Consider the following 54,561-nt stretch of genomic DNA (forward strand, 5'->3'; position numbering starts at 1 on the left):
CGTTGGCGGCCTCGGCTTCCGCGTAGAGCGCCCCGCCGGCGCTCATGGCCCGAACGAACTGCTGATGAAAGCTCGCCGCCCGTGCGCTCAGCGCCTGATACAGCTCGGCGTGCCCGGAAAACAGGGCGGCGATCGCGACCGAGACCTCATCGGCACCGGCCGCCACCACCCCTGAGGTCGGAGCCGCCGCCACCGCGTTTGCCGCGCTCAGCGCCGAGCGGATGCCCTCCAGATCCGCCGATGCGGCCGCCAGCATCTCCGGGGCCGCTACCACGTACGACATTGCCTTCCCTCCCGCTCGCTTGCCGTCGAGCGAAGGCTGAAAACGCAGCGAATTGCGAACCCGTCCCCCGACGTCTGTTGGAAACGAGTCAAATATGCGGGGGATTGCGTCGAACTAACGTCGGTCGTATCGCGTAGATACAGAGCATGAGGGGTCGTAAATGCAGCGAGGCCCGGGGTCGTAGGACCGCCCACGGCAAAGCGGCAGCCGGTGTTCGTGGGCCCGCGGGGGCTTGCTCCGCCGCCCCGATGACCTCAATGGATTTACGCCGGACCTCGACCCTGGGCGGGTGGCATGGGCGAAACTGATGTGCGCGGGGGCATGCGGTCATGGAACAGGAGTGACCCTGGCGTCAGGGAGTTTATGCCCACAGGAACGGTGACCCTGCTTGTCGCCGATTTCGAGGGCTCCGAGCGACTGTGGGAGTCCCGGCCGGAGCAAATGACGGCCGCGCTCGTGCGGCTGGCCCGCGCGGCCTCCGAGGTCGTCCCCACCCACGACGGCGTGCTCGCGATCGAGCCGGGCGTGGGCGACGGCTTCATGGCCGCTTTCGCCCATGCGACCGACGCGGTCGCGTGTGCTGTCGAATTGCAGCGCGCGCCGTTGGCGCCGATCCGGCTGCGCGTCGGCGTGCACACCGGCGAGGTCCAGTTGGACGACACCGGCGACTACGTCGGCTCGACCCCCGAGCGGGCGACCCGCCTGCGCGAGCTGGCACATGGCGGCCAAATCCTGCTCTCGGGCATCACCCGCGACCTGGTCGTCGACCAATTGCCGGCCGACGCCTGGCTCACCGACCTGGGCACCCATCAGCTCGGCGACCTTCCCCGCCCGGAGCGCGTGGCGCAGCTGTGCCACTCCGACCTGGACGTCGAGTTCCCGCCGCTGCGCACCACCGGCAGCGTCGTTCCCCACGGCCTTCCCGTGCAGCTGACCCGGTTCGTGGGTCGCGTCACCCTGACCAACGACGTGGTCAAGGCGCTGTACGAGAACCGGCTGGTGACCCTCGCCGGCGCCGGCGGCGTCGGCAAGACCCGCCTGGCGGTCCAGGTGGCCGCGCAGGCGGCGGCCGAGTTCGACGGCAACGTGTGGTTCGTCGACCTGACGCCGGTCACCGACCCCGACGTGGTGCCGGTCGCGGCGCTTCGGGCGCTGGGCCTGCCCGACCAGCCGGGTCGCTCGGCGACGGACACCCTGGTGCGGTTCCTCGGTGATCGCCAGGTGCTGCTCGTCCTGGACAACTGCGAGCACCTGATCGACGAGTGCGCCGACCTGACGGTCGCGCTGCTGGGGGCGTGCCCGCAGTTGACGATCCTGACCACCAGCCGTGAGCCGATCGGGGTGGCCGGCGAGGTGACCTGGCGGGTCCCGTCGCTGTCGCTCGCCGACGAGGCGATCGAACTGTTCGTCGACCGTGCGCGCCTGGCCCGGCCCGACTTCGACATCGCCGTCGACGACACCGCCGCGGTGAGCGAGATCTGCGAGCGCCTGGACGGCCTGCCCCTGGGGATCGAGCTGGCGGCGGCGCGGGTGCGGATGATGTCGCTGACCGAGATCCTCGACGGGCTGCGTAACCGATTCCGGCTGGTCACCGGCGTGCGCCCCGGGACGCGGCGCAAACGGACGTTGGGTGAATCGGTCGACTGGTCCCACGAGCTGCTGAGCGAGCCGGAGCGCGTGCTGTTTCGCCGGCTGGCGGTCTTCCGGGCCGGATTCGACCTCGACGCCGCGCGGGTCATCGGCGACGCCGACCCCGCGGAGCAACTCCAGATCCTCGACCGGCTCGCCCAGCTGGTGGACAAGTCCCTCGTGGTGGCGGAAAACGCCGGCGACAGGACCCGCTTCCGGCTGCTCGACACGGTGCGCCACTACGCGATGGCCAAGCTGATTGAATCCGGTGAGGCCGACGAGGTGCACGCGCGGCACCGCGACTACTACGCCGCGCTGGCGGCCCTGCTGGACAGCCCCGCGGACCCCGACCATCAGCGCCGCATCGAACAGGTCGAGATCGAGATCGACAACCTGCGGGCCGCGTTCGCGTGGAGCCGGGACAACGGCGAGATCGAACGGGCGCTGGAGCTGACGTCGTCGCTGCAACCGCTCTGGCAGACGCGGGGCCGCATCCAGGAGGGGCTGGCCTGGTTCGACGCCACGCTGCCCGAGGACAACGCCGGCATCTCGGCCGTGGTGCGCGGGCGCGCCCTCGCCGACAAGGCGGCCCTGGACGCGTCGCGCAGCATCGGCGACAACCTCGAGCAGGCGCAACAGGCCGTGGCGATCGCCCGCGAGATCGACGATCCCGCGCTACTGGCGCGCGCGCTCACCGCCTGCGGCGCGATCGCTTCCTACAGCGCCGACGCGGCCCGCCCGTACCTGGCCGAGGCCATCGGCATCGCCCGTACGCTGGACGACCAGTGGCGGCTGATCCAGATCCTGACCTGGCAGGCCAACGGCGCGTTCTACGCCGGCGATCCGGTCGCCGCGGAGGCGACCTCCCGCGAAGGCTGCGAGCTCGCCGCCTCGATCGGCGACCGGTTCCATGCGCGCTCGTGCCACTGGACCCTGGGCTTGGCGCACATGATGAAGGGCGAGTTGGTCAAGGCCGTCGAGCAGTTCGGCGAGGTGACCGCCGATGCCGACGCGGCGCACGACGTCCTGTTCCGGTGGGGCGCGCGGCTGAGCCTCGGCCTGGTGCTCTCCTTCCAGGGCGAGGTGGAGGCGGCCGCGGCCGCGGCCCGCGCGTCGCTGGAAGCCGCGTCGGATTTGTGGCCGTACAACGAGGGGTTCAGCTATGCGGTGTTGGCCACCGCGGCGCTGGCCGCCGGCGACGTCGCGGCGGCCACCGCGGCCACCGAGGCGGCGCAGCAGCGGGTGACCGTCGAGGGCGAGCTGGGTGCGGCGATCGCCAACCCGATCGTCGAGGTCGCCCTGGCCCGAGGCGATCTGATCGAGGCCGGACGCTGGGCGGACCATCAGGTCGCGTCGTCGGCGGGCTGGCACCTGGCCCGGGCGCTGACCCGGCGCGCGCGCGTCGCGATCGCCAAGGGAGAGCCGGATCAGGCGGAGCGCGACGCCCACAAGGCGCTCGGCTGCGCCGCGGAGTACGGGGCGCACCTCGCCGTCCCCGACATCCTCGAATGCCTCGGCCGGCTGGCCGCCGACGGCCAAAGCCATCGCGACGCGGCGCGGCTGCTGGGTGCCGCGGACACGATCCGGCGGCAGATCGGCGCGGTGCGGTTCCGTATCTACGACGCAGATCACGCGCGCACGGTCGCGGGGGTGCGCGACGCCATGGGCGCGCAGGACTTCGACGCCGCGTGGGCCGAAGGCGCCGGGCTCTCACTCGACGAGGCCGTCGCCTACGCGCGCCGCGGCCGGGGCGAGCGCAAGCGCCCGACCAGCGGTTGGGCGTCCCTCACCCCGACCGAGCGTGACGTCGCGCGGCTGGTCGCCGACGGGCTGGCCAACAACGAGATCGCCGCCCGGCTGTTCATCTCCCGGCGGACGGTGCAGACCCACCTCACGCACGTGTACGCGAAACTGGGCATCACCTCCCGCGTGCAACTCGCCCAGGAAGTGGCCGGCCGCGGCTAAGCACCGCGAACGCACAAATCTACGACCCCCGGTCGCGCGAGATCTACGAGCTTTGACCGACGTTCGCCGCCCCGATGATTCGCATCCTTGAGTCGATTGCTTGAGGACGATCGGGAGGAAAGCGATGTCGTTCGTGATGGTGGACCCCGGGCTGGTGGCGGCCGCGGCAGCGGATGTGGAGAACATCGGATCGGCGCTCAGCGCCGCGCACGCGGCGGCCGCGGGCCCCACGACCGCGGTGCTGGCCGCCGGCGCCGACGAGGTGTCGGCGGCGTTGGCCACGCTGTTTTCCGGCCACGCCCAAGAGTTTCAGGCGCTGGGCGCCGAGGCGGCGCTGTTCCATCAGCAATTCACGCAGACGATGAGCACCAGCGGGGCGATGTTCGCGGCCGCCGAAGCCGCCAACGTGTCGCCGCTGCAGACCCTGTTCGACGGCGTCAACGGGGAGGTGCAGGCGCTGACCGGGCGCCCGCTGATCGGCAACGGCGTCAACGGCGCCCCGGGGACAGGGCAGAACGGGACGGACGGCGGGTGGTTGATCGGCAACGGGGGCGCCGGCGGATCCGGCACCGGCGGCGGCAACAACGGCGGGAACGGCGGAAACGGCGGGAACGCCGGGCTGATCGGCAACGGCGGGGCCGGCGGTGCCGGCGGAACCCCCCTGGCCTCGGGCGGCGCCGGCGGCAACGGCGGCCACGGCGGGTCGGCGGGGCTCTTCGGCTCGGGCGGCGTCGGCGGGGCCGGCGGTAGCTCGGACGCGGGCACCGGCGGGAACGGCGGGGCCGGCGGCAACGCCGGCATGCTGTCCGGCGCGGCCGGGACGGGCGGCGTCGGCGGGCGCAGCGACAGCATCACCCGACCCGGCGGGGACGGGGGCGCCGGCGGCAACGGTGGGCTGTTCTCCAGCGGGGGTGCCGGCGGGCTCGGCGGAACCAGCGTGAGCGGGACCGGCGGCACCGGCGGGGCCGGGTCCGATGCTGGAGGCCGCGGCCGCGTGGGACGGCCTGGCGGACGAGTTGGGTTCGGCGGCAGCGTCTTTCGGGTCGGTGACGTCGGGGTTGGTGGGTGCGGGGTGGCAGGGTCCGGCGGCGGTGGCGATGACGAACGCGGCCGCGCCGTATGTGGGGTGGTTGAGCGCGGCGGCGGCGCGGGCGCAAGGCTCGGCGGGGCAGGCGCGGGCGGCGGCGTCGGCGTTTGAGGCGGTGGTGTCGGCGATGGTGCATCCGGCGGTGGTGGCGGCCAACCGTAGTGAGTTGGTGTCGTTGGTGCGTTCGAATGTGTTGGGGCTCAATGCTCCGGCGATCGCGGCGGCCGAGGCGCAGTACGAGGCGATGTGGGCCGCGGATGTGTCGGCGATGGTGGGTTATCACGGCGGGGCGTCGGCGGTGGCCGCCCAGCTGGCTCGGGCCGCGCTGCCGAACATCAACCTCGGCCTGGGCAACATCGGCAACCTCAACCTCGGCGGCGGCAACGTCGGCAACCAAAACCTGGGCAGTGGCAACAAGGGCGACACCAACCTCGGCAGCGGGAACTCCGGCAACGCCAACGCGGGCAACGGCAATTTCGGCAACCAGAACCTGGGCAGCGGAAACGTCGGCAGCACCAACGTCGGGAGCGGAAACTTCGGCAGCGGAAACGTCGGCAGCGGAAACATCGGCAACAACAACGTTGGCACCGGAAACCTCGGCAGCGGCAACATCGGCAACGGGAACAACGGCGTCGGCAACGACGGCAGCGGCAACCGCGGCCAGGGCAACATGGGCTTCGGGAACCGGGGCAACAACAACGTCGGCGCCGCCAACTCCGGTAACCACGACTTCGGTTTCGGCAACACGGGCAACAACGACATCGGCTTCGGGCTGACGGGTGACAATCAGATCGGTTTCGGCGCACTGAATTCCGGCAGCGGCAACCTCGGCTTCGGGAACTCGGGCACCGGCAACATCGGCTTCTTCAACTCCGGCACCGGAAACGTCGGCTTCTTCAACTCGGGGACCGGCAATTTCGGCTTCGGCAACGGCGGAGACACCAATACCGGCTTCTGGAACGGTGGTTCGGTCAACACCGGCTTCGGCAACGGCGGCGCCCAGAATCTGGGATGGGGCAACGCCGGCCTCGCCAACGTGGGTTACGGGAACGCGGGCGACCTGAACATGGGCTTCGGAAACTCCGGCGCCGTCAACACGGGCAGCGGAAACTCGGGAGCATTTGACACGGGTGACTTCAACTCGGGATCCAATAACACGGGCTGGGCGAACGCCGGGAACACCAACACGGGTGGCTTCAACTCGGGAAGCCTGAACACCGGCTTCGGTAGCGTCGTCACCCAGCTGGGGGTCACAAGTTCGGGCTTCGGCAATGGCACTGGTTCCTCCGGCTTTTTCAACTCGAGCTCCAGCTCGTCGGGTTTCCTTAACACAGGAGTCGCGTTCAACTCCGGTTTCGAGAACGCGGGCGTCTTTGGTGCCGGCATCCAAAACTCGGGCGACTTCAATGCGGGCATCGCGAACTCCGGCTTCGAAAGCGCGGGCATCGCCACGACTGGCGACTTCGACGGGGGCATCGCCGACTCCGGCATCGAGAGCTCGGGCTTCTTCAACAGGCGCGACGCGCAGTCGGGCTTCTTCAACTAAAGGACGGGTGATGAGTTTTTTGGTGTTGCCGCCGGAGATCAATTCGGCGCGGGTGTATCTGGGTGCGGGGCCGGGTCCGATGCTGGAGGCCGCGGCCGCGTGGGACGGCCTGGCGGACGAGTTGGGTTCGGCGGCAGCGTCTTTCGGGTCGGTGACGTCGGGGTTGGTGGGTGCGGGGTGGCAGGGTCCGGCGGCGGTGGCGATGACGAACGCGGCCGCGCCGTATGTGGGGTGGTTGAGCGCGGCGGCGGCGCGGGCGCAAGGCTCGGCGGGGCAGGCGCGGGCGGCGGCGTCGGCGTTTGAGGCGGTGGTGTCGGCGATGGTGCATCCGGCGGTGGTGGCGGCCAACCGTAGTGAGTTGGTGTCGTTGGTGCGTTCGAATGTGTTGGGGCTCAATGCTCCGGCGATCGCGGCCGCCGAGGCGCAGTACGAGGCGATGTGGGCCGCGGATGTGTCGGCGATGGTGGGCTATCACGGCGGGGCGACGGCGGTGGCCGCCCAGCTGGCGCAGGCCGCGCTGCCGAACATCAACCTCGGCCTGGGCAACATCGGCAACCTCAACCTCGGCGCCGGAAACGCCGGGAACGCCAACGTGGGCGCCGGCAACGTCGGCAACACGAACGTGGGCATGGGAAACCTCGGCAGCGGAAACGTAGGCAGCGGCAACGCCGGCAACAACAACTTCGGCAACGGCAACAGCGGCGCCGGCAATCTCGGCAACGGCAACCTCGGCAGCGGAAACGTCGGCAGCGGCAACCGCGGCCAGGCCAACATGGGCTTCGGGAACCGGGGCAACAACAACGTCGGCGCCGCCAACACCGGCAACCACGACTTCGGCTTCGGGAACACCGGAAGCAATGACATCGGCTTCGGGCTGACGGGTGACAACCAGATCGGCTTCGGCGCACTGAACTCCGGCAGCGGCAACCTCGGCTTCGGCAACTCCGGGACGGGAAACGTCGGGTTCTTCAACTCGGGAACCGGGAACATGGGCTTCTTCAACTCGGGCAGCGGCAATTTCGGCTTCGGCAACGCGGGCGACACCAACACCGGGTTCTGGAACTCCGGCATCACAAATACCGGATTCGGCAACGCCGGCGAAGTCAACTTCGGCTTCGGGAACGGCGCGTCCCTTAACTTCGGCGCCGGGAACGCGGGGTCCTCCAACTTCGGCTTCGGAAATTCCGGCGGCGACAACACGGGCAACTTCAACACGGGTCTCGACAACACCGGCGACTTCAACACCGGCATGTTGAACACGGGATGGGCGAACGCGGGGAACACCAACACGGGCGCGTTCAACACCGGCAACCTCAACACCGGCTTCTTCAGCGCGATCACTCCGGCCGGTATCACCAGCTCCGGTTTCGGCAACACCGGCCCGGGGAGTTCAGGCTTCTTCAACGGGGGTTTCGACAACTCCGGCTTCATGAACACCGGCGCGGGCTTCAACTCCGGTTTCCACAACACGGGCGGCGGCGTCGACGCGGGCATCAACAACTCGGGCGTCTTCGCCGTGGGCATCGGCAACGCGGGCGCCGACGTCACCGGCATCGGGCTCGCGGGCCTGCTCTCCTCGGGCATCTCGAACCTGGGCAACTTCAGCTCCGGCGGCTTCAACCACGGCAGCTCCCAGGCCGGCTTCTTCCACTAGGGGCATGTCCGAATGGCGATCTACGACCCCGCACTGCGCGGATCTACGCGTTCTGACCGACGTAGTTCGGTTCACCGCTTCGCATAGTTGGGACCGTGATGTCGGACTTTTCGTTGTTGCCGCCGGAGATCAACTCCGCGCGAATGTATGCCGGCGCCGGTGCCGGCCCGCTGTTCGTGGCGGCGACGGCCTGGGACGGGCTGGCCGCCGACTTGCGGTCATCCGCGTCGTCGTTCGCCTCCGTTGTCTCGGCGCTGACCGGCGGCCCGTGGACCGGCCCGGCAGCGCAGGCCATGGCGGGCTCGGCCGCGCCCTACGTGTCGTGGTTGGCCGGGTCGGCGGTGCAGGCGGAGGCCGCGGCGGCGCAGGCCCGGGCAGCGGCGACGGCGTTCGAGGCGGCGCAGACGGCCACCGTGCATCCGGTCGCCGTCGCGGCGAACCGCGCGCAGCTGATGACGTTGGTGGCCACCAACTTTCTGGGCCAGAACTTCCCGGCGATCGCGGCCACGGAGTTCCACTACATGGAGATGTGGGCCCAGGACTTCGCCGCGATGGCCGGCTACCACGCCGGGGCGATGTCGGTGGCGTCGTCGTTGACGCCGTTCGCGGCTCCGCCGGTTGACCTGGCCGGCATGGCTGCGCAGGGCGGCGGGGCGGCCGATCCCCTTTCGGCCCTGGTGGCCGCGCTGCAATCACTGGTGTCCGGGGCGCCGCTGTCGTCGCTGTCGTCGCTGGCCCAGGTCGCGACCTTGCCCGTCAGCATGCTGATGTCGCCGATCATGTCGCTCGCGCAGGGGGCGAACGCCGGCACGGCGGGATTGGCCAACGCCGCGGCGGTGGGGGCCGACGCCCCGAAGTTCGTCGGGAGCACCGCGCCGGCGACCACGCCGCTCGGTGGCGGGGGCGCGGGTTCCGCCATGGCGGCCGGTTTGGGCAAGGCGCGGCTGGTGGGGTCGATGTCGGTGCCCCCGACGTGGCAGGGGTCGATGCCGGCGCGGATGGTGAGCGCGGCGATGTCGGGGCTGGGCGGCGAAATCCTCGGCGGCGCTGGGGGAGTCGGTTCTGCGGCGGGCGGCATGCCGATGATGCCGATGCCGATGGGCGGCATGGGCGGCGGCGCGGCGGGCGGGATGTTGGGTCGCGGCGGGGCCAGCCCGCATGTGGTGCAGTCGCGGCCCAGCGTGGTGCCGCGGGTCGGGGTCGGATAGGGCGGGGGTGGGCGTCGGGCTGTTGAGATCCTCCGCCGCGTGTGATGCGGCGGCACAAAGAGATTGATCACTTGTTGAAAGGAGCAAACCGGTGGCTACTCGGTTTATGACCGATCCGTATGCGATGCGGGAAATGGCGAGCCGTTTCTCGGTGCATGCGCAGACGGTCGAGGACGAGGCGCGACGCATGTGGGCGTCGTCGCAGGACATTTCGGGCACGAGCTGGAGTGGGGCGGCCCAGGCGACGTCCTACGACACGATGGGACAGATGAATCAGGCGTTTCGCAACATCGTGAGCATGCTGCAGGGCGTGCGCGACGGGCTGGTCCGCGACGCCAACAATTACGAGCAGCAAGAGCAGGCTTCGCAGCAAGCGTTGAGCAGCTAGGAGGTTTGGCAATGACGATCAATTACCAATTCGGCGACGTGGATTCGCACGGGGCGCTGATCCGGGCCCAGGCGGCGTCGCTGGAGGCCGAACACCAGGCGATCGTGCGAGACGTGTTGGCGGCGGGGGATTTCTGGGGCGGCGCCGGGTCGGTGGCCTGCCAGGAATTCATCACGCAGCTGGGTCGCAACTTCCAGGTGATCTACGAGCAGGCCAATGCCCACGGCGCAAAGGTCCAGTCCGCGGGCAGCAACATGGCCAGCACCGATTCGGCCGTGGGCTCCGGCTGGGCCTGACCAGTGTTCCCGGGCGCGGGCGGCACAACGGCGTGCTGCCCGCGCCCTGTCACAGGCCTAAGTGACTGCGGCCGCGGCAGTTTCGGTCGCCATCACTTCGGCCGCCGCGCGCTCGCCCGAGCGGATCGCGCCGTCTATCCACCCGCACATGATCGCCGAGCTCTCGGTGCCGGCCCAGTGCACGCGACCGCAGGGCTCCCGCAAGGTGTAGCCGAATTCGGTTAGCACTCCGGTCGGGGCGTGGCTGATCATGCCGCCACCGGAGTAGCGCTCGGTAGTCCAGTTCTGCTCGTGGAATTCCAGCGGCGATTTGGCCTTGCTGCCGAACCGATCGACCAGTTCGGCGATGACCGCCGCTTTCCGATCGCCCTCGTCCATTTGTGTCAGCCGACGCGCGGCCGGCCCCTCGGTAATCACGCACATGATCCCCGGGTCCGCGGTGTTCGTGCAGGCGTCGATGGTGAGCGTGGCCGGCGACCCGGGCGCGGCCGACTGGCCGCACAATCCGTCGGCACGCCAGAACGGCTCGTCGTAGATGATCGAGATCTTGATGACGGCGCCACTTGGCATGCGCTGGTGCAGAAGTGCCCGGTCCACCGGCAACATCGGTTCGTACACAATCGAACTGGCGATGGCGAGCGGGATCGCGACGATGGCCCGCCGCGCCCGCACCGTCAGGCCGTCCGCGGCGACCGTCACGCCACCCCGGTCCTGGCTGATCTGCCGGACGGGGCGCGAAAGGTGCAGCGCGTCACCGAGTTCGGCGGCGATCTGCCGGTAGATGGCACCCATCCCGCCGACCGGCCGGGCGTCCTGGGCGCCGCCCTTGCCCGAGATGACGAAGGTGGGCCCGCCGCCCGAGCCCATCTGTAGCAGCGCCCACAGCAGCGACGTTTCCGACCCCGCCGAGGTGTACACGCCGGACAGCGCCATGTCCAGCATCTCGCGGGCCTGCTGGGACATGGTGTTCTTGTCGATCCATTCCCCCAGGCTGATGCGATCCCACTCCGCGGCGTTCTTCGCCTCCCAAGGCGCTTCGCGCGGAATCGATTTGCACATGTTCTCGATCGAAAGCAAACCGACGCCGAGGTTGGCGACCGCCCACGGGCTCATCGACCAGGGGATGGTGCCACCGTAGCGGTGCTTCTTGCCGTCGATGACCATCATCGCGTCGCCGTCGTTGTGCTGTTTGTATTCGGGCACGCCGAACTCGTCCATCATCGCGTAGATGCGATCCTGGCCCGGCCCGACCCAGGCGCCGCCGCGGTCGATCCAGGTGCCGTCGTCGCGGGTGACCGTGAACGTGCGACCGCCGACCCGGTCACGCGCCTCCAGCAAGGCCACCGAGTGACCGGCTTGCTTCAGCCGCAGGGCGGCCGTCAGCCCCGCGAACCCGGCTCCGACCACGCAGTAATCGACGTCTGACACGACTGGCTCCTTCGCCTGGCCCGCCCCAGCAGCAAACTACACCGATCACGGTGCCGGCAGTAGCGTGTTCACCCCGATTTCTCGGGCGCGCTTGGTGGTTGGCATCAAAGATGGTGGGCCTGATTACCGCCGCGGCGTTTGGCCGTGTACATCGCGCTGTCTGCGACGTCGATGAGTTTTTCGATGAGTCCCGGAATGTCGGAGGTTCCTATCGGGGAGAGTTCGGCGGTGGCGGTGCCGATGCTGGCGGTCAGCCCCTGCGGAAGGGCGGCGATCGCGCCGCGCAATCCCGCCGAGATCGCCTCCGCATCCGGCGACGGGCCGATGGTGGCGATCAGGAACTCTTCGCCGCCCGCGCGGCACAGCACCGCCGTCGGCGCCGCCTGCTGTTGCAGCACCTCGGCGACGGCGACCAACGCGCGGTCGCCCGCCGCGTGGCCGAGGGTGTCGTTGATGCGCTTGAACGCATCCAGGTCGACCATGGTGATGGTCAGATGGGTGTCGTCGGCGTGCGGATCGCGGAGTCTGCGGGTGAGGGCGGCGATGAACGCCCGGCGGTTGAACAGCCCGGTCAGCGAGTCCTCGTCGGCGAGCTCGGCGTAGGTTCCCATTGCCCGCGACATCCCTCGCATCGCCACGGGGAACGACACATTGAGCATCGCGATCACCCAGAACGCGGCGAGCCCGGTTCCGACGTCGACCTCGCGGGCCAGGTGGACCGCTGCAGCGACGGTGACGATGCCCGCCAGGATCGCGCTGAACGCCAGAAACTTGTTGTTGTGGAACAGGGCGACGTACCCGCTATTGGTCGCCATGGCGCAGCAGCCGACCGCCGCCAGGGCCGCCGTCGGCTGGGTCAGGCTCCACCCCGCGATGCATATCGCGGCGATAACTCCGAAAATCTCCGATTGGACCCGGGTTGGCCAGCGCGTCAACCAATAGACGCTCACCGCGACGACGAAGACCGCCGCGCCGGCGTCGACGAGCACCACCTCGGCCGTTGGGCGACGGGTGCTGAGCATGGTGGCCACCGGTACCAGCGCCGATATCGAGGAGATGACAGCCAGGGCCACCTGCGCCGCCCGCAGCAATCCGCGCTCGCGCAACGTGGCCGTGATCCAGTCGTAGTGATCGGGCTCGCCGAGCCAGGACGTGAACCGGGACACGCCGCACACCTCCCTTCAGGGGATAGCTCAGCACCAAACCGCGGTCGGCGTTGCAAATCCGACGAAACGGCGACCGCGACCCGTCAACCCGATCGATCGTGGCGCAGCAAGGCCGCGAGTTCGTCGCGGCTGGTCACGCCCGTTTTGGCCATGGCCCGGTAGATGTGCCCCTCGACCGTACGGACGGACAGTGTCAGCCGCTCGGCAACCGCTCGGCTGGACAGCCCCTGTCCGAGCAACATCACGATCTCGCGCTCGCGATCGGTGAAGGGCAACCGTTCGGTGGCCTGGCGCAGCGCAGGAGTGTGGGCGCCGCCGCACTTTTCGGCCAGCGCGTCCGCTCGGGTCGAGCACCTCAACGCCGAGCCCCTCAACTCGCCGCGGCGATAGGCGACCGCCGCGTGCGCGGCGGCGTCGACGGCCGCCACGACGTCCCCGATCTCCTCGAAGTCCGATGACACCGTTTCCAATTCGGTCGCGTCGCCGTCGTGCAGGGCGGCCGCGAACCGCGCTGCGATACCCGCGCGCGGACCTTCCACGATGGTTTCCAGCTCTCGTAGCCGGCGCGCGCACCGGGTGTCACCGAGCTGGGTGGCGGTCTGCAGACACACCACTTCCGCGGCGAATTGCCCGTTGCTACAAGCTATTTCAGCTGCAGACCGCGCAATGTCGATCGCTTCACTGACCGCACCTTGGCTCGCGGCCACCCAGGCCTTGGCGATGCCGCGCTCGTAGTCCAGGTAGAGCCAGCTGGGATGGCGGTGTTGCTCCAGCGTGGCGAGCGCGGCGGCGGCCTCGTCGGCAAGCCCTTGAATGGCCAGGGCGGTGACGAACGGCAACCGGTACCGGTAGCTGAAGCCGTTCTGCTCGCCGACGGCGACCAAGGTGTCGACGACCGGCGGCAGCAGCCCGCTCGCCTCGTCGAGGCGGCCGGCGCCGAGGGCGGCGCGGCCCGCCAACGCGGTGCTGATCAGCGACGCGGCGCCGGGCAGGCTGGCGGCCTCGTGACGCAAGTGTTGGGCCAGGCGCATCGCCTCGTTGATCCGGCCGGCAAGCAGGAGTGCGCCCAGGTGGGCATCGGCGATCACGAACCGCATGTGGGCGGCGTCGAACGAGCGGACCGCAATGGTGTACGCGCGCTCGGCGCCCGCCACCGCCTCGGAGACGCGACCGGCGTCGCCCGCGGCGGCGACGATCCCCCAACTCGCCACTGTGCCAACGACCGCGGGCAGGAGATCGATGTCGAGTTCCCGCGCCGATGCCATGGCCCTGTCCGGCTGCCCCATCGCCGCCCAGTACATGCTCGAGGCCGCATCGAGGCTGCCCCTGGCGCGCGGCGAGGTATCGGCCATGGCGACGTCGATGTGCTGCTTGGCGCCGTCGCTGTCCGCGAGTGACCACAGCATGTTCACGGCGCGCAGGCAAGCGCGGCGAGACCGGTTCAGGTCATCGAGCTGCGCCGGCGGTATGTCCGCGAGGACATCGTCCGCTTCCTGGCCGCGGCTGAGCCATGAAAGCGCATGCGCCCGAACGAAGTTCGCTTCCGCGCCCGCGCCGGATCGGATGGCGGCCTCCGCCAGCCGGTCCGCCAGAGGCAGGTCGGCGAGCCACACGGCGCCCTGTGCCGCGCGGAGGAGCAGATCGGCGTCGGGCGGCAGATCGGAATCCAGGCTCAACGCCGCCCGGCGCACCACGGTTCGCATGTCATCGCACCGGTCGGACGAACCGAGCTCGGCTGCGACCAGCCCGCGCAGGCGGCGAAGCCTCGTCGGGGCGGAGCGCTGCCTGCGCACCTCGGCGTAGAGGGGATGGGCGAGCCGCACCTGCGTGCGATCTTCGACGGTCTCCAGGGTGACGAGGCTGCGCAGGTCGGCCTCCTCGACGGCCGCGGCGTCGGTGATTCGCGTCAGTGACCCCAGCTCTATCGGTTCGCCGACTGCGAGCAGATCGACGACGTCGCTGACCGCGGGAGGGACCGCGCCGATCCGGGAGTCGACCAACTCGAGCAGGCTCGGCGGCAGCACCGGTTCACCAGTCCAGTGCCAGCAACCGCGCTCTGTCACCAGCCGGCCGTCGGCGAATTCTCGTTCGACGATGTTGCGCAGATACAACGGGTTACCGCGGGTCAGCCTCCACAACCATTCGACCGCATGCGGATCCAGCGGACCTCCGAGGGCGGTCGACACCAGCGCCGTGGTCTCATCCTCTGACAACGGCTGGACGTCGAGTCGGTCGAACGCGCTTCCCGCCCACAGTTCCTGCGTCGCCGGGGGAATCGGCTCACCGCTGCGAGCCGTCAGGACGAGCTTCGCGGCGGCCCGCTGGACGATCTGCTGTAACGCGAATGTCGACAGGTCATCGAGCAGGTGCGCGTCGTCGACACCAATGACCACCGGGGCGCCGTTCGGGGCGGCGGTGAGTTCCTCGATCACCGCGCGGACCAGTTGGAGGCTCTCAACGCCGGCCGGTGTGGTCCACGACGAGAGTGCGCCGAAGGGTAATAACCGGCCCGCGGTGGTGCCCACCACCCAACGGACGACGCAGCCCTGCGACGTAGCCGCCGCAAGCGCCTCCCGGGCGACTCGACTCTTGCCGACGCCCGCCGCGCCGCACACGAGGATGCCTGCCGAGTCAGGATCCGCAATCGCGGTCCCGACGCTCCGCAACTCCTCCGCGCGCCCAGTTAGGGGCCAGGACAAACGCATCGGGACAGCATAGGAACACCGGGCCAAGGCCGCGGCAAATTTCAACCATTTGCTTTAAAACTCTTGGGGCTCCTGCAGCCGAGGCCGGCATCCCGTCACCACGAACCAAGGAGCCACTTAAACCCTGCCCCATTGAATAGCTGGAATATCAGCACGGCCGCCACGATTATCGCGATAATCGCGATGAGTGCGGTAACCGTCAAAACGGGCGCCAATACCGTGACCAACGCACCTCGGAAGGTCGCGATCGTATTGAGTAGCTGGCTCCCGACGGTATTGAACATGCCGATCGCCTGGCCCGGCAAACCCCCGATGGCACCGATAGACCCCGCAATATCGGTGATTGGGGCCAACAACGCGACGTTGGCGGCCTCGCCGGTGGCGTACGCGCCCGCGCCCGCGGTCAGGTGCTGCACGAACTGATCGTGGAATGTCGCGGCCTGCCCGGCCAGCGCTTGATAGCCCTGTGCGTGCTGGGCGAACAGCTGCGCGACACCCGTCGAGATTTCGTCCGCGGCGGGCGGCAGCACCGCCAGGGTCGGCGTTGCCGCCACCGCATGGGCCGCGTCGAGATTCAAAGCGATCTTTGCCAAATCCGTTGCAGCCGAGGACATTGCCTCGGGAACGGCGATTAGAGCCGACATCGATATCCTCCTTTTCGCTTTCCCGTTGCCGCTCAGCCGATTTCAGGTAGTACACCGATCTGCGTCAACAGCGTGGCGAAGTCCATGTAGACCTTTTCGCACAGCAGTTTGTCCCCGTCGAACTCGAAGATTCCGGCCACCGGAATTTCTACGCGGCGCCCGGTGGCCGGGATGCCCGCCCATGGCCCGAGATGTGTGCCGGTGATAACCGTCTCACCGAATACGGCGTCGTCGGCGTGCCGCAGCCTGCCGACCTCGGCGTGCAGATCCGGCAACGCGGTCATCAAACCCTGCAGCAATTCTCGAACGGCGGACTCGCCATCGCTGGCTTGCCCGTTCACCTCGTAACGCGGGTGGTGAAATGTGGCGATTGTCGCCTCGATGTCGTGCCGGTTTTCCGCCCCGGCGTGCTGCATGATGATTTCTTCGCGGCGCTGGCGAAGGCTCGTGATTTCGTCGATCGCGGTCATCAGGGCGCTCCTTATTCCTGGATATTTGCGAATGGGGCATCGGTGCGGTCGACAACGGCGGACCGCGAATATCGTTGTGCGCCGCGCCGATTGACGGTTGCGACCCGGTAGAGGAACGACGGACGAAGCAGGCGGGTCGGGGGATCGAGAAGCCCGGTGACTCTGAAGAACTGGGTGCCGACCACGGTGTCGGACTCGGACGCCGCCAGCACGCTTTCCACTAGCCGGTTGGTGACGCGCATCGACGGCGTCCTTCGCCCTTGAACTTCCGGGAACGTCAGGTCGGAGGTCGCCCCGGTCCGCCAGGCCTGGCCGATCGTTTTGGCCGTGTCGCGAAAGTACCGGCGGGGTAAGTCCGTAACGCCGCGCCGCAGGCAGTCTCGCAGCGCTACGGCATCCAGCGCCGCCACCGTCATTCCCTGCCCGTAGATCGGATTGAAGCTGCATATCGCGTCACCGCAGGCCAGCAGGCCGTCGGGGAGTCGCCGCATTTTGTCGTAGCGCCGCCACTGGCTGGACGGCATCCGATGCTGCACCACCGGCCCCAGCGGTTCGCCGGCGCGCACCGCCGCGAGCAAGTGAGCCGGGCCGTAATCCTCGGCGTACGACAGCATCCCGGGCAGGTCGCGCGGCGGCTCATGCCCGGCCAGCGCGTAGACCGTGAATATCCAGGTGTCGCGCTCGTAGCCAACCAAGAACATGCCCCTTGGTCGGCCCGGCGCGGGGCTGACGACGGCCATCTTTTCCCTCAGGGTGCCGGGCGGGATCCGCAGCGGTTGGCTGACGTAGGTCGTATGCATGGTGATGTGGTCCTCGGCCGGTCGCCCGTAGCCGAGGTTCTCGAGCAGAGCCGGCGTGTGGGCCCCGCGCCCCATGGCGTCCATGACCAGGTCCGCCGTCAATTCCTGTGGGGCGCCGCCGGCGCGGTCCACCACCCGCACCCCGGTGATGCGACTGCGGTCCGCGGCCGCCGTCAGTTCGCTGACGTCGTGGCCGGCACGGATCGTCACGTTGCCAAGCCGCCGCAGGCGCCGCCGAACGTGGCACTCCAAGAGCGGCCGGCTCGGCATGTAGACGGCCATTTCCGTGTAATCGCCGGTTACGACTCCAGACGACAACATCCGGTGGCCGTTGTACGACAGGTACGCCTTGGACAGGTCTCCGTCGTTCCAAACGGGCGCGCCCGCCGCAAGCAGCTCGTCGAGGAGCCCGGGGAAGAGCTCGTCCAGGACACGAGCGCCGCGCGGCAGGAGCGCATGAACGTGCCGACCCTGCGGCACCCCCCGCCTGTTGACGGGATCGTTGGTTAGCTCGTCCCGCTCGAACACCGTGACGGTCTCGAAGAAATCGGCCAGCACCCTCGCGGCGAGCAGCCCGCCCATGCTCGCCCCCAAAACGACCGCGCGCTCACCCAATACCTGCATTGCGGATCCCTTTCTCGAGTTCGGGCTCGCGTTGCTGCTGCAGCGCGGTGAGTTTCTGTTCGGCGATCCGGTAGAAGCCGTCCAGGGAAGAGTCCTCGACGCCGACGTATTCGCCGATGACCTCGCGCGCCACCCCGGCCTCGCGCAGTCGCAGTGCCAGCGAATACGGCACCGGCAGTCGACGCAGCGCGGCTTCGCGGTCGCTGAGATCATCGGTCACCCGATCAGCATCCGACGATGCTACGGGTCCGGATTGAGTACCGGAGTACTCCATTTGTCGTGCGCTGCGCCGTCACGTACTCATTGGTCATGCTGGTGCACACGGTCCGGGCGCGGCGCAGCTCCGACGACTTCCCGCGCGGGGAACACCTGGCCGCCAAGATTGCGGCGGTCGCGGCCGATCCGGTGCCCGTCGAGCCGGAAACGGCGGAGATGGTGGCCAACCGGATCATCGACAACGCCGCCGTCAGCGCCGCGGCCGTGCTGCGCCGGCCCGTCACGGTGGCCCGCCGGCAGGCGTTGGCGCATCGCGGCCGACGGGGCGCGCGGGTCTTTGGCGTCGGCGGTGCCTATCCGGCGGAATGGGCGGCGTGGGCCAACGGCGTCGCGGTGCGCGAGCTCGACTTCCACGACACGTTTCTGGCCACCGAGTATTCCCATCCCGGCGACAACATCCCCCCGCTCATCGCCGTGGCGCAGCAGCTCGGCGTGGGCGGCGCCGAGCTGATCCGCGGCGTGGCCACCGCCTACGAGGTCCAGATCGACCTGGCCCGTGGAATTAGCCTGCACGAGCACAAGATTGACCACGTCGCGCATCTGGGGCCCGCGGTGGCCGCCGGCCTCGGCACCATGCTGGGCCTGGACACCGAGACCATTTACCAGGCGATCGGGCAGGCGCTGCACCTGACCACCAGCACCCGTCAATCGCGCAAGGGCTCGATCTCCAGCTGGAAGGCCTTCGCGCCGGCACACGCCGGGAAGGTTGCCATCGAGGCGGTCGACCGGGCGATGCGCGGCGAGCGGTCGCCGGCCCCGATCTGGGAGGGCGAGGACGGGGTGATCGCCCGGCTGCTGGGCGGGTTCGAGTGCGAGTACCCCGTGCCGTTGCCGGCCCCGGGCGAACCCAAGCGCGCCATCCTGGACAGCTACACCAAGGAGCACTCGGCGGAATACCAGAGCCAGGCACCGATCGACCTGGCCCGGCGGATGCGTTCCCGGATCGGCGACCTGGACCAGGTCGCGGCGATTGTGCTGCGCACGAGCCACCACACCCATGTGGTCATCGGGACGGGATCCGGCGATCCCCAGAAGTTCGACCCCGACGCGTCACGGGAGACGCTGGATCACTCGCTGCCCTACATCTTCGCCGTCGCGCTGCAGGACGGGACGTGGCACCACGAGCGCTCCTACGCCCCGGAACGGTCCCACCGGCGCGACACCGTCGAACTGTGGCGCAAGGTCTCCACCGTCGAGGACCCGGAATGGACCCGCCGCTACCACTCGACCGACCCGGCCGAGCAGGCGTTCGGGGCCCGCGCGGAGGTGACGCTCAAGAGCGGCGAGGTGATCTGCGACGAGCTGGCCGTGGCCGACGCCCACCCGTTGGGCGCCCGGCCGTTCCGGCGCCCGCAGTACGTGGGCAAGTTCACCGGGCTCGCGGACGGGATCGTCGATCTGGCCGAGCAGCGCAGGTTTGTGTCCGCTGTGGAATCGCTGGCCGATCTCGAGTCGGTGGATGCGCTGAATATCGTGATCGATCAGCGGGTGTTGGACGCCGCGCCGACGATCCCGCCGGGGATCTTCGGCTGAGTTGCATTGCGGCGTAACCGCCCGGCGTGTCGTCGCCGTGAGCGCACACGCAAAAGCCGTCAGCGCACACTCGAACCTGGCTAAGGCGTGGCAGGCCCGCCGTACTGCCACACCAGAGAATGGGCGCCGGTCATGGTGGGGTTGCACCACATCGTGCGGCCGTTGGCGTCGGTGGTGGTGGCGTGCAACACCGTGCAGGCATCGCCCGGCGCTGGCGCGTCGGCCCGGGCGACACCGCCGCCGGCCAGCGGCGCGACGGCAGCCGTCAGCGCCACGACGAGGAATCGAAGTCTGCTCATGGTGGAGTTCTCCTAGCGACTTCACGGTATCCGCCGGTTAACTTGCGGGCAAAAGATTCTTTGCCCCTACCCAAGCCATACGCCTAGAACGCGTTCTAACCTGTCAAACCATGGGATTTCTCAAGCCTGAGCTGCCCCAGCTCGACATGGAGGAATGGAACAAGGGCACCCGCAGCGAAAAGATCCGTCCGATGGCCCGGCACTGGGCCGAGGTGGGCTTCGGCACGCCGGTCGCGCTGCACCTGTTCTACGTGCTCAAAATCCTGCTCTACATCCTCGGCGGATGGCTGTTCGCCTCGGCCACCAAGGGGCTCGGTGGGTTCACCAACGTCGCGCACTGGTGGTCCGAGCCGATCGTCTTCGAGAAGGTCGTGCTCTACACGATGCTGTTCGAGGTGATCGGGCTGGGCTGCGGCTTCGGGCCGTTGAACAACCGGTTCTTCCCGCCCATGGGCTCGATCCTGTACTGGATGCGGTTCGGCACCATCCGGCTGCCACCGTGGCCGGATCGCGTCCCGCTGACCCGCGGCACCACCCGCAAACCGGTGGACGTCTTCCTCTATGCGGCGCTGCTGGTGATGACGCTGTGGACGCTGTTCGTCGACGGGACCGGCCCGGTGCCGGAACTGGGTACCAGCGTCGGGCTGCTGCCGACCTGGCGCATCGTGGTGATCCTGCTGATCCTCGCGGCGGCGGGACTGCGCGACAAGGTGATCTTCCTGGCCGCCCGCGGCGAGGTGTACGCGGCAATGGCCGTGACCTTCCTCTTCGGCGGGGCCGACATGATCGTCGGGTCCAAGGTGGTGTTCCTGGTCATCTGGATGGGCGCGGCGACGTCGAAGCTCAACAAGCACTTCCCCTTCGTGATCTCCACGATGATGTCCAACAACCCGCTGGTGCGGCCCCGCTGGCTGAAGCGGCAGTTCTTCGAGAAGTTCCCCGAGGACCTGCGGCCGGGGCGGCTGTCCCGGTTCCTGGCCCACGTGAGCACGGCGATCGAGATGTTGGTGCCGCTGCCGCTGTTCTTCTGCCACGGCGGCTGGCCGACGACCGTGGCAGCGTTCGTCATGGTCTGCTTCCACCTGGGGATCCTGCTGTCCATACCGATGGGCGTGCCGCTGGAGTGGAACGTCTTCATGATCTTCGGTGTGCTGTCGTTGTTCGTCGCGCACGCCCGGCTGGGGTTGGCGGACCTGAAGCATCCGGTCGTGGTCGCGATCCTGTTCGTCGTCATCGCGGGAATCGTGGTGCTGGGCAACCTTTTCCCGCGCAAGATCTCGTTCCTGCCGGGCATGCGCTATTACGCCGGCAACTGGGACACCACGCTGTGGTGCATGAAGCCGTCGGCCAACGACAAGATCGGCCGGGGCATCGTGGCGATCGCGAGCATGCCGCAGGCCCAGCTGGAGCGGTTCTACGGCAGCCCGGAGGCGGCCCAGATCCCCATCTACATGGGGTACGCGTTCCGCGGGTTCAACACGCACGGCCGGGCCCTGTTCACGCTTGCGCACCGCGCCATGGCGGGCCATAACGAGGACGGCTACGTCATCACCGACGGCGAGCGGATCTGCAGCACCGCCATCGGCTGGAACTTCGGTGACGGCCACATGCACAACGAGCAGCTCATCACCGCCATGCAGCAGCGCTGCCACTTCGAGCCCGGCGAGGTGCGGGTCGTGCTGCTCGACGCGCAGCCGATCCACAAGCAGACCCAGGCCTACCGGCTGGTGGACGCGGCCACCGGCGAGTTCGAGCGCGGCTTCGTGCGGGTCGCCGACATGGTGACCCGCCAGCCCTGGGCCGACGACGTGCCCGTCCAGCTGCTGTCGGAGCCCGCCGACGAGCGGGCCGACGAGCCGGCCGAAAAGCCCGAGTCGGCCTAGCCCGTCCGGACCTCCCGGGCCGCGGCGACCATGTTGCGCAGCGACGCGGTCACCTCGTCGGGGTTGCGGGTCTTCAGCCCGCAGTCCGGGTTGACCCAAAGCCGTTGCGGTGGCACCGCTCTCAAGGCCGCCCGCAGCGACTCGGCCATCTCGCCCGCGCTCGGCACCCGCGGGGAGTGGATGTCGTAGACGCCCGGGCCCACGCTGTTGGCGAAGCCGACCGAGTTCAGGTCGTCCAGCACCTCCATGTGCGAACGGGCCGCCTCCAGCGACGTGACGTCGGCGTCCAGGTCGGCGATGGCGCCGATCACCTCGCCGAATTCCGAGTAGCACAGGTGGGTGTGGATCTGTGTCGAGTCGGCCACGCCGGAGGTCGCCAGTCGGAAAGCCGCCACCGCCCAACGCAAGTAGTCCTCCTGCTGGGCGCGGCGCAGCGGTAGCAGCTCGCGCAGCGCGGGCTCGTCGACCTGGATCACCGCGATGCCCGCGTCCTGCAGATCCACCGTCTCGTCGCGGATGGCCAGCGCCACCTGGTTGGCGGTGTCGGCCAACGGCTGGTCATCGCGGACGAACGACCAGGCCAAGATCGTGACCGGCCCGGTCAACATGCCCTTCACCGGCTTGTCGGTCAGCGACTGGGCGTAGCTGATCCACTCGACGGTCATCGGGTGGGGTCGCGCGACGTCGCCGTACAGGATCGGCGGCCGCACGCAGCGGCTGCCGTAGGACTGCACCCAGCCGTTCTGCGTGGCGAAGAAGCCCTCCAGCTGCTCGGCGAAGTACTGGACCATGTCGTTGCGCTCGGGTTCGCCGTGCACCAGCACGTCCAGGCCCAGCTGCTCCTGCAGGGCGATGACGTCGGCGATCTCCTTGCGCATCTTGCCGACGTACTCGGCCTCGTCGATCTCGCCGGCCCGAAAGGCCGCACGCGCCTTGCGGATCGCCGACGTCTGCGGGTAGGAGCCGATCGTCGTGGTCGGCAGCGGCGGCAGGCGCAGCCGCGCCTCCTGGCTGGCGCGGCGTTCGGCCGCGTCGCCGCGGTGCGTGCCCGACGCGATGATCTCGTCGATCCGGGCGCGGACCCCGGCGTTGTGCAGCCGCGGATCGCTGCGACGGGAGGCGACGGCGGCGTTGGAAGCCGCGATCTGGTCCGCGACCGCGTCGCGCCCGTCACACAGGGCGCGCGCGAGAGTGACGACCTCGCTTACCTTTTCGGCCCCGAACGCCAGCCAGCTGCGCAGGTTGTCGTCCAGCCCCGTTTCGGGCTCCAGAGAATACGGCACGTGCATGGTGGAGCACGACGTCGAAACCGCCACGCTGCCAGCCGAACCCAGCAGGCCCGTCAGCGTGGTCAGCGCCGACTCCAGGTCCGTGCGCCAGACGTTGCGTCCGTCGACGACACCGGCCACCAGCAGTTTGCCGGACAGTTCCGGAATGCCCGCCACCGCGGTGCCGGCACCGGCCACCAGGTCGACGCCGATGGCTTCGACGGGCGTGCGGGCCAGCCCCGCCAGCGCCGCGCCCGGGTCGCCGAAGTAGGTGGCGACGTGGATCGCGGGCCGGTTGCTCGCCGAGCCGAGCGCGGCGTAGACGGCCTCGGCCAACGCGGGCGCGTCGGGGGAGATGTCGGACACCAGGGCCGGCTCGTCGAACTGCACCCACTGGGCGCCGTGCTCGGCGAGCAGCGAGAGCAGCTCGGAGTAGATCGGCAGCAGCTCTCGCAGCCGCTCGATCGGCGCGCCGCCGCCGTTGATGCCCTTGCTGAGCAACAGGAAGGTGATCGGACCGATGACGACGGGCCGAGCGGGAATGCCTTGCGCGAAAGCCTCTTTCAGCTCTGAGAGCACCTTGTCGGGGTTCAGCGCGAAGCGGGTCGCGGGCTCGATCTCGGGGACGAGGTAGTGGTAATTGGTGTCGAACCACTTCGTCATCTCCAGCGGCGCGATGTCGTCGTTGCCGCGGGCGAGGGCGAAGTAGCGGTCCAGCTCGTCGGTGACTTCGCCCGCCCGCACCGGCAGCGCGCCGAGCATGACGGCCGTGTCGAGCATCTGGTCGTAGTAGGAGAAGGTGTTCACCGGGACCGAGTCCAGGCCGGCGGCCGCGAGCTGGGACCACATGTCGCGGCGCAGGGAAGCGGCGACGGATTCCAGTTCGGCTCGGCCGGTGCGTCCGGCCCAGTAACCCTCGGTGGCGCGCTTGAGTTCGCGTTTCGGGCCGATGCGCGGGGAGCCGGTAACCGTTGCGGTGAAGTGTTGAGCGGTCACGATTTCGTCCTATCGATCGACGGGGCGCTCACCGCCGCGGACGCGCAGCCGATCCGAACACGGTGAACGCCTTCGGGTTACACCGCACCGGTACGGCCAAACGCCCAATCCACGAGGCGATGAGCCGCCGGACGCGGCGCGCCCGGCACCGCTGGCAGGTCTTCGGACTCGCAGGCGCGCACCGGATGGTGCTCCTAGTGGCCGTCGCTTCCCAGTCGTAGGACCAGTGCGTATGACGGCGGTCGTTCCTGCTCACCGCTGCGGGACAGTCCCGGACTCCCACCGGGTTCCCTCTCGCGACGCATGTCTAACATGCCTCGCTCGACGCCGGCGCCACGGTCGCGGCGACGGCAAACCAGCTGCGCAGCGGAGTTTAACCAGAACTAGGCACTCGCCACCAGCGGCAGCTTCGGCAGCCACAAAGAGTTTTCGGTGTTCGGGAACCCGGCCACCGGCCAGAAGCCGGGAGCCGGCCCAAGATCCCCGGCCCGGTCGAGCCACTCCTCGACCAGCATCCGCAACACCTGCCGGACGATGTGCCCACCACGGCAACGCATCGACCCCGCACCCAGGCTCCAATGCCGGTGCGCCCTAACGCCGATCACCAGATCATCGGTGGACATGGCGTCGCTGCCGTCCCGCTGCACCGCGGCGATGCACAACATCACCACCATGCCGGGCGGCATGTCCACCCCGGCGACGGTCATCGGCTGGGTGGTGAAACGTTGGCAGCCCTGCACCATCGGCTCCAACCGCAGGATCTCTTCGACGAACTCGCGGATCAGCTCGGGCTGATGTCGAAGCGTGTCGCGCAATTCTGGGCTGCGCGCCAACGCCAACAGGTGCCAGCCGGCGTGTTTGAACAGGTTGCGGCACGCCTCGGCAAAGACGTGGCCGGACTGCCCGGCCAGGTGTTCGGCAGGCAACAGCCGCAGGCGCGACACGACGTCGAAAAGGGCGCCGGCCATCGGCGCGGTCACATCGGCCACCGCGTCACCGCCGCCGGCGGCGGCGAAACGATCGATCAGCTCGGCGGCGATCGGACGGAACACCGCCGCGATCTCGTGCGCTGATTTCGGCGCGAACAGCCGATCGTGCACCTCGAGATCGCTTTCGGGAAGAGCCCGGGCGCGGTCCAACCGCGGATCGTCCAGGTTCGCCAACACCTGCTCCCGCCCGACGACGAACACCCAGCGAGCCCCCGGGTCTCGCAAAACGGGGCCGGCCTCTCGCGCCAGCCGCCAACCCAAACCGCGGTCCGTGCTCAGGGCGGCTGCCGCCTCGGGCGGAAAGACCGGGCAGTCGCCAAGCTTCACGTGCCCTGTCCTTCCATTCCTGTCAGCCGCGCAGCGGAGTTTACTGGTCAGCCAGTGCTTCGGCGATGGGGACGCCGTCCCCGTCGGCGCCGTTGTTGAATTCGATGGTGCGGCCGACGGTCGAGTCGTCGTGCAGCGACGCGGCCACCGCGAGCGCGACGTCGGCCCGGGAGACCTCGCCTTTCCCCTTGCCGATGACGATGTGCCCGGTCGGCGGTTCCAGGGTGAGGTGGCCCGGCCCCAGCACCGTCCAGTCCAGGTCGCTGGCGCGCAGGTGCGCGTCCGCGGCGGCCTTGGCCTCCGCGTACGGGAAAAACGAATTCTCCCACGGCACACCGTGATCCGGGCCCGCGCCGAAGTAGGACACCATCACGAACCGCCGGACGCCGGCCCCCGCGGCGGCATCGATCACCCGGATCGCGGCGTCGCGATCGACGGCGTAGGTGCGGGCCGGGTTGCCGCCGCCCGCGCCGGCGGAGAACACGACGGCGTCGTGACCTGCCAGCAGGCTGGCCAGCGCGTCGGTGTCGAGTCGCTCGATGTCGGCCACCACCGGGGTGGCGCCGGTCGCGGCGACGTCGTCCGAGTGGTCGGGGTTGCGGAAGACCGAAGTCACCTCGTCCCCACGCTCGGTCAGGATGGGGGCCAGCCGCAACGCGACCTTGCCGTGGCCGCCGAAGACGATGACTCGTGCCATGACCCGACGGTACCCGCGGGAACGCGTGCTATCTGCGACGCAGTCCCTCGATCGCGAGCTCCATTATTCGTTTCGCCTGTCGCCTGCCCGCCGCTCCCGCGCCGACCCGCCATAGCGAACTCATGAGCAGCAGGACATCCGCGGGGTCGAGATCGGGTCGCAAGGATCCGTCCCGCGCACAGGCATCGAGCAACTGGGCGACCGCGGCGACGACGGGTGCGTATGTGTCATTGATCGCGTCCTGGGCCGCCGCGCTGTGCAGGGCGTCGCCCAGGCCGTGTTTGACGCGGACGTAGTCGGCGGCCTTGCAGAACCACATGCGATACGCGTCCAAGGGCGGATGAGCTCGCAATAGCCTCGGGACCGAATCCACCAGTCGCTGCACGTCGTGGCGGTATACGGCGAGGATCAAGGCTTCCCGGGTGGGGAAGTGGCGATACAGCGTCCCCGCCCCGACCCCCGCACGCTTGGCGATCTCGTTGAGAGACGCCGTGCCCGACTGGGCGAAGGCGTCGTGCGCCACCTCGATGATGTGCTCTCGGTTGCGCAGGGCGTCGGAGCGAATCCGGGCGACACCGTCGTCTGCCACAGGCCGCCACCTCCTTGGGAAAGCGCAATCGTCGCAGCACCGAGCATAAGTGGAGATCGTCTGCGAGCGTTTTCCGCTAGTCGTCGGATAGCCGATCATGGAAGTAATCGTCGTAGGCTGCCAAGTCGAGAAGGCCATGACCCGAGTAGTTGAACAAGACGAGCGTCTCCCGCTGTGCCCGCCGGGCGGCGAGCGCCGCGTCGATCACGCCTCTGATCGCGTGCGCGGTCTCCGGTGCGGGGACCATGCCCTCAACGCGCGCAAACCTCACGGCGGCCTCCAGCACGCAATGCTGCGGATAGGCAACGGCCTCCATCCACCCGTGTTGCAAGAGGTTTGACACGATTGGCGCCGCGCCGTGGTAGCGCAGTCCACCGGCGTGCATCGCCGGCGGAATGAAGTCGCGCCCGATTGTGCGCATCCACATCCGAGGGGTTAGGCCGGCGGTATCACCGGACTCGTACCGTAGCGCACCTTCTGTCAATGACGGGCAGGATCGTGGCTCGACGGCGATGAGGCGAGGCCTGCTCCCATCGGGGGAGCGTGATTGCAGAAACGGTAAGGCCAGACCCGCGAAGTTCGACCCCCCGCCGCACGCGCCGATGATGACGTCCGGGGTGCCCTCACCGGCGAGGCGCAATTGCTCCGCGGCCTCCAGTCCGATGACGGTCTGATGAAGCAGCACATGATTGAGCACCGAGCCCAGCGCGTAGTGGGTATCCGGGCGCGAAAGCGCCTCCTCGACGGCTTCGCTGATCGCGATCCCGAGTGAACCCGGGCTATCGGGATGAGCTCGCCTGGCGGACCTTCCGGCCTCCGTGACACTAGACGGACTCGCGATGACTTCGGCTCCCCAGGTCTCCATCAAGACGCGGCGGTACGGCTTCTGCCGGTGCGAGGCCGCCACCATGAAGACTCGGCACTGCAGGCCGAACAACTGGCACGCCATCGACAACGCACCACCCCATTGGCCCGCACCGGTTTCCGTGGTGATCCGGCGAATACCCTCCGCCTTGTTGTAGTAGGCCTGGGCGATCGCCGTGTTGGCCTTGTGCGACCCCGCCGGCGACACGGACTCGTCCTTGAAGTAAATCCGGGCCGGCGTCTCCAGCGCCCGCTCTAGGCGTATCGCGCGCACCAATGGTGTTGGGCGCCAGCGCCTCAACACGTCGAGCACTTCGCCCGGCACGTCGATCCAGGGGTCTGCGGACATCTCCTGTTCGATCAAGGCGGCCGGGAAGATCGCATGAAGATCGTCGGCGTCGACGTCGCGATCCAGCACGGGGTGCCGCGGTGGCGGGACCGGGGCGGGCAGCGAGGACGCCACGTTGAACCATGCCGCCGGCATGTCCTCGGGTGTCAGCACGTAGCGCACTGGATTTTTCGCTTCGAATCGTCGGCGGCCCGCATACGTCCATGCTCGGCCCGGCGCGGGCTTGTCGCCATGACAAATCTATGCCAGGAAGCGACATCCTGCACGGATCGCTAACTGGCCGTGGACAATTGAGGTATCCGCGCAGCGACCGCCTGTAGCAGCGCGTCATCGGAGATGCCCTGGAAGTCGTAGCGCGGTGTGTACGGCGCCTCTAGTTTCCGCATCTCTTCTTCGCTGAGCTCGACGTCGAGCGAGGCGATCGCCTCGTCGATCTGGCTGATGCTGCTGGCCCCGACGATGGGGGCGGTCACCACGGGTTTGGAGCGCAGCCAGGCGAGCGCCACCTGGGCCCGGCTGATGCCGCGGCCCTCGGCGACGGCGCCGACCGCGTCGATGATGGCCTGGTAGGAGCCGTCAGCCACACCGGAATACAACATGTCGGCGAAACCGTCATTCGACGCCCGCGCAGTGGCTTTGGCGTCCGCCCACGAACGCGCCAGCCTGCCGCGCGCCAACGGACTCCAGACGATAGTTCCGACGCCCTCGTCGAGGCACAGCGGGATCATCTCGCGTTCCTCCTCGCGGGCCAGCAGGTTGTAATGATTCTGCATCGAGACAAATCTCGCCCAGTTGTTCGCGCGCTGGAGGTGGAGCGCCTTGGAAAATTCCCATGCGGGCATCGACGACGCCCCGAGGTAGCGAACCTTACCGGCCTTCACCAAATCGTGCAGCGCCTCGAGAGTTTCCTCCAGCGGCGTTGCGTGATCGTTGCGGTGTATCTGGTAGAGGTCGACGTAGTCGGTGCCGAGTCTACGTAGCGAATGGTCGATCTCGGCCATGATCGCCTTGCGGCTCAGGCCCTTCCCGTTGGGTCCCGTACGCATTGGATGCCTCAGCTTGGTCGCGATGACGACGTCGTCACGGTTGGCATAGTCGCGTAGCGCGCGTCCGAGGATTTCTTCGCTGCTTCCCTGCGAATAGATGTTGGCGGTGTCGAAGAAGTTGATCCCGGCCTCGACCGCATGCTTGATCAGAGCCCGCGATTCGTCTTCGGGGAGCGACCACACGGGATGTCCGCACTTCGGATCGCCGTACGTCATGGCTCCGATCGCCAGGGGGGACACGTCCAGTCCCGAGTTGCCGAGCTTGATGTATCGCAATGGTCGCTCCTTCGCGGACAAGTTAGCGGAGAATTCTCCGGTACTGCGAGTCAAAGTTATCGGAGAACTCTCCGGTTAGCAACATGGAAGCGAATCGAACCATGCGAGCGTCGACGACGTAAAACATGTGTGGCTTTGTTCCCCCGATGTCCGATTTTGGCAATAGTCCGTCATTGCGGACCCAACGTGCGGCCGTCATGCTGCGGTCGATGAGTGAATTTCGTCCCCACCTGGTGGTCATCGCCGTCTTCGCCGGCGTCGACGCCGTGGACGTGGCCGGGCCCGCCGAGGTCTTCGCGATGGCCAACCTTGGGCTCCCGGCGGACGCGCGCCGGTACGAGGTGCGGGTGGTCGCCGGTCGCCGCGGGTCGGTGCCGACCTTCTCGGGCCTTCGGCTGCACGTCGACCAGACTTTCAGTGATCTGGCCGAGCCGCCCGACACAGTCGTGATCACCGGCCGCGTCGACATGACTGCGGGGGGTCGTGCCATCGCGGTCGGCGACCCACGAGTGACGAATTGGCTGCGCCAGCATGGTGCCGCGGCAGGCCGGATCGCGGCGGTGTGCGCCGGGAGCAACATCGTCGCGGCGGCCGGCCTCCTTGATGGTCATCGCGCGACCACGCATTGGGGGACGGCGGCCCAGCTCGCCGCCGACTACCCCTCGGTCAAGGTCGACTCCTACCCCATCTTCGTTCGCTCCGGCCGGATCTGGACGAGCGCGGGCATCACCGCGTCGATGGATCTGGCGCTGGCGCTGGTCGGTGAGGACCACGGGAACGACGTCGCCCTCAAAGTCGCCCAGTTGATGGTGATGTACGTGCAACGGCCCGGCGGCCAAAGTCAATTCAGCGCGGCGCTGTCGGTCCCCGCGGGATCACGCCCGGATATCGCGGAGTTACGGCGGTGGATCGGCGCCCACCTGTCCGAGGACCTTACGGTGCCCGCCCTGGCCCGCCGGGTAGCGGTGACACCGCGCCACCTGACACGGGTGTTTCAGGCCGATGTGGGCGTCACCCCGGGTGAGTTCGTCGAGCGGGTGCGCGTCGAGCACGCCCGCCGCCTGTTGGAGCGCACGGATCTCACCCCGGAGCGCATCGCGGCCGAGTGCGGATTGGGTTCGGCCAGAACGTTGTACCGACTATTCCGTGAGCGCCTGGGCACCACTCCGGGCGAGTACCGCCAGAGATTCGCCGGTGCCCCCGGTCTAGTCACTCGACCGCCGCCCGCATGGGCCGGTCGGGGAAGAGAATGAAAGGTCTCCAAACATGTCTCGCACACTCACCCCGGACAACTGGTTTCGCACGCGATCGCCGGAGCGGGCTATTCACCTCTGCGAATCGGCGTTTCACTCACACAAGCTTGCGCTGCTCGGCCCCTCTGACGGGTTCGGCTTCAGCCAGCGCCTGATCCACGCGGGGCCCGTCACGCTGGCCGATCTGATCTACGACACCGATGTGTCGCTTCGCTTTTCGGAGGGTCGCGACAGTTACTACGTACACGTCCCGATCGAGGGCCGGCTTGAGTCGCAATACCTTGGACAACGGTGGGTTTCGACTCCCGCGACGGCCACGATCTACGGACCCGAGGCCGAGATGAGCGTGACTCGTTGGCCCGGGGCGAGCCGACATCTAGGGGTCAAGATCGACCAATTGGTTGTCGATGCGGCACTCGAAACGCTGTTGGGACACCCGGCAAGGCCATCGGTTCCCTTTGCCGTAACGCTGCCACTGGCCGATCGCGCCGCGCGGAGCTGGGTGGCCCAGGCGCATTGGCTCAGTCGGGAGCTCGCCCATTCGGACAGCCCGATGCGGCATCCGGCGGTGCTGGATCCGTTGGTGGAGAGCCTGGTGTACGGCCTGCTTCTGGTGGCCGACCATCCCCAGCGCGAGGCCCTTTCATCGTCGGTCCGGCCCATCGCGCCGGCAGCTGTCCGCGAGGCGATGGACATCATCGAGAGCACGCCCCAATCGGCGCTGACGACTTCGCGGTTGGCGCTTGACTGCCACGTCAGCGTTCGCGCATTGCAGGAGGGTTTTCGTCGGCACGTCGGGATGTCACCCATGGCGTATCTGCGCGCGGTCAGGCTGCGTCGCGCGCATGGTGAGCTGCGGTCGGCCCACCCCTCCCACACCGGTGTCGCCACGATTGCGCATCGCTGGGGATTCGCGCACCTCGGCCGGTTCGCGGCCGCCTACAAGGCGATGTACGGGGAGTCGCCGCAGCAGACCCTGCGCGGGGCGCGATAACGCTGTCCGGGCAGCGCGGACCGATAGCCGAAAACCGCGCTGTGCGCCTCCGCAGGTCGCTCGAGCGACGTGGCCGACGTAACCATTGAGTATCCGTGGCCGGCCATCCGAGTCGCCAGCTCTACCTGGAAGCGAGAACCTAGATGACATCAACCTCGGTCGAGATCGGGCGTTCCACAGCGGAATTCGCCGAACGCGTTCGCCGCAACCAGCGGCGGCTTGGCTCCGAGTTGAAGCCGCAATACGACTTCATCGTGTGCGGATCGGGATCGAGCGGCTCGGTGGTGGCCCGGCGCCTCGCCGAAAATCCGAACGTGAGCGTGCTGGTGCTCGAGGCCGGCGGACCCGACGAAGGACCCGAGATCAGCGAACCGGGAATGTGGCTGGCGAACCTCGGCAGCGAGCGCGACTGGAACTTCACCACCGAGCGCAATTGCCACCTCAACGGGCGAGCAATCCCGTACGCGATGGCCAAGGTCCTCGGCGGGGGTTCGAGCATCAACGTCATGGTGTGGGCACGCGGTCACAAAAGCGACTGGGACTACTTCGCGGCCGAGGCCAAAGACCAACGGTGGAACTATGATTCGGTGCTCGCGATCTACCGGTCGATCGAGGACTGGCATGGGGATCCCGACCCCCGGCATCGCGGCATCGGCGGACCCGTTTACGTCGAACCCGCCGCCGACCCGAGCCCAATCGCGCGCGCCGGGCTCGACGCCGGTAAATCACTTGGCATTCCCGCCTTCGCAAGCCCAAACGGCAGCCTCATGGAGGCCGCCGGTGGTGCATCGATCGTCGATCTGCGCATTCGCAACGGACGCCGCGAATCGGTCTTTCGCTCTTATCTTTTCCCGCTGATGGACCGGCCGAACGTGACCGTGCTGACGGGTGCCCTGGTGACCCGCGTGACGTTCGACGGGTCGCGGGCCACCGGGGTGGAATTTCTGCACGACGGTGAACTGCGTTGCGTCGGCGCCGGATCCGAGGTCGTGCTGTCGCTCGGCGCGATTCATACCCCGAAGGTGCTCATGCAATCGGGCGTGGGCGATCAGACTCACCTGCGGTCACACGGCATCGGGGTGGTGCAGCATTTGCCCGGCGTCGGGCGAAACCTGCAGGATCACCCCGGTTTCTCGTGCGTCTGGGAATATCGCGAACCCCTGCCCTGGCGCAACAGCGGCGGTGAGGTGACATTTTTCGGCAAGAGCGATCCGAGTCTGGATGCCCCGGATCTGCAGGCCTATCAGCTCGAGTTCCCGTTCTCGAGTGCGGAGAACGCGCGGGCGTTCGGTGTGCCCGAGGAGGGCTGGGCCATGTATGGCGCGGTGGTGCGGCCGAAAAGCCGCGGGCACATCACCCTTACCGGTCCAAATCCCTCCGACCCCGTGAAGATCCATGACGGTCTCATGTCACGCCCCGAGGACATCAAGGCCGCGATCGCGTGCATCGAACTGTGCCGCGAGATCGGGAACGCACCGGCCCTTCGCCCCTTCAGCAAGCGAGAAGTCATGCCGGGCAAGCTCGACAACGCCGACCTGGTGCGCTTCATACGCAACGAGGTCACCACCTACCACCACCAGACGTGCACGGCAAAGATGGGCCACGACAGCATGTCGGTGGTCGACGGATCGCTGAAAGTGTATGGGGTAGAAGGGCTTCGCATCGCGGACGGGTCGATCATGCCGCGGGTCACCACCGGCAACACCATGGCGCCCTGCGTCATCATCGGTGAGCGCGCCGGGCAGATTCTGCGCCACCAGCACGCCCTGTGAGCCGGGTGGGAGGAGATATGCGGGTGAAACCCTCGGTGGACCTGACCGGTAGCTTCACCACGCGGATGCACGACGTGCTCGCCGAGGCGAGAGGAAGCGGCCCGCTGGCAATCGACGAGATCACGGGCGCAACCGTGGTGTTGGGCCACCACGACGTCGAAACACTGGCCCGCGACGAGCGGCTGAACGGAATCGGGCTGGCCCTGTTCGACGTCATGGGCATCACCGACGGTCCGTTGCGCGACTGGTACAGCCGGCTGATGTTCACCACCGAGGGTGACTATCACCGCCGCCTTCGGTCGCTGGTTTCCCGCGCCTTCGCACCACGCTCGATCGAGGAGCTGAGGTCGACCGCAGCGGAGATGGCCGCTGCTGCCATCGCTTCGGCGACGCGGGACGGGGGAGACCTGGTCGCTTCCTTCGCCGGACTGTCAACCCGGTTGATCTGCCGCCTCCTCGGCGTCCCGGACGGCGATGTCGGTGCGTTCTCGCGATGGGCGGACGCCCTGAGCCCGGTGTTCTACGTGATGACACCCGATCAGATCGCGGCGGCGACGAGCGCGATCGTCGAATTGCAGCATTATGTTGAGGCGCTGGTACAGCGTCGAACCGATGATCCCGGTCCCGATCTCATCACCGGCTTGCTGACCGCAGAGGCCGACGGCGAGGGACTCACCCGCGACGAGACCGTGGCGATGATCGCGAATCTGCTTGTCGCCGGCCACGACACGATGGGCAGCCAGATACCCTGCAGCCTGCTCGTGACGCTGCAGTACCGCGACCGCCTTGCCGGGATAGCGGACGATGACGTGCGGCTCGCGAGCGTGGCGGCCGAGACCATTCGCCTCGAGCCCAGCATCCCGCTCATTCCACGCACCGCGATCGCGCCGATCGACCTGCACGACACCACCATTCCGGCGGGGACGATGGTTCTGCTGTGCATCGCCTCGGCATGCCGGGACGCCTCGGCGTGGCCGTCGCCGGACCGCTTCGATCCCGAGCGCTTCACCCGTGCGGGCACACCCCGGCTGATGAACTTCGGGGCCGGAGCGCACTACTGCTTGGGTACCTCGCTCGCCAAAGTCGCCGTGGAGGAGTGTGTACGCGCCGCGCTCGCCGCACGACCCGCCCTGCACTTGGGGCAGGACCCGGCCGGCATTCCGTGGCGCCGCGTCCTGGGCCGCAGCCCGGAACGCCTGCTCATCGGTGTCGACGAGACCTAGAGCTTCACCCGACCCATGATCAGGTCGATGATCGGCTTGCCGGGCGGGTAGGCGCCGGTCAGCGACGCCATGGTGTGCCCGTAGTCCACGAGCAGCGTGATGCCGTTGATGCCGAACGCGGCGGCGCTGTTCAGGAAGGCCATCACGTCGCCCATCTGCTCGGGGGTGTGCACCTTCGAACCGGTCTCGTCGCGGTAGTCCTGCGCGAACGTCAGCCACAGGTCGGCGTTGGCCTGCGCCAGCGGGGTGTCGGTAGGACCCGGGCAGATCGCGTTGATGCGGATGCCCTTCTTCAAAAGGCGAATGCCCTGCGTTGCCACGTAGGCGTTGACGATCTTCTTGCTGGTGCCGTAGTGAATGATGCCTTCGGACTCGTGCGCCTTCACCCACTCGACGGCCGCATCGAAGTCGGGTGTCTCGAGGAATTCCAGCAGCAGGTCCAGGTCGTTTTCCCAGCCCATGCCGGCGACCGAGGAGATGAAGCAGATTGCTGAGCCGGACGGCAGCTGGTTCTTTTCCAGCAGGCGGTCAATGACGTAGCGGTGGCCGATGAAGTTGATCTTCATCAGGTCTACCGTTCCGTCGGCGATGCCGGCGGCCGAGAACAGTGCGTGGATCGGACCGTCCACCTGGGCGAGCGCCGCGTCGATCGACGCCGGGTCACGCAGGTCGACCTGCACGGACTGGGCGACGTCGTAGTTCACCGGCGCGTAATCCAGCACGATGACCTCGGCGCCGAGTTCGGCCGCCGACTTGGCCGCCGCGGCGCCCATGCCGGTCGCGCCGCCAACAACGAGTGCGCGCTTGCCGTCGTAGCGCAACCGATCGACTATAGTCATGGAAATCCTCTTCTCGCTCACTGCCAACCCGGTTCTAACTGCCCAACTGTATGAGTAACAGTTATCGGGTTTCAATACCTACTTGCCGCGGACCGCGACTCCGCGCAGCACCGTGTCGCGCGCATGCACCAGCGCGGCGCCTTTGCCGACGGCGCGCAGGATGTTCTCCGGTATCCACTGCAGGCCGATGACGCATCGTGCCAGCATCGCCGTGGACGGCGCGTCGATACGGATTTGCCCCGACCGGATGCCCTCGGAGAGCAGCGATTTCATTTGCCGAAGCCGGGTCGCGTATAGCCAGCCCGGGTTGGGCGTGTTCGGCGGCGATTGGCGCATCCACGCGAGCTGAATCCTGAACTCGTCGGGAAACCGATCGAGCGCGTTGACGTTGACCCAGCTGAGCGCGTCCAGCTTCTCGACCGCGGTGGCGTCCGCCTGCAGAACGCTCACCCAACCGGCCTCCACCTTTCTGCCGAAGGACTCCATGATGGATGCGAGAAGTTCGTCCTTGGACCCGATCACCCGATAGACAGTCCCGGTGCCCAGCCCCGCCGCGGACGCGATGTCCCGGATGGTGGTGACCTCATAACCCTTGCGGCCGAACTCCGTTCGCGCCACCGCGAGGACGTGGGCCGCCTTGTCGTCGGCACCCGCGTCGCCGTCGTCGGCCCACGTGTCGATGACGGCGTTGGCCGCCGCGAAGGCCTTGGATCGATTCAACGCCGCGTCGCTGGGCGGCCGGGCCGCCAATCCTTCCAAGATGATTCGGCACAGCAGCCCGGCGACCTGGTCGGGCGGCGAATTGTGGCGCATGACGGCGAGCCCGACCTGCAGCATGGTCTGGCAGATGCGGTCGGCCAACGTGGGCAGGTCGATGTCGGGCTTGATGTAGCCGCTCCACCTGCCGGCGCGCAGCGTTTGCAGCATCGCCTGCTGGACCGCGGTGGGTGCCTGCTGCGTCAGCTTCATCAGCTCGGGGTCGTCGCCGGGGCCCTCGTAGAACGACATCTGTAACGCGGCCCCGTGTCGCACGGCGCAGTTGGCGATGGCCGATCCCAGCTCGACGATCTGCTCCGACGCCGGTCGCGAGTCGGGCTCGTCCAGCCGGGCCTGTGCGGCCTGCCCGATCCGGGTCAGGTCCTCCTGATAGCGCCGGGTCAGTTCGACCAGGATCGCCTCTTTGGACTCGAAATGGTGATACAGGCTGCCGGGGAGGATGCCGGCCGCGTCCGCGATCTCCTGCAGCGACGTCCGCAATCCCGAGGACGCGATCAACGACGCGGCGGTCTGCAGGATTTCGGTTCGACGGGTGCCGGAGTCGTCAGCGTTGTTTGCCCGGGCGGTCGACGGATTCGCGACCTTGCGCATTCGTCCTCCCGGCCGAACCAAATCTTTGTTGAAGGCTATCAGACGGTGCCGAATCGAATGCGCTGCACAAGAGCGCCGACGGTGCCCATTCTAGAGCGCGGGGCCGTCCCAGGCGTCGCGCGCAACCACTTCGTCGACGGGCCGCCGAGGAGCCGGCCGGAAAGTGTGGCCGGCGCGCAGCCGGCCCACCGGCAGCAGGCATCCCTGCGCGTAGGTCGGGGGAATACCGAGCAACCGGCCGATCTCCCCCTCGCGGTGCAGGTGCAGCGTCGTGATGCAGGTGCCGTAACCGCGAGTGTGCAGGGCGAGCTGAAAGTTCCACACGGCCGGGAAGATCGAGCCGTACAGCGTGGCCTGATGGAATGACTCGTCGCCGTCGATGCGGGGCAGGTAGGGCTCGTAGCACGGGATCACCAGCACGGGTGCCCTGGCCATGTTCTCGACGAGCCACTCCGTCGACGACATGAGCCGGCCCTCCGGCGTGCCGGCGGGAAGCAGATCCGCCAGCGGTTGCCCGCCGACGCGAAGCAGATACGACTCGCGGTACAGCTCGGCGATCTGGTCGCGCAGCCCGGGGTCGGTCACCACCAGCCACCGCCAGGGCTGCTGATTCGAGCCGTTGGCGGCCTGCAGCCCGATGTGCAGGCACTCCCGGATGTCCGCGATGTCGACCGGCGCCTCGAGGTCGAGCGACTTGCGGGCCGAACGGGTCGCGGTTAGGAGGTACTCGACGTCCATCAAGTGCCCCTCTTGGCAAGGTGCGCACCGATTTCGGTGAGGTAGCCGTCGGGCCCACCCAGAAATTCGCTCCAGCCCAGCAGCCGCTTGAGGTAGAGATGGGCGTCGTGCTCCCACGTGTAGCCGATGCCGCCGAACACCTGGATGGCGGTGTCACCCACGGTCGCCAGCCGCCCGGCGAACGCCTTCGCCCGCAGCGCGGCAAGATGGCGTTCGTCGTCAGCGGCATTATCGGCGGCCCACAGCGCGTGGATCACGCCGCTGCGGGCCAGCTCGACGGTCTCGTACATGTCGACGCACAGGTGTTGGACCGCCTGAAACGAGCCGATGACCTGTCCGAATTGCTTTCTGACCTTTGCGTATTCGATGGCCAGGTGCATGACCGCCCGCGCGGCGCCCAGCGCGTCGGCGGCGGTGGCGATGAGGACGTCGTCGATCACGGCCGCAACGTCGTCCGGCGAGGCCGTGGCCAGCCGGCGCGCGCACGCCCCGTCGAGCTCGACGCGAAAACGCTTGCGGGTCTGGTCGATACCGCGCTCGGGCGTCACGGAAACCCCGGACGCGCCGGTTTTCAGCGCGTAAAGACCGATGCCGGCCGGGTCGTCGGCGAGCACCATCAATGTGTCGGCCGCCGCGGCGTCGGGCACGCCGGCGATCTCGCCCCGCACAGCGATGTCCTCACCGCGCACGGTCGCCTCGACGGCGGCGTTTTCCGCATCCAGGAAGCCGACGGAAGCGATGGTGCTGCCGTCGGCGATCCCGGCCAAAAGCGTTGCGCCACCGCCGTTGCCGGCGAGTCGCGTCAGCGCGCGCGCCCCGGCGACCGCGGTCGACAACCAGGGGCCCGGGTGCAGGGCGGCGCCGAGCTCCTCGGCGACCACCCCCGCCTCGACCATCGTCATCCCGGCCCCGCCGTGTTCCTCGGGCACCAGCAGCCCGGTCACGCCGAGGTCGGCCAGGCCCCGCCAGACCGCTTCGTCGACGCCGGTGGGATCGTCGAGCAGGGCGCGCACATGCCCCGAGATGGGCGCCTTCTCAGCGAGAAAGCGCCGGGTGGTGTCGCGCAGCGCGACCTGCTCGTCGGTGAGTTCGAGGTTCATTTGCGGGGCAATCCCAGCACGCGCTGCGCGGTGATGTTCTTGTTGATCTGGGTCGTTCCGCCCGCGATGGTCAGCGAGCGCGACGTGAGGCGGTAGCTCGCCCACGGGGCGCTGGTTCCGTGGCTGCCCAGCACGTCGAAAGCCAGGGCGGCCATGTCCTGCCCGATCTCGCCCCACACCGTCTTGGCCAGGCTCGCCGACGCGAACGGGTCGCCGCCGTGCAGCGTGGCGGAGATCGACCGCTGGCAGAGCACCTCGAGATACTTGATGCGGACTGCGATTTCGCCGAGGCGCCGCAGTGTCACCGGGTCGTCCAGCGCGTCGCTTTGGGTGTCGAAGTCGTCCACCAGCTCTTCCAGCCGCACCTGCATCTCGGCGTAGAGCCGCGCCGCGCCGGCACGCTCGTGGCTGAGCGTGGTGGTGGCCACCTGCCAGCCGGCGTTCAGCGGCCCGAGCAACGCGTCGGCCGGCACGCGGACGTCGTGAAAGAACACCTCGGCGAAATCGGCGTCGCCGTTGAGCGTTACGAGGGGGCGGACCTCGATGCCCGGCAGCGACATGTCGACGATGAGGCAGGAGATCCCGTTGTGCTTCGGGGCGTCGGGATCGGTGCGCACGTAGAGCTGACACCAGTCCGCGCGATGGCCCAGCGAGGTCCAGATCTTCTGGCCGTTGACGACGAAGTCGTCGCCGTCGCGCACGGCCCGGGTGCGCAGCGCGGCGAGATCGGATCCGGCTTCGGGCTCCGACATCCCCTGGCACCAGATGTCGTCGGCGCGCATCATGCGGGGGAGCAGCGCCCTCTTCTGCTCCTCGGTGCCGTACTGCATGATCGCCGGGGCGATGTTGTTCATCCCAATGACGTTGAGCGGCATGGGCGCCCGTGCGCGGGTGGTTTCCTCGGTGTAGACCAGTTGCTCGAGGACGGTCGCTCCGCGGCCACCGTATTCGCGCGGCCAGGACACGGCGGCCCATCCCGCGTCGGCCATCGTCGCGCTCCACGCCCGCAGTAACTCGATCCCCGCGTCGTCCCGACCGGCGGGCCGGCGGGCGGCCACCAGCTCGTCGGTCAGGTTCGCCGACAGCCAGTCGCGCAGCTCGGTGCGGAACTGTTCGGCTTCCGGGGGGTAGGAGAAGTCCATTTTTCCGGACACTACGTTGGAGCAGATATTAGGTCAACTAGGCGTTGGCGCTCACAGGCCCAGCGTGTACAGCTGGCCGAGCTCGCGGCCGGCGCCGGTGACGACGGCGACCCGGTCGGTGAAGTCAATCATGGTGCGCTCCTTGGCAAGTGCGACCGATGCCCGGCCGTGATTGACCGAAGCTGGAACCGGACCCTACGCTGGAACAGATATTTGGTCAGCAAGTTCCACTGATGAGGGATCGATGGCGAACGACGCGTGTGGCGACCGATTGCAGGCGCTCGGCATGTTCGCGTCCGCGCTCGCGGGCCGGCCCGTCGCGGTCGCCGAACTGCGACCCGGTGAACCGCCGTGGACGGACGGCCAGACGATCCACGTCGACGCCGGGCGGGCTCTCAACGCGATCGCCGTGCAGGCCTCGATGATCGCGGCGGGCAGCCTGGACGCCGACGTAGTGCGCTCCCTGGTCCGCCGTCCCCGGCTGGCCAGGCGCTACCTGGCGGTCGAGGGCCACCGCGCGCTCGTCGCCAACGGTGCGCTGTTGCCGGGCGGCCTGGCGTTGGGCGACGCCGAGGTCGCTGGCGGCAGCGACTCGCCCGCCGCGTCGCTCAGGATTGCCGAGGGCAGGGCGGCGATCGACGACCCGGCGCCGGAGTTCGGCGTGATCCGCCCGGCCAAGGTGTTGGCGGCCGCCGCCCGGGCGGCCAAGCAAGAGGAGGCGGACCCGCGCCACGTGCCACGGGGCCAGGTGCGGCAACTCGCCGAACTGGACGACGCGCAGACCGACGATTCCGACGACCCCGACATCTTCACCAGCCCGGTCGGCGGGGGCGGCTTCATCGGCAAGTGGCTGAAGAAGATGCTGTCGTCCGCGCGCAACACCGGCAGCGGTGGTGGACCGCCCGGCGCCGATACCCCGACGCACCGGACCAATTCGGCCAACCGCGGCCTGCACGCCGTCGCGTCGCTGGCGTCGGTGTCGGGCGAGCAGGTCGACGGCGACGAAGCCAAAGCTACCGACGGCGTGAGGTATCCCGAATGGGACTTCGCGCGCAAGAGCTACCGGCCCGCGTGGTGCACCGTGCGCGAGGTCGAGCCGACCATCAAGACACAGGCGACGCAGGCCATAGCCGGCGCCATCGGCGTCCGCCGCCCGCTGTCCCGGCTCGGGATGGGTTTGCACCGCCGCCACCGCCAGTCGCAGGGCGATGACATCGACATCGACGCCGTGGTGGAGGCCCGGGTGGAGGCGCTGGCCGGGTCGGTGCCCGACGAGGCGGTCTACCTGGACAGCCTGCGCCGCCGGCGCGACCTGTCGGTGCTTCTCCTGCTCGACGTGTCCGGCTCGGCGGCCGAGCCCGGCACGGTCGGGCGGACGGTGCACGAGCAACAGCGCGTGGCGGTCGCCAACCTCGCCGTCGCGCTGCACGACCTGGGCGACCGCGTTGCGCTCTACGCCTACTACTCGCAGGGTCGGCGCGCGGTGAGCATGGTGCCCGTCAAACGATTCGACGACCACCTCGACTCCCTGGTCATGAGGCGGCTCAACAGCCTGGAACCCGGCGCGTTCTCCCGCCTCGGCGCGGCCATCCGCCACGGCTCGGCGGTTCTCGAGGCGCGCGGCGGTACTTCACGGCGGCTGCTGGTGGTGCTTTCCGACGGGCTCGCGTACGACCACGGGTACGAGCGCGCCTGCGGCGCCGCAGACGCGCGCCGCGCCTTGACCGAAGCCCGCCGCCGCGGCACCGGCTGCGTGTGCCTGACGATCGGCGCCGGCACCGACACGCAATCGCTGCGCAGGGTCTTCGGCAGCACCGCGCACGCGACGATCGCGCGCCCGGAGCAACTCTCCGGCGTCATCGGGCCGCTGTTCCGGTCCGCGCTGCGCTCGTTCGAGGCCCGACGACGAGCTGCCGCGACCGCGCGCCCGTTCGTTGAAACAAACATCTGTTCCGGATAGGCTCCAACCAACCTGGGAAGGGAAGCTATGCCCGACGAGCCCGGTCTTGGTTACCGGAACGGCGCGATCCCCGAGGCTGAGATGGCACGGCCCTACTACCAGGCGATCGGCGGCGAGGAGGCCGTCTTCAAGGCGGCGTACCGCCAGGGGCTGTCGCTTCTCCTCAAGGGTCCGACGGGTTGCGGCAAGACGCGATTCGTCGAGGCCATGGCCTACGACCTCGGCCGGCCGCTGATCACCGTCGCCTGTCATGACGACCTCACCACCGCGGACCTCGTCGGCCGGTACCTGTTGCAGGGCGACGAGACGGTCTGGGTGGACGGGCCGCTGACCCGCGCGGTGCGCGAGGGGGCGATCTGCTATCTCGACGAGGTGGTGGAGGCGCGGCAGGACACCACCGTGGTGCTGCACCCGCTCGCCGATCACCGCCACCAGCTGCCCATCGAGCGTCTCGGCGTGACGCTGGACGCAGCACCCGGGTTCGGCCTGGTGGTGTCCTACAACCCCGGCTACCAAAGCGTGCTCAAGGACCTCAAGGACTCGACACGTCAGCGGATGGTCGCCATCGAATTCGGCTTTCCCGCAGCCGATGTCGAAGAGTCGATCGTCGCGCACGAGGCCGGCGTGGACGGCGCGACCGCGGCCGAGTTGGTGCGTTTGGGCCAGGCCATCCGCCGGCTGGAGACCGGTGGGCTGCGCGAGGTCGCGTCGACGCGCGTGCTGATCGCGGCGGGCCGGCTGGTGGCGGAGGGTCTGGCGATGCGCGAGGCGGCGCGGGCCGCGATCGCCGGGCCGCTGACCGACGACGCCGCGGTGGGGCAGGGCCTCGGCGAGATGATCGACATCTATCTGGGTGGGCCTAACGGGCGCCGTGATTGACGCTGCCCACGGCCATGACTAGGGTTCAGAACAAATATTAGGTTTGCGGTCGCGCGCGCAATTTTGACGTCCTGGAGGTCAGATGTCCTACGAAAGCAGCGCAGAACCGATCAAGGTCGGCTACCTGATGGACTTCACGCTGCCACCGGGATTCCCCGAGGAGTTGTTGGCGAGTTTCACGCGGTGCTTCGACCTCATCTTCGAAGAGGCCCGCGAGCAGGGCCTGATCGACCGCCCGGTGCAGATGATCTACCGCGAGGTGGAGGGGTTGCCCAAGGGATCGGTCAAGTCGGTGATCGACGCCTTCGGTGAGCTAGTCGACGAGGGCTGCCTGGTGGTGTTCGGTCCGCACATCACCGACAACTGCGTGCCCACCCGCGAGGCGATCGAGGAGCGGTTCAAGGTGCCCGCGATCAGCGTCACCGGCACCGACGACTGGTTGGGCGAATGGACCTTCTCCTTCCCGCAGGGATCGCTGACCGACGAGCCGATCTTCATCGCCGACCTCGTCGCCAAGCGCGGGCTCGCCGAGATCGGGGTCCTGGTCGAGCAGAACCTGATCGGCGAGAGTTACCTGAGGAATCTGCGAAGCGCCTGCCGGCGCAAGGGCATTCGCATCGTCGCCGAGGCGGCGATCGCGCAGACCGCTCAGGACATCAACGAGGCCGTGCGCACCCTGCACGACGCGAAGGCCGAAGCGATCGTGCACCTGGGCTTCGGCTTCGGGATCGTGTTCGTCAACCCCGCGCTCGAGGCCGTCGATTGGGACCCGCCGCGCTTCACCACCACGGCCTTCCAGAACGCGTGGGTGAACCCGATCATGTGGAACGCGTTCATGGGCTGGATCGGGGTCGACCAGTACGATGAGACGAATCGCGTCGGGCAGGACTTCCTCGATCGCTACGCCGCCAAGTACGACGGCAGCCGTCCCGAGTACTGCGTGCCCGTGGTCAACCATGACGTCGCCGCCACCTTGGTGCGCGCATTTTCCGACGCCCACCCGCTCAGCCCCCGCGGGGTCAAGGATGCGCTGGAGCGGGTGAAGATGATGCCCGCCGCCTCGGGTGCGCCCGGCACCCGCGTGTCGTTCGGCAAGTGGACGCGGCGGGCGTGGATGGGCGCGGGCTACCTGGTGGCGCGGACGCTGGACGCCGACGGCGTCAACTCGCGCCTGGTCGACCGCTTCGGGGAGGACGGCTGATGTCCACACGGTCCACACCGCTTGTCGCGGAGGAGAAGTCGGCGGACCGACCGGACAAACGCGGCTGGGGCGGCTGGGTCGCCGGCGCCGCGCTGGCGGCGTTCGCGCTCTTTTTCATCGCGAACGCCCGCGTGGCCCTCGACCCGCGCGTCGCCAACCCGAACGTGCAGGGCCGACCGCGCCCGGTCAGGTTCGTTTTCGGCCTGGACTACATCACGTTCCTGCAGGTTTCGACCGTGATTATGCTGCTGGTGCTGTTGGTCGTGTTCATCAGGGGCTGGCGCCGCAACCCGGGCAGCCCGGTCATGCTGATGTTCCTGTGCACCACGCTGATCGTGTGGCAGGACCCGATCATGAACTGGGCCCCGTTCGCGGTGTACAACCCCGACCTCATCCACTGGCCGGAGTCGTGGCCGCTGGTTTCGCTGTCGCCGACCGTCGAGCCGTTCGTCGTATTCGGTTACGTCACTTTCTATTTCGGCCCCTACTTCCCGGCCGTCTGGATCCTGCGCAAACTACAGGCAAAATACGGGCCGACGGCTTTCGTGTCGCGGCACCCACTGGTCAGCCTGGGCGTGCTGACCTGCGCGATCGGCTTCGTCTTCGACGCGTGGCTGGAAATCCAGCTCGTCCACATGGGCATGTACATCTACTCGCAGGTGATCCCGTGGGGCTCGGTGTTCACCGGGACGACCTTCCAGTTCCCACTGATCTGGGAGTCGTTCTCGGTGACGTTCGTGATGGTGCCCGCGGCGATCCTGTGCTATCGCGACGACACCGGGAAGTCGGTGGCCGAGAAGCTGGCCGCGAAGGCAAGGATCTTCCCCGGGCGCCCGGTGCTCGGCACGTTCCTGGTGATGTTCGCCATCATCAACGTGTCCTACTTCGCCTACGGCGCCTGGTTCTGGGTCATCAAGGTCAGCCATGCCGCGACCTCGGTGGCCTGCCCGTGGCCCTACCCCGAAGCCAAAGTGTATGATCCGCAAGGGTTTTACGAGAAGGCGGGCGCCCAGGGCCCGTACTCAGTCGGCATCTGGTCGACCTGGGCCAGCGGGGAGCCCCACGGCCGGCCCGTCGTCCAGCCGCCGCCGCCCGGCCAGGGCGCGTGCGCGACCCCGGGCAAGAATGGCTGAGCCGCGCACGGTCGTGATCACCGGCGCGTCGCGCGGGCTGGGATTCGCCTCGGCCGTGCGCCTGTACCGCGAGGGGTGGCGCGTGGTCGCCGCGATGCGGACGCCCGACCGCGCGATGGCGTCGCTGCGCGAGGCCACCGGCGCCTGCGACGACGACCGGCTGATCGGCGTGCAGCTCGACCTGTTGGACGCCGCGTCGATCTCGGCGGCCGCCAAGGCGATCGAGGAAGCCGTCGGCGCCCCCTACGCGCTGGTGCACAACGCGGGGATCTCCGCCGCGGGAGTGGTAGAGGAAACCGATATGGCGTTATGGCAGAGGATGTTCGCCACCAGCGTCATGGGCCCCGTCGCGCTCACCCAGGCGTTGCTGCCGTCGATGCGGGCGGCGGGGGAGGGCCGCATCGTCCTGGTCTCCAGCGCGGCCGGCGTGCGCGGACAGCCGGCCACCGCGCCCTACTCGGCGGCCAAGGGAGCGCTGGAGCGGTGGGGCGAGGCCATGGCGTGCGAGGTCGCGCCCTTCGGTCTCGGTGTCACCGTTTTGGTGGCCGGCATGTACGACACCGAGATCATCACCGACGCCGGCACCACCGACAACCGCGACTTCGGCGGGCCCTACGCCCGGTTGCACGCCACCATGGACACCCGCGGGCGCTTCGCGATGAAATTGGCCCGCCCGGCCGATCGGTTCACCGACGGCCTGCTCAAGGCGCTCGAGGACCGGCGACCGTTCCGCCGCCGCGGCGTCGGGCCGGACGCGTCGATGCTGTTGGCCGCCAACCGGATCCTGCCCGCCTCCGGCATGCACCACATGTCGCGGATCGTGCTCGGCATTCCGAGGCAGGGCTCGATGCGGGGCGGGGCATGGCCGCAGACCGTGAGCCAGCGGGTGATGTCGGTGTTGCGGCGCTTCAAATCGAAGGAGCAGTAGTGGAACAGCTTTTCGACGATCTGGAGGACTTCGGCGCCTTCGACGACGCGGTCTCCGGGGACGTGCGCGATCCGTACACGGAGCTGGCGCGGCTGCGCCGCGAGGAGCCCATTCAGCGCCTCGACGTCTCCGGGATGCCCCATGAGGAGTCCAAGCCGGTCTTCATCGTGTATCGCCACGAAGAGGCCCAGCAGATGCTGCGCGACAACGAGACGTTCTCGTCGGCGGCCGTCATCGCGGCGTTCGGGCCGGTGCTGGGGGAACGCGTGATGCTCGGCATGGACGAGCCGGTGCACGGACGGCTGCGCTCGCTGGTGTCAAAGGCGTTCTCGCAGAAGGCTTTGGCACGCTGGGAGGACGAGCTGGTGGGACGCGTGGCTAACAGCCTGATCGACAAGTTCGCCGCGAACGGCAGGGCCGACCTGGTCAAGGAGTTCACCTTCGACTATCCCAGCCAGATCATCGCGGCCCTGCTGGGCCTGCCGCAGCAGGACTACCCGCAGTTCCAGCGGTGGTCCATCTCGCTGCTGAGCTGGATCCTCAATCCCGAGCGCGGCCTCGCTGCTTCGGCCGCGCTGTGCGACTACTTCGCGCCGATCCTCGAGGCACGCCGCGCCGAACCGCGCGAGGACCTGATCAGCGCGCTGGCCCAGGCCGAGATCGACGGCGAGAAGCTCGAGGACGAGGAGATTTACTCGTTCCTGCGGCTGCTGCTGCCCGCCGGGGTGGAGACGACGTACCGGGCCCTGGGCAGCCTGCTCTTCGCGCTGCTGTCCGATCCGGCGCAGCTGGATGCCGTCCGCGCGGACCGGTCCCTGCTGCCGCAGGCCGTCGAGGAGAGTGTGCGGTGGGAGCCGCCCCTGCTGACCATCACGCGGGTGGCCACTCGCGACACCGAACTCGGCGGGGTGCCGATCCCGGCAGGTTCGACAGTGATGCCGATGCTGGGGGCCGCCAACCGGCAGGAGGACCGCTATCCCGATCCCGACACGTTCGACATCTTCCGCCAAGCGCGGGGACACCTCGGCTGGGGCCACGGCGTGCACGTGTGCCTCGGCATGCACCTGGCCCGGCTGGAGATGCGCACCGCCGTCAACCTACTGCTCGACCGGCTGCCGAACCTGCGGCTGGACCCCGACGGGGACGACCCCCACATCCGCGGGCAGGTTTTCCGGTCGCCGACGTCGTTACCGGTGCTCTTCGACCCCTGCTAGCCAGCCCTCGCGAAGGTTGGATATTGCCAATCGGCTACTTTCCAGTAAGGCTCTCTGTAGCCCCTCAACGACTCAGAAGAGAGTGACAAACATGACTGAGGCTGTAAAGGTCCGTTTCGAGCCGAAGATGATGATCGACGGCAAGCTCGTCGAGGGCGGGGCCGGCACCTTCACCAACATCAACCCCGCGACCGAGGAGCCGCTCGGTGAGGTCGCGGACGCGTCGAAGGAAGACATGCACCGCGCCATCGACGCCGCGCGGCGCGCCTTCGACGAGACGGACTGGTCGACCAACCGGGAGCTGCGCAAGCGCTGCCTGTTGCAGCTGCACGAGGCGATCGAATCGGAGAAGGAAGAGTTGCGCGAGGAGCTGATCCTCGAGGTCGGCTCGCCGCGGGCTATCACCTTCGGCCCCCAGCTGGACGCCCCACTCGAAGACGGACTGAAGTACCCGGCCAGGTTGATCGACGAGTACGCCTGGGAAACCGACCTCGGCGACAAGGTGATCAGCCTGACTGGCACGCTGACCACCCGCAAGGTCTGGCGCGAACCTGTGGGCGTGGTCGGCGCGATCGTGCCGTGGAACTTCCCGTTCGAGGTCACCCTCAACAAGCTCGGCCAGGCGCTGGGCACCGGCAACACCGTGGTCCTCAAGCCGGCGCCCAACACGCCGTTCAACGCGACCCGGCTCGGCCGGCTGATCGCCGAGAAGACCGACATTCCCGCGGGCGTCGTCAACGTTGTGACGGCGTCGGATCACTTTGTCGGCGAGGAACTTACGCTATCGCCGAAGGTGGACCTGATCTCCTTCACCGGTTCCACCGTGGTCGGCCAGCGGATCATGGAAAAGGGTGCCGCGACGATGAAGCGGCTGTTCCTGGAGCTGGGCGGCAAGTCAGCGACGATCGTCTTGGAGGACGCCGACTTCGGCGCGGCCTGCGCGATCGGCATCGCGCCCTGCATGCACGCCGGGCAGGGCTGCGCCAACCCCACCCGGATGCTGTTGCCGCGGTCCCGCTACGACGAGGGCGTCGCGATCCTCAAGAGCATCTACGAGAACGTCACGTGCGGCGACCCGCAGGATCCCGGAACCCTCTGCGGGCCGGTGATTTCGGAGGTGCAGCGCAACCGCGTGATGGGCTACATCCGCAAGGGCGTCGAGGAGGGCGCCACCGCGCTGGTCGGCGGCCCGGACGCGCCCACCGGCTTCGACAAGGGATTCTATGTCAGGCCAACGCTTTTCACCGACGTCGACAACTCCATGACCATCGCGCAGGAGGAAATCTTCGGTCCCGTGCTCGCGGTCATCCCGTATGACGACGAGGAGGACGCGATCCGGATCGCCAACGACAGCAAGTACGGGCTGGCGGGCAACGTGATGTCCGGGTCGCTGGAGCGTTCGCTGGCGGTGGCCCGCCGGATCCGGGCGGGCTTCATGGGCGTCAACGGCGGTGCCCCGTACGGCGCCGACACGCCGTTCGGCGGTTACAAGTACAGCGGGGTGGGCCGCCAGAACGGCGTCGCCGGCTTCGACCAGTACACCGAGATCAAGTCGGTGGCATACCCCGCCGGCTGACCGCCTCACTACCGCGAGCGTGCGTGGCTGCACAATGACACGCCGTGCGGCGCGTCATTGTGCGCACGCTCGCCGGGCGTCGCGCCCATGTCTGGACACCCCGGCCTTCGCCCGTCCAACCCCTTGGTTGACAATCGACGCAGACCCCAAGTCAAAGGAGACACCACCATGCCTGAAGCCGTCATCGTCGAGGCCGTCCGATCCCCGCTCGGTAAGCGCAACGGCGGGCTGTCCGGCGTGCACTCGGCCGACCTGTCCGCGCAGGTCCTCAACGGGCTGGTCGACAAGGCCGGCATCGACCCCGGGATCGTCGACGACGTCATCTGGGGTTGCGTCAGCCAGGCCGGCGAACAGGCCATCGACATTGCCCGCACCGCGGTGCTGACGGCCGGTTGGCCCGAGACCGTGCCGGGCGTGACCGTCGACCGCCAATGCGGGTCGAGCCAGCAGTCCATCCATTTCGCCGCGGCGGGCGTGGTGGCCGGGCACTACGACGTCGTCGTCGCTGGCGGTGTCGAGTCGATGTCACGCACCCCGATGGGATCGTCGCTGGCCAACGGCGGCAACCCGTACTCGCAGGCCTTCAAGGACCGGTACCACCGCACGCCGAATCAGGGCATCGGCGCGGAGATGATCGCCGAGCAGTGGGGCTTCGACCGGCTCGCGCTCGACGAGTTCTCCCTGGGATCGCACGAAAAGGCCGCCGCCGCACAGGATTCCGGCGCGTTCGACGACCAGATCGTGGGCATCAAGGACCAGGACGGCAATATCGTGCTGAAGGACGAGGGCATCCGCCGCGGCACCCCGATGGAAAAGATGGCGTCGCTGAAGCCCGCGTTCAAGGAGGACGGCGTGATCCATGCCGGCAACTCCTCGCAGATCACCGACGGCTCGGCCGCGATCCTGTTCATGTCCGCCGAGAAGGCCAAGGAACTGGGCCTCACCCCGATCGCCAAGGTGCACACCGCGGTACTGGCCGGCGCCGACCCGGTGATCATGCTGACGGCGCCCATCCCGGCGACGCAGAAGGCGCTGAAGAAATCGGGGCTGTCCATCGGCGACATCGGGGCCTACGAGGTCAACGAGGCGTTCGCGCCCGTTCCGCTGGCGTGGCTGAGGGACATCGGGGCCGACGAGAAGAAGCTCAACCCCAACGGCGGTGCCATCGCGCTGGGCCACCCGCTCGGCGGCTCGGGGGCGCGGCTGATGACCACGCTGCTGTACCACATGCGCGACAAGGGAATTCGCTACGGACTGCAGACGATGTGTGAGGGCGGCGGTCAGGCCAACGCCACGATCGTGGAACTGCTGTGACCGAAGCTGGCAACGGCCAGCCGGGAGCCCTCGTCGAGCACCGCGGCAACGTGATGGTCATAACCATCAACCGGCCGGAGGCTCGCAACGCGGTCAACGGGGCCGTCAGCATCGCCGTCGGGGATGCGCTGGAGCAAGCGCAACACGACCCCGACGTGCGGGCGGTGGTGATCACCGGCGCCGGGGACAAGTCGTTCTGCGCCGGCGCGGACCTCAAGGCGATCTCGCGCCGGGAGAACCTGTATCACCCCGAGCACGGCGAGTGGGGCTTCGCGGGTTACGTGCACCACTTCATCGACAAGCCGACGATCGCCGCGGTCAACGGCACAGCACTGGGCGGCGGCACGGAACTCGCGCTGGCCAGCGACCTGGTGGTCGCCGACGAGCGCGCCACGTTCGGGCTGCCGGAGGTGAAGCGGGGGCTGATCGCAGCCGCCGGCGGCGTCTTCCGGATCATGGACCAGCTGCCCCGCAAAGTGGCCATGGAATTGCTGTTGACCGGCGAGCCGATCACCGCGTCCGACGCCTTCGAATGGGGCCTGATCAACCAGGTGGTCAGCGAGGGCTCCGTGATGGACGCCGCGCTGGCCTTGGCGGCGCGGGTGACCGCCAACGCGCCGCTGTCGGTGCAGGCCAGCAAGCGCATCGCCTACGGCGTCGACGACGGCGTCATCGTCGGGGACGAACCCGGCTGGGAGCGCACCATGCGCGAGATGCGGACCCTGATCCGATCCGAGGACGCCAAGGAAGGACCCCTGGCGTTCGCCGAGAAGCGGGAGCCCGTCTGGAAGGCGCGCTAGCGGGCCAGGATGTTCACCGCGCGGTCGAACACGCCCGGCAGCAGCGTGCACGCCGGGACGATGGCGCGGCGGGCGACCCGCGGCGCGCTGCCCAGCACCAGCGCCCGGGTGAGCAGCCGGTAGTTGCGGGTGACCCGGTGCCATGCGGCCTCGTACGACGACGGGGCGTCGTTGGCGATGGCCTCGACCGCCGCGGCCGCCTGCTTGACCGCGAGGCTGATGCCCTCGCCGGTCAGGGCGTCCTCGTAGCCGGCCGCGTCACCCACCAGGAGCACCCGGCCCGCGACGCGGCGGGACACCACCTGGCGTAGCGGGCCACAGCCGCGGGCATGCCCGCGCTCGGCACCCTGCAGGTGGTGGGCCAGCCAAGGGAACCACGCCAGGTCGGGTCGCCCCCCGGAGAGGATCGCCACGCCGACCAGGTCCGGCTCCACCGGGGTCACGTAGGCCTCACCCCAGGGGGACCAGTGCACCTCCACGAACTCCGACCACGCCGGCACCTTGAAGTGCCACCGCACGCCGTGGCGCCGGGGCGTTCCGGCCCGGGCCTCGATGCCGACGGCGCGGCGCACCGGCGAGTGCAGCCCGTCGGCCGCCACCAACCATTTCGCGCGCACCCCCGCGGCGGTCACGCCGCGCGTGTCCTGCTGGACGTCGGTCACGCGGGCCCGAATCCACTCGGTGTCTTCCTCTTTGGCCCGCGCCGCCAGCGCCGAATGCAGCGTCGTGCGTCGCACGCCCCTGCCCGGCCCGCTGCGGAACCGCGCCTCCGCCCGGCGTTGTTCGTTTACGTAGGCGATGCCGCGAAGCGGCATCCCGGCCGGATCCACGCCGAGCGACGTCAGCTCGGCCAGACCGCCGGGCATCAACCCCTCGCCGCAGGCCTTGTCGATCGGGCCGTCGCGGGGCTCGGCCACGATCACCGAAAGCCCTTGGCGGCGAGCGTGTAACGCCGTCGCGAGGCCGCCCGGGCCGCCGCCGACGATCAGCAGGTCGGAGTCGTAGCCGCTCATACGTATCCCAAAGCGGAGTTCTCCACCCGCAGGCGCACCCGGAGCAACAGCGCGTTGGCCAGCGTGAAGATGATCGCCGTCAGCCACGCGGTGTGGACCAGCGGCAGCGCGAACCCCTCGGCCACCACGGCGACATAGTTCGGGTGGTGCAGCCACCGGTAGGGGCCCCGGACCACCAGCGGCGCGTAGGGCAACACGATCACCCGGGTGTTCCACCGCCGGCCCAGCGTCCGGATGCACCACCAGCGCAGCCCCTGGCTGGCCGCCAGCACCGCCACCATCGGCCAGCCCAGCCAGGGGATGAACGGGCGGTGCAGCGCCCAGGGTTCGATGAGGCAACCGAACAGCAGCGCGGTGTGCAGCGCGACCATCACCGGATAGTGGTTCTGGCCAAACTCCTTGCCGCCCTGGGCAAAAGACCATCGGGCGTTCCGTTGGGCGACCACCAGCTCGGCGAGTCGTTCGACGCCCACCGCGAGAATCAGCAAGTAGTACATAGCTGTATCGCGCCCTACCAGCTCAGCAGGACGAGTTCGGCGGAAAAGCCCGGTCCCATCGCGATCATCAGCCCGATGGAGCCCGGCGACGGTGGGTCGGCCATGGTGGCGTGCAGTATATCAAGCACCGAAACCGACGAAAGGTTTCCGTTGTTGCGCAACGAATTTCTGGTGTGCGCGAACGCATCCGGGGGCAACTCCAACACGTCTTGGACCGCGTCGATCACCTTCGGACCGGCGGCGTGCAACAGCCACGTCGACACGTCGGCTGTGCTCAGCCCGTGGTCGGCGAGGAAGTCGCGGATGTCGTCGCCCAGGTACTTCTCCACGATGGTCGCAATCTCCACCGACAGCACGATCTGAAACCCGCTGCTGCCGATGTTCCAGCCCAACACGTTCTCGGTGTCCGGGTAGGTCCGGCTGCGGGTGGCCAGCAGCTTGGGCCCGGCCCCCGATCTGGCAGCGCGGTCGGCGCCCACGGCGATCACGACGCCGGCACCATCGCCAAACAGGCTGGAAGCCACCAGGTTTGGGAGCGAATGGTCCTGGCGCTGCACGGTCAGCGAGCAGAGCTCGACCGCCAGCAGCACCGCCACGTCAGTGGGGAATGCGCGCAGGTAGTCGTGCACCCGGGCCATGCCGGCCGCGCCGGCGACGCAACCCAGGCCGAACAGCGGAACCCGCTTGACGTCCTGCCGAAATCCGAGTCGTGTGGCCAGCCGCGCCTCCAGCGACGGGACCGCTAACCCGGTCACCGTGGTCGAAAAGATGGCGTCGACCTCCGATGGCTTGACATTGGCCTGGTCAAGCGCGGTGAGCATCGCCTCCTCGGCCAGGTCGAGCGCGATTTCGATGTAGGCATCGTTGGCCTCGGTGAAGCCGCTCAGCTCGCCGTATCGCGACAGTGGTAGGGCGATGTTTCGGAACTCAACGCCGCTGCTCCGGGCGAACTTCCGAAATTCCGGACCCGCGAACTCGGTCAACGCGCCGATGGTCTCATCCTGCGTGTATCGATTGGGTGGGAACTTTACTGAAACTCCTGCGACGGACGGAACCGCCTCGGCTGTGAGCGTCCTCGATCTTGGCCGAACCGAATTACCCCCGATTATTTCCTCCATGTAGGGGGTCACGTTACCGCCGTCCGACAGGTTCAATGTGCGCTACGCCACAGCGTCGGGAATGCGGATTCCGGGCAGGCTGATGCGGCCCGCGCCGACAGCGCCGATGGCACCGGCATTCAACTAGGCCCAAAAAGCCTGGCCCGCAACGATTCTTCAATGCCGCATAACGGAGGCGACGTCGCGCTTGTTTGGCTGCGAGAGGCCACCGGAATCATCGTTGCCCGCGTTGTGTATTTCCCGATTTGATGCACACGAGTTCAATATGTCGCGTCCTAGCCTTTTGTACTCGAGTTGAATAAGAACGCCTTACGCGGCCCACGTTGCCGATGCCGGTATTGGTAATTCCGCGATATATACCGCTCTAACTTCCGGATCAGCGAAGCGATCGCATGCGCCCGCATCGTCGGTAGGGTCGGGAGTATGCGGATTCTGGTCACCGGCGCCACCGGTTATGTCGGTTCACGCCTGGTCACGGCGCTGCTGGAGGACGGGCATCAGGTCGTGACCGCCACCCGAAACCCGGAGCGGCTCAAGCGTTTAGGGTGGTTCGACGACGTGCTACCCGTCACCCTCGACGCGTCCAATCCAACATCTGTACGGCAAGCGATGGACGCCGCCGGCCCGATCGACGTGCTGTATTACCTGGTGCACGCGATCGGCCAGCCCGGCTTCCGCGACGCCGACCGGGCCGCGGCCGCCAACGTCGCGGTGGCGGCGGGGGACGCCGGCGTGCGGCGCATCGTCTACCTCGGCGGCTTCGTGCCGGCGGACGAGGCGCTGTCCGAGCATCTGGCCAGCAGGGCCGAGGTGGCCGAGGCCCTGACGGTCGAGGGCGGCCCGGAACTGGTGTGGCTGGGCGCGGCGATGATCATCGGGGCCGGCTCGACGTCGTTCGAGATGATGCGCTACGTGGGCGACCGATTCCCGCTCATGCCGATTCCGAACTGGATGGACAACCCGATCGACCCGGCCGACCGGCACGGCGGCGTGCCACCTGCCGGAGATCCGCGCATACGTCTTGAGCAGCTCGCGGTAGGAGGTCGTGGTGGGCCCGGAGATGTCGTAGGCGCCCGCGGGCACCCGATCGGGGTACGCCGCGGCGACGAGATAGTGCAAGACGTCGCGGATGGAGATCGGGTCGATCGGGTTGTCCATCCAGTTCGGAATCGGCATGAGCGGGAATCGGTCGCCCACGTAGCGCATCATCTCGA

Annotated in this window: 44 protein-coding genes, 2 pseudogenes and 1 riboswitch; of the genes and pseudogenes, 23 read left to right on the top strand and 23 right to left on the bottom strand. The window is 68.3% G+C overall.

What is annotated here, in order from left to right; all coding sequences use genetic code 11:
• A partial coding sequence (locus A5706_RS06805) for a PE family protein (protein WP_156766989.1) occupies nt 1-283 on the bottom strand: 283 nt, incomplete at its 3' end.
• A gap of 363 nt (nt 284-646) precedes the next feature.
• On the opposite strand from A5706_RS06805, the gene A5706_RS06810 reads away from it, so the two are divergent.
• From A5706_RS06810 to A5706_RS06835, 7 genes and pseudogenes are all read left to right on the top strand, one after another.
• A complete protein-coding gene (locus A5706_RS06810; protein WP_231985076.1) occupies nt 647-3,877 on the top strand; it encodes a LuxR family transcriptional regulator in 3,231 nt (1,076 codons plus the stop codon).
• A 136-nt stretch (nt 3,878-4,013) separates the two neighbouring features.
• A pseudogene (locus A5706_RS35170) lies at nt 4,014-4,511 on the top strand (PE family protein); the annotation flags it as partial.
• A 325-nt stretch (nt 4,512-4,836) separates the two neighbouring features.
• Nucleotides 4,837-6,510, top strand: a pseudogene (locus tag A5706_RS06815) (PPE family protein); the annotation flags it as partial.
• Between the two features lie 10 nt (nt 6,511-6,520).
• On the top strand, nt 6,521-8,164 hold the full coding sequence (locus tag A5706_RS06820) for a PPE family protein (protein ID WP_068128471.1): 1,644 nt from the start codon (nt 6,521-6,523) through the stop codon (nt 8,162-8,164).
• A 95-nt stretch (nt 8,165-8,259) separates the two neighbouring features.
• Nucleotides 8,260-9,372, top strand: a complete 1,113-nt coding sequence (locus A5706_RS06825; RefSeq protein ID WP_197517768.1) for a PPE family protein — start codon at nt 8,260-8,262, stop codon at nt 9,370-9,372.
• Between the two features lie 91 nt (nt 9,373-9,463).
• Entirely contained in the window at nt 9,464-9,760 is a 297-nt protein-coding gene (locus tag A5706_RS06830; protein WP_068108169.1) for a WXG100 family type VII secretion target, read from the top strand.
• 11 nt (nt 9,761-9,771) lie between these two features.
• Nucleotides 9,772-10,056 (top strand): WXG100 family type VII secretion target, encoded by a 285-nt coding sequence (locus A5706_RS06835; RefSeq protein ID WP_068108167.1) that lies wholly within the window; start codon nt 9,772-9,774, stop codon nt 10,054-10,056.
• A 57-nt stretch (nt 10,057-10,113) separates the two neighbouring features.
• Here the strand turns inward: A5706_RS06835 and A5706_RS06840 are convergent, their stop codons facing one another.
• The 7 genes from A5706_RS06840 to A5706_RS06870 all read right to left on the bottom strand — a co-directional run bounded on the left by A5706_RS06840 (nt 10,114) and on the right by A5706_RS06870 (nt 18,113).
• Nucleotides 10,114-11,484, bottom strand: coding sequence for an NAD(P)/FAD-dependent oxidoreductase (locus A5706_RS06840; protein WP_068128475.1), 1,371 nt, complete (start codon nt 11,482-11,484; stop codon nt 10,114-10,116).
• A 104-nt stretch (nt 11,485-11,588) separates the two neighbouring features.
• Complete coding sequence (locus A5706_RS06845; protein ID WP_068128477.1) at nt 11,589-12,650, bottom strand: diguanylate cyclase; 1,062 nt, start codon at nt 12,648-12,650, stop codon at nt 11,589-11,591.
• Nucleotides 12,651-12,733: 83 nt separating this feature from the next.
• Nucleotides 12,734-15,355 carry a LuxR C-terminal-related transcriptional regulator gene (locus tag A5706_RS06850; RefSeq protein WP_068128479.1) on the bottom strand — a complete coding sequence of 874 codons (2,622 nt, stop codon included), beginning with the start codon at nt 15,353-15,355 and terminating at the stop codon, nt 12,734-12,736.
• Between the two features lie 95 nt (nt 15,356-15,450).
• Nucleotides 15,451-15,999 carry a PE family protein gene (locus A5706_RS06855; RefSeq protein ID WP_082964226.1) on the bottom strand — a complete coding sequence of 183 codons (549 nt, stop codon included), beginning with the start codon at nt 15,997-15,999 and terminating at the stop codon, nt 15,451-15,453.
• Between the two features lie 32 nt (nt 16,000-16,031).
• Complete coding sequence (locus A5706_RS06860; RefSeq protein ID WP_068128483.1) at nt 16,032-16,469, bottom strand: ester cyclase; 438 nt, start codon at nt 16,467-16,469, stop codon at nt 16,032-16,034.
• A gap of 11 nt (nt 16,470-16,480) precedes the next feature.
• Nucleotides 16,481-17,893, bottom strand: coding sequence for an NAD(P)/FAD-dependent oxidoreductase (locus A5706_RS06865; protein WP_068128485.1), 1,413 nt, complete (start codon nt 17,891-17,893; stop codon nt 16,481-16,483).
• On the bottom strand, nt 17,877-18,113 hold the full coding sequence (locus A5706_RS06870) for a hypothetical protein (protein ID WP_068128487.1): 237 nt from the start codon (nt 18,111-18,113) through the stop codon (nt 17,877-17,879). Before A5706_RS06870 ends, A5706_RS06865 begins: the two co-directional genes overlap by 17 nt.
• Before the next feature lie 89 nt (nt 18,114-18,202).
• On the opposite strand from A5706_RS06870, the gene prpD reads away from it, so the two are divergent.
• Nucleotides 18,203-19,702, top strand: a complete 1,500-nt coding sequence (gene prpD / locus A5706_RS06875; RefSeq protein ID WP_068128542.1) for a 2-methylcitrate dehydratase PrpD — start codon at nt 18,203-18,205, stop codon at nt 19,700-19,702.
• Between the two features lie 80 nt (nt 19,703-19,782).
• Here the strand turns inward: prpD and A5706_RS06880 are convergent, their stop codons facing one another.
• On the bottom strand, nt 19,783-20,001 hold the full coding sequence (locus A5706_RS06880) for a hypothetical protein (RefSeq protein WP_068128489.1): 219 nt from the start codon (nt 19,999-20,001) through the stop codon (nt 19,783-19,785).
• 110 nt (nt 20,002-20,111) lie between these two features.
• Here A5706_RS06880 and A5706_RS06885 point away from each other — a divergent pair, with 110 nt between their 5' ends.
• Nucleotides 20,112-21,884: a DUF3556 domain-containing protein gene (locus A5706_RS06885; protein ID WP_068128491.1), complete on the top strand. Its 1,773-nt coding sequence runs from the start codon at nt 20,112-20,114 to the stop codon at nt 21,882-21,884.
• On the opposite strand, the gene metE is transcribed toward A5706_RS06885, so the two are convergent.
• The 6 genes from metE to A5706_RS06915 all read right to left on the bottom strand — a co-directional run bounded on the left by metE (nt 21,881) and on the right by A5706_RS06915 (nt 29,285).
• Nucleotides 21,881-24,148, bottom strand: coding sequence for a 5-methyltetrahydropteroyltriglutamate--homocysteine S-methyltransferase (gene metE, locus A5706_RS06890; RefSeq protein ID WP_068128493.1), 2,268 nt, complete (start codon nt 24,146-24,148; stop codon nt 21,881-21,883). The genes A5706_RS06885 and metE overlap by 4 nt on opposite strands.
• Before the next feature lie 153 nt (nt 24,149-24,301).
• A riboswitch (cobalamin riboswitch) is annotated at nt 24,302-24,465 on the bottom strand.
• Nucleotides 24,466-24,531: 66 nt separating this feature from the next.
• Complete coding sequence (locus tag A5706_RS06895; protein ID WP_068128495.1) at nt 24,532-25,464, bottom strand: cytochrome P450; 933 nt, start codon at nt 25,462-25,464, stop codon at nt 24,532-24,534.
• A 40-nt stretch (nt 25,465-25,504) separates the two neighbouring features.
• On the bottom strand, nt 25,505-26,161 hold the full coding sequence (locus tag A5706_RS06900) for an SDR family oxidoreductase (RefSeq protein ID WP_068128497.1): 657 nt from the start codon (nt 26,159-26,161) through the stop codon (nt 25,505-25,507).
• Nucleotides 26,162-26,189: 28 nt separating this feature from the next.
• On the bottom strand, nt 26,190-26,750 hold the full coding sequence (locus A5706_RS06905) for a TetR/AcrR family transcriptional regulator (protein WP_068128499.1): 561 nt from the start codon (nt 26,748-26,750) through the stop codon (nt 26,190-26,192).
• Nucleotides 26,751-26,826: 76 nt separating this feature from the next.
• Nucleotides 26,827-28,116: a TrpB-like pyridoxal phosphate-dependent enzyme gene (locus tag A5706_RS06910; RefSeq protein WP_304528386.1), complete on the bottom strand. Its 1,290-nt coding sequence runs from the start codon at nt 28,114-28,116 to the stop codon at nt 26,827-26,829.
• Nucleotides 28,117-28,235: 119 nt separating this feature from the next.
• Nucleotides 28,236-29,285: an aldo/keto reductase gene (locus tag A5706_RS06915; RefSeq protein ID WP_068128546.1), complete on the bottom strand. Its 1,050-nt coding sequence runs from the start codon at nt 29,283-29,285 to the stop codon at nt 28,236-28,238.
• A gap of 209 nt (nt 29,286-29,494) precedes the next feature.
• On the opposite strand from A5706_RS06915, the gene A5706_RS06920 reads away from it, so the two are divergent.
• The 4 genes from A5706_RS06920 (at nt 29,495) to A5706_RS06935 (ending at nt 34,527) form a co-directional block, all read left to right on the top strand.
• A complete protein-coding gene (locus A5706_RS06920) occupies nt 29,495-30,538 on the top strand; it encodes a GlxA family transcriptional regulator (RefSeq protein WP_082964232.1) in 1,044 nt (347 codons plus the stop codon).
• Between the two features lie 13 nt (nt 30,539-30,551).
• Entirely contained in the window at nt 30,552-31,532 is a 981-nt protein-coding gene (locus A5706_RS06925; RefSeq protein ID WP_082964229.1) for an AraC family transcriptional regulator, read from the top strand.
• A 143-nt stretch (nt 31,533-31,675) separates the two neighbouring features.
• Nucleotides 31,676-33,304 (top strand): GMC family oxidoreductase, encoded by a 1,629-nt coding sequence (locus tag A5706_RS06930; protein WP_082964230.1) that lies wholly within the window; start codon nt 31,676-31,678, stop codon nt 33,302-33,304.
• Nucleotides 33,305-33,327: 23 nt separating this feature from the next.
• Complete coding sequence (locus tag A5706_RS06935; RefSeq protein ID WP_197517769.1) at nt 33,328-34,527, top strand: cytochrome P450; 1,200 nt, start codon at nt 33,328-33,330, stop codon at nt 34,525-34,527.
• On the opposite strand, the gene A5706_RS06940 is transcribed toward A5706_RS06935, so the two are convergent.
• The 5 genes from A5706_RS06940 to A5706_RS06960 form a co-directional block, all read right to left on the bottom strand.
• Nucleotides 34,524-35,366 carry an SDR family oxidoreductase gene (locus tag A5706_RS06940; protein WP_068128506.1) on the bottom strand — a complete coding sequence of 281 codons (843 nt, stop codon included), beginning with the start codon at nt 35,364-35,366 and terminating at the stop codon, nt 34,524-34,526. The two genes, A5706_RS06935 and A5706_RS06940, sit on opposite strands and share 4 nt — an antisense overlap.
• A gap of 78 nt (nt 35,367-35,444) precedes the next feature.
• Nucleotides 35,445-36,734 carry a TetR/AcrR family transcriptional regulator gene (locus A5706_RS06945; RefSeq protein WP_068128508.1) on the bottom strand — a complete coding sequence of 430 codons (1,290 nt, stop codon included), beginning with the start codon at nt 36,732-36,734 and terminating at the stop codon, nt 35,445-35,447.
• 90 nt (nt 36,735-36,824) lie between these two features.
• Nucleotides 36,825-37,472 (bottom strand): nitroreductase family protein, encoded by a 648-nt coding sequence (locus A5706_RS06950; protein ID WP_068128510.1) that lies wholly within the window; start codon nt 37,470-37,472, stop codon nt 36,825-36,827.
• Entirely contained in the window at nt 37,472-38,572 is a 1,101-nt protein-coding gene (locus A5706_RS06955; protein ID WP_068128512.1) for an acyl-CoA dehydrogenase family protein, read from the bottom strand. Before A5706_RS06955 ends, A5706_RS06950 begins: the two co-directional genes overlap by 1 nt.
• Complete coding sequence (locus A5706_RS06960; RefSeq protein ID WP_068128514.1) at nt 38,569-39,714, bottom strand: acyl-CoA dehydrogenase family protein; 1,146 nt, start codon at nt 39,712-39,714, stop codon at nt 38,569-38,571. Before A5706_RS06960 ends, A5706_RS06955 begins: the two co-directional genes overlap by 4 nt.
• A gap of 244 nt (nt 39,715-39,958) precedes the next feature.
• Between A5706_RS06960 and A5706_RS06965 the strand changes: the two genes are divergently transcribed.
• The 9 genes from A5706_RS06965 (at nt 39,959) to A5706_RS07005 (ending at nt 50,719) form a co-directional block, all read left to right on the top strand.
• Nucleotides 39,959-41,674: a nitric oxide reductase activation protein NorD gene (locus A5706_RS06965; RefSeq protein WP_068128516.1), complete on the top strand. Its 1,716-nt coding sequence runs from the start codon at nt 39,959-39,961 to the stop codon at nt 41,672-41,674.
• Nucleotides 41,675-41,701: 27 nt separating this feature from the next.
• Nucleotides 41,702-42,553 carry a CbbQ/NirQ/NorQ/GpvN family protein gene (locus A5706_RS06970; RefSeq protein WP_068128518.1) on the top strand — a complete coding sequence of 284 codons (852 nt, stop codon included), beginning with the start codon at nt 41,702-41,704 and terminating at the stop codon, nt 42,551-42,553.
• 82 nt (nt 42,554-42,635) lie between these two features.
• Complete coding sequence (locus A5706_RS06975) at nt 42,636-43,754, top strand: ABC transporter substrate-binding protein (protein WP_068128520.1); 1,119 nt, start codon at nt 42,636-42,638, stop codon at nt 43,752-43,754.
• Nucleotides 43,754-44,887 carry a spirocyclase AveC family protein gene (locus A5706_RS06980; protein ID WP_068128522.1) on the top strand — a complete coding sequence of 378 codons (1,134 nt, stop codon included), beginning with the start codon at nt 43,754-43,756 and terminating at the stop codon, nt 44,885-44,887. The genes A5706_RS06975 and A5706_RS06980 overlap by 1 nt, the downstream gene beginning before the upstream one ends.
• Nucleotides 44,880-45,815: an SDR family oxidoreductase gene (locus A5706_RS06985; RefSeq protein ID WP_068128524.1), complete on the top strand. Its 936-nt coding sequence runs from the start codon at nt 44,880-44,882 to the stop codon at nt 45,813-45,815. Before A5706_RS06980 ends, A5706_RS06985 begins: the two co-directional genes overlap by 8 nt.
• Nucleotides 45,815-47,029 carry a cytochrome P450 gene (locus A5706_RS06990; RefSeq protein WP_068128527.1) on the top strand — a complete coding sequence of 405 codons (1,215 nt, stop codon included), beginning with the start codon at nt 45,815-45,817 and terminating at the stop codon, nt 47,027-47,029. The genes A5706_RS06985 and A5706_RS06990 overlap by 1 nt, the downstream gene beginning before the upstream one ends.
• Nucleotides 47,030-47,120: 91 nt before the next feature.
• Nucleotides 47,121-48,605: an aldehyde dehydrogenase family protein gene (locus tag A5706_RS06995; protein WP_068128529.1), complete on the top strand. Its 1,485-nt coding sequence runs from the start codon at nt 47,121-47,123 to the stop codon at nt 48,603-48,605.
• A gap of 168 nt (nt 48,606-48,773) precedes the next feature.
• Complete coding sequence (locus tag A5706_RS07000) at nt 48,774-49,919, top strand: thiolase family protein (RefSeq protein ID WP_068128531.1); 1,146 nt, start codon at nt 48,774-48,776, stop codon at nt 49,917-49,919.
• 53 nt (nt 49,920-49,972) lie between these two features.
• Nucleotides 49,973-50,719, top strand: a complete 747-nt coding sequence (locus tag A5706_RS07005; protein WP_068128553.1) for a crotonase/enoyl-CoA hydratase family protein — start codon at nt 49,973-49,975, stop codon at nt 50,717-50,719.
• On the opposite strand, the gene A5706_RS07010 is transcribed toward A5706_RS07005, so the two are convergent.
• From A5706_RS07010 to A5706_RS07020, 3 genes are read right to left on the bottom strand one after another with little or no spacing between them, the layout of a single operon-like run.
• Nucleotides 50,716-51,732, bottom strand: coding sequence for an NAD(P)/FAD-dependent oxidoreductase (locus A5706_RS07010; protein ID WP_068128533.1), 1,017 nt, complete (start codon nt 51,730-51,732; stop codon nt 50,716-50,718). The genes A5706_RS07005 and A5706_RS07010 overlap by 4 nt on opposite strands.
• Entirely contained in the window at nt 51,729-52,229 is a 501-nt protein-coding gene (locus tag A5706_RS07015; RefSeq protein ID WP_068128535.1) for an isoprenylcysteine carboxyl methyltransferase family protein, read from the bottom strand. Before A5706_RS07015 ends, A5706_RS07010 begins: the two co-directional genes overlap by 4 nt.
• A 14-nt stretch (nt 52,230-52,243) precedes the next feature.
• Complete coding sequence (locus A5706_RS07020; RefSeq protein ID WP_369831812.1) at nt 52,244-53,383, bottom strand: type III polyketide synthase; 1,140 nt, start codon at nt 53,381-53,383, stop codon at nt 52,244-52,246.
• A 387-nt stretch (nt 53,384-53,770) separates the two neighbouring features.
• Between A5706_RS07020 and A5706_RS07025 the strand changes: the two genes are divergently transcribed.
• Nucleotides 53,771-54,561, top strand: a 791-nt coding sequence (locus tag A5706_RS07025; protein WP_231985080.1) for an NAD(P)H-binding protein, incomplete at its 3' end; no start/stop codon positions are given.

Source organism: Mycobacterium sp. E796 (assembly GCF_001672815.1).
In the GTDB taxonomy this organism is placed as follows: domain Bacteria; phylum Actinomycetota; class Actinomycetes; order Mycobacteriales; family Mycobacteriaceae; genus Mycobacterium.

What these genes read in the sequence shown, in the direction of transcription:
- A5706_RS06810 (WP_231985076.1), top strand. Translation starts at nt 647, where the DNA reads ATGCCCACAGGAACGGTGACCCTGCTTGTCGCCGATTTCGAGGGCTCC.
- A5706_RS06820 (WP_068128471.1), top strand. Translation starts at nt 6,521, where the DNA reads ATGAGTTTTTTGGTGTTGCCGCCGGAGATCAATTCGGCGCGGGTGTAT.
- A5706_RS06835 (WP_068108167.1), top strand. Translation starts at nt 9,772, where the DNA reads ATGACGATCAATTACCAATTCGGCGACGTGGATTCGCACGGGGCGCTG.
- A5706_RS06850 (WP_068128479.1), bottom strand. Translation starts at nt 15,355, where the DNA reads ATGCGTTTGTCCTGGCCCCTAACTGGGCGCGCGGAGGAGTTGCGGAGC.
- A5706_RS06855 (WP_082964226.1), bottom strand. Translation starts at nt 15,999, where the DNA reads ATGTCGGCTCTAATCGCCGTTCCCGAGGCAATGTCCTCGGCTGCAACG.
- A5706_RS06860 (WP_068128483.1), bottom strand. Translation starts at nt 16,469, where the DNA reads ATGACCGCGATCGACGAAATCACGAGCCTTCGCCAGCGCCGCGAAGAA.
- A5706_RS06865 (WP_068128485.1), bottom strand. Translation starts at nt 17,893, where the DNA reads ATGCAGGTATTGGGTGAGCGCGCGGTCGTTTTGGGGGCGAGCATGGGC.
- prpD (WP_068128542.1), top strand. Translation starts at nt 18,203, where the DNA reads ATGCTGGTGCACACGGTCCGGGCGCGGCGCAGCTCCGACGACTTCCCG.
- A5706_RS06880 (WP_068128489.1), bottom strand. Translation starts at nt 20,001, where the DNA reads ATGAGCAGACTTCGATTCCTCGTCGTGGCGCTGACGGCTGCCGTCGCG.
- A5706_RS06885 (WP_068128491.1), top strand. Translation starts at nt 20,112, where the DNA reads ATGGGATTTCTCAAGCCTGAGCTGCCCCAGCTCGACATGGAGGAATGG.
- A5706_RS06900 (WP_068128497.1), bottom strand. Translation starts at nt 26,161, where the DNA reads ATGGCACGAGTCATCGTCTTCGGCGGCCACGGCAAGGTCGCGTTGCGG.
- A5706_RS06920 (WP_082964232.1), top strand. Translation starts at nt 29,495, where the DNA reads ATGAGTGAATTTCGTCCCCACCTGGTGGTCATCGCCGTCTTCGCCGGC.
- A5706_RS06925 (WP_082964229.1), top strand. Translation starts at nt 30,552, where the DNA reads ATGTCTCGCACACTCACCCCGGACAACTGGTTTCGCACGCGATCGCCG.
- A5706_RS06930 (WP_082964230.1), top strand. Translation starts at nt 31,676, where the DNA reads ATGACATCAACCTCGGTCGAGATCGGGCGTTCCACAGCGGAATTCGCC.
- A5706_RS06940 (WP_068128506.1), bottom strand. Translation starts at nt 35,366, where the DNA reads ATGACTATAGTCGATCGGTTGCGCTACGACGGCAAGCGCGCACTCGTT.
- A5706_RS06945 (WP_068128508.1), bottom strand. Translation starts at nt 36,734, where the DNA reads ATGCGCAAGGTCGCGAATCCGTCGACCGCCCGGGCAAACAACGCTGAC.
- A5706_RS06950 (WP_068128510.1), bottom strand. Translation starts at nt 37,472, where the DNA reads ATGGACGTCGAGTACCTCCTAACCGCGACCCGTTCGGCCCGCAAGTCG.
- A5706_RS06955 (WP_068128512.1), bottom strand. Translation starts at nt 38,572, where the DNA reads ATGAACCTCGAACTCACCGACGAGCAGGTCGCGCTGCGCGACACCACC.
- A5706_RS06960 (WP_068128514.1), bottom strand. Translation starts at nt 39,714, where the DNA reads ATGGACTTCTCCTACCCCCCGGAAGCCGAACAGTTCCGCACCGAGCTG.
- A5706_RS06965 (WP_068128516.1), top strand. Translation starts at nt 39,959, where the DNA reads ATGGCGAACGACGCGTGTGGCGACCGATTGCAGGCGCTCGGCATGTTC.
- A5706_RS06970 (WP_068128518.1), top strand. Translation starts at nt 41,702, where the DNA reads ATGCCCGACGAGCCCGGTCTTGGTTACCGGAACGGCGCGATCCCCGAG.
- A5706_RS06975 (WP_068128520.1), top strand. Translation starts at nt 42,636, where the DNA reads ATGTCCTACGAAAGCAGCGCAGAACCGATCAAGGTCGGCTACCTGATG.
- A5706_RS06980 (WP_068128522.1), top strand. Translation starts at nt 43,754, where the DNA reads ATGTCCACACGGTCCACACCGCTTGTCGCGGAGGAGAAGTCGGCGGAC.
- A5706_RS06985 (WP_068128524.1), top strand. Translation starts at nt 44,880, where the DNA reads ATGGCTGAGCCGCGCACGGTCGTGATCACCGGCGCGTCGCGCGGGCTG.
- A5706_RS06995 (WP_068128529.1), top strand. Translation starts at nt 47,121, where the DNA reads ATGACTGAGGCTGTAAAGGTCCGTTTCGAGCCGAAGATGATGATCGAC.
- A5706_RS07000 (WP_068128531.1), top strand. Translation starts at nt 48,774, where the DNA reads ATGCCTGAAGCCGTCATCGTCGAGGCCGTCCGATCCCCGCTCGGTAAG.
- A5706_RS07005 (WP_068128553.1), top strand. Translation starts at nt 49,973, where the DNA reads ATGGTCATAACCATCAACCGGCCGGAGGCTCGCAACGCGGTCAACGGG.
- A5706_RS07010 (WP_068128533.1), bottom strand. Translation starts at nt 51,732, where the DNA reads ATGAGCGGCTACGACTCCGACCTGCTGATCGTCGGCGGCGGCCCGGGC.
- A5706_RS07015 (WP_068128535.1), bottom strand. Translation starts at nt 52,229, where the DNA reads ATGTACTACTTGCTGATTCTCGCGGTGGGCGTCGAACGACTCGCCGAG.